The sequence below is a fragment of the Novosphingobium sp. genome, assembly GCF_031417815.1.
Classification (GTDB): Bacteria; Pseudomonadota; Alphaproteobacteria; order Sphingomonadales; family Sphingomonadaceae; genus Novosphingobium.
Window position 1 is genome coordinate 1 of the sequence record NZ_JANOWI010000038.1, and the last position, 55,708, is coordinate 55,708.

Sequence of the window (55,708 nt, forward strand, 5' to 3'; positions counted from 1 at the left end):
ATAACCTGGGGTGTGTGGTTTTCATAGTTGTGATCTTCCTATCTCCTCCCGGTTGGGGTGGGGTGGGGGGTGGGGGTTCCACGCTAGCGATGACGCGAGGCCAAGTGGCCTCGCTCCCCCATCCCAACCCTTCCCCGACGGGGAAGGGGGAAATGAGTCAAGCGCATTGCACCTTGGTATAAGCTCTCAATGTGAATCCGGGCCGCTTGCCGTCCGTGGGCACGAGTCCCCGATCTTGCGGTAGATCACAGCCAACGAATCCTTTCGGCTATAAAGCTTGAATTGGCCAATCGGCGGAGCAAACTCCCCTTCGGGTGCCAAGAAGATATGCTCACCGTTTGGCCAGGTCGCTTCAATTTCGAACCGGTCAGGGCTCTGAATACGAACATCGAGCCAGTGATCGATATCGAACGCCCATCCTTTATGATAAGCCAGTCTGCTGGTAATCCGGATCTGCGACGGCTGCAGCACGGTCAGGGTGGTTGGGGTTATTTCGATATCGGGGCCACCACGTGCGGCATAGCAGCCATAAAGATCAGTCGGCGGATTACGCCCCACTGCTCCGCCCGAACCACCAAAAATGAAACCGAAGGTGAGCATCGCCGCGAAGCTAAGCCCTGCCAGTGCCTCAAACCACGGCGACGAATCGTCCTTACTGTAAAAGTCGTCCATCGGCAGCCCTAAGCCGCCTGTTCCTTGCCCTTCATTACCCGCACCGGGTCCTTGCGGCCTTCGACCACGTCCTTGTCGACCACCACTTCGGCGATGTCGTCCTCGGTGGGGATGTCGAACATGGTATCGAGCAACAGCCCTTCGACGATCGAGCGCAGCCCACGCGCGCCGGTCTTGCGTTCGATCGCGCGCTTGGCGATCGCTTCAAGTGCGTCTTCGGTGAAGGTAAGCGTTACGTCTTCCAGATCGAACAGCCGGGCATATTGCTTGATCAGCGCGTTCTTGGGTTCCTTGAGGATCCTGACCAGCGCCTCGACATCAAGGTCTTCCAAAGTCGCGATCACCGGCAGGCGGCCGACAAATTCGGGGATCAGCCCGAATTTCAGCAGATCTTCCGGCTCCGCCTTGGTCAGCAGTTCGCCCACCCGGCGCTTTTCGGGATCGGCGACATGCGCGCCAAACCCGATCGAGCGCTTTTGCAAGCGGTCGGCGACGATCTTTACAAGCCCCGCGAAGGCCCCGCCGCAGTTGAACAGGATGTTGGTGGTGTCGACCTGCAGGAATTCCTGCTGCGGATGCTTGCGGCCGCCCTGCGGCGGCACCGAGGCGGTGGTGCCTTCCATCAGCTTGAGCAGCGCCTGCTGCACCCCTTCGCCCGAAACGTCGCGGGTGATGCTGGGGTTTTCGGCCTTGCGGCTGATCTTGTCGATTTCATCGATATAGACGATCCCGTGCTGCGCCTTCTCGACGTTGTAGTCGCTTGATTGCAGCAGCTTGAGGATGATGTTTTCCACATCTTCGCCCACATAACCAGCCTCGGTCAGCGTCGTCGCATCGGCCATGGTGAACGGCACGTCGAAGGTTTTCGCCAGCGTTTGCGCCAGCAGCGTCTTGCCGCAACCGGTCGGCCCGACTAGCAGAATGTTCGACTTCTGCAGCTCAACTTCACCGCCCTTGCCGCCATGCTTGAGCCGCTTGTAATGGTTGTGCACCGCGACCGAGAGCACGCGCTTGGCGCGGCTTTGCCCGATCACGTAATCGTTCAGCGTTTCGCAGATATCGCGCGGGCTGGGCACGTCGGTGCCCTTTTTGCCGGCGATCCCGGCCTTGGTTTCTTCGCGGATGATATCGTTGCACAGCTCGACGCATTCATCGCAGATGAACACCGTCGGCCCGGCAATCAGCTTGCGCACCTCGTGCTGGCTCTTGCCGCAGAAGCTGCAGTAGAGGGTGCTCTTGGCGTCCGATCCGCTCAATTTCGTCATGCTTTCATCCATTGCCCCGCCAGGCGGGGATTCGCCGGGAGTTTAGCCCGGCGACCGTATTTATCAATCCTGCCCTGTTAGCACGGCCAAATTGACCGCTGCTGAAGGTGCAGGGTTAGCAGAGGCTTACCGCCCCGCTCAGTCGGGCGCCCCGCCGGTGCCCTTTTCGCCGCTGCCCGGCTCTTCGCCTTCGGGGCGGGCGTTGAACACCTTGTCGACCAGACCGAAGGTCTTGGCCTCGTCGGCGCTCAGCCACGTATCGCGGTCCATCGCGTCCGCCACCTGCTTGACCGTCTTGCCGGTATACTGCGAGTAAAGCTCGTGCATCGTTTCCTTCAGCCGCAGGATTTCGCGCGCCTGGATCTCGATATCCGAGGCCATCCCGCGCGCCCCGCCCGACGGCTGGTGGATCATGATCCGCGCCTGCGGCAACGCGATCCGCATCCCCGGCTCGCCCGCGGCCAGCAGGAAGCTGCCCATCGAGCAGGCCTGGCCGATGCAGACGGTCGAAACCTTGGGCTTGATATATTGCATGGTATCATGGATCGCCATGCCCGCCGTGACCACGCCGCCCGGCGAATTGATGTACATCGAGATGTCCTTCGAAGGATTCTCGCTTTCGAGGAACAGCAGCTGCGCCACGATCACCGAAGCCATGTGATCCTCAACCTCGCCGGTCACAAAGATGATCCGTTCGCGCAGCAGCCGCGAATAGATATCGAAGCTGCGCTCGCCGCGGCTCGATTGCTCGACCACCATCGGGATCAGCGCGCCGGTAACGGGGTCCTGGGTCATTGAGCTTCCGGGGCGGTTGTAAGGGTCGAACATGGAGGTCCTCATCTGGTTGGACCGCCTATGTCGGACTTGGCGGCGCTTTGTTCAAGGGCGTTAACCGGATGGGGGTGATGGCGGGGCGGTGAAACAGTTTCTGTGCCATTCAAACAGTCACGCTGCGCGGAGCAGTTCCGTCACCACCGAAGGCCGCCGCGCGATCATCGCCAACAGCACCTGGGCCGGACCGGTCGGGCGCCTGCGGCCATGTTCCCAGTTGAGCAGCGTCCCTTTGGCAACGCCAATACTCTTGGCAAACTGGCTTTGCGACAGGCCGGTCTTCGCCCTGATTGCGGCAACGTCGATCACCGGAACATCGATGGTGTGGACCCGCGCGCCGGTATCCTTACCACTCGCAAAAGCGATCGCTTCGTTCAGCCCTTCGACCAGTTCATCGTAGAATTTGCTCACGTTGGTTCTCCATAGGTTGCCAGCAGCGTCTTGGCCAACTGCACGAGATGCGCCTGCTCGGTCTTGGTCAGATTGCCCTTCTCGTTTTTGGCGAACACACCCACCAGAAACAGCGGGGCTTGCCCGCCACCAAAGACAAACAAGGTGCGGTATCCGCCGCTCTTCCCGCTGCCTTCGCGCGCCACCCGAACCTTGCGCAAACCACCACCCAGCGCCACGCCCGCCTCCGGGTTGGCCGCAACATAATCGACAATCGCGGCGCGCTCCTCATCCGACATGATCGCCTTGGCCTGCCGCTCGAAGATCGCCAATTCGACAACGGTCTGCGGGGTGGTCATGGATGGAGAATATATGCCAATGGCATATATGTCAATGACGCATAATTTTCGATGTATTGGGGTGATCATGCACTTATTTGTCAATTGAGTGCACTGTCACCGTAACTTTTCTGGTAACTTTTCTGGCGGAACAGAAATCATTGGTTGGCAAGCCCTCGTGGCGGACTCTACCATCTTTGAGCAAACGTCTGCGGTAACAAATTGATCTGCCATATGGTTAGCTTGGCGCATTTGCGCACGGGATCAAATCCGCCTAATTGAATATGTAGGTCCGGAAATATTTGGCTTGCTTGATTTAGGTGCTTTCCAAATAATACTAATCTTAAGTGAATCAATCCGAGGGGGGGAATCAATGGCAATAGAACCTGGTTCGTTGGAGGACATGGCATCGGGCAGCGCTGTCGTCGCAGGAATTTCTTTTGTGATCACTCTCGGAATATCTAACGTCCTATCCTACGTCGTGGCCCTAAAATCGACGCCAGAGCGCCGAGCATTTTACACCGTGATGCCGGGCATATTAGTTTCGGTTGGGATCGGCGGATCAATGATCATGGGGCTTGGCATGCCCATATTATCCTTTTTGTTTGTTTTGCTTCCAAATATAGCAGTGTTTTGGTGGTTTCGCCGCCAGTATCGCCGTGCATGGATGCCAGATGACCAGGTCCCCGAGGGCGTATCAATAGAAAACGATGACTGGACTGTCGGCGTTGCTGGAATTTTGATTGTTCTGATGATTGGAGTCTTCCGCTTCGTTTGGAAAACATTGCTGGGTAATTGACAACTTGCAGCCTGCTTTCAAGTTGGTCACGGTCTATCGCAATGGGGGCAAAATGGACCCCATCACCACCCCACCACATCCCCCGCCGTCAGCCCCAGTTCCTTCGCCCGCCCGCCGGGAATCTCCAGCACAGCTTTCACGACGCCGTCCGATTCCAGCTTGCTCTCGTCATAGGGCTTGGCCTGCGCGGCAATGTTAGTCACCCGGCCATCCAGCCCAACGAACAGCAGGTCGAGCGGGATCACGGTGTTGCGCATCCAGAAGCTGGCCTGTTTGGGCGGATCGAACGGGAACAGCATGGCTTCATCGGGGCCGAGCGCGGTGCGGAACATCAGGCCTTTGGCTTGGTCCTGCGGGTTTTGCGCCAGTTCGGCTTTGAAGCTGTGCGCTTTGCCGGCGTGGGTGATCGTCACCGTGATGATCCGCAGTCCGCTTGCCGGATGCACCGCCGCGTCGCTGCTGGCCGCGCCAGCGGGCTCGGCATCCTGCGCCTTGCAGGCGGTTAGGGCGAGCGCCAGCAAGATTGGCCATACCAAAGCACTGTGACCTGAACCCTTAAAGCCCCTCCCCGGCGGGGAGGGGTTGGGGTGGGGGCTCGCCACCCGCGTTGACGCTCGGCTTCGCCTCGCTCCCCCATCCGCGTTCAGAGTCATGTGCCTCTGAACGCCCCTTCCCCGCCGGGGAAGGGGGAAATGAGTCCGTTCTTTCATGAGCTGGCTTAAGACCCTCATTCGCACTCCTCTTCCGCCCAAGCCTCGGCAGCCTCAATCGTCGCCGCGCCCAGCACGCCGCGCGCCAGATCGAGCGGGTGACCGGCGCGGAGCATTGCGGCGAGTTGTTTCTCGCGCAAGGGGCGATCGGGCGGCGCGGCGCTGAACGGGCCGAAGCGGCGCTTTTTGGCCATGGCGAACGCGGCGGCGCGTTGTTCGTTGGGGCCGGCGCGGACTTCCTCGCGCAGATCCTCGGCGATCCCGGCCTGGCCCAGCGCCTGGCTGACGCGGCGCTGGCCATAGCCGCGCCGCAGCAGGCTGCCGCTTTTGGCGCGGGCATAGGCCTCATCATCGACATAGCCTGCCGCCACGAAGCGTTCGACCAGCGCGGCGATGGCCGGATCACCGTCACCCTCCCAGCCGCGCTCGCGCAGCTTGCGGCGCAGATAGTCCGCCAGCTTGGCCGCGCTGGTCGCGAACCGCGCGACATAATGCAGCGCCAGATCGTTCAGACGCACCGGATTGAGCGGCTTTGGGGGCCGTTTCTCACGGCGATCAGGGCGGGGTTTGCTTAACATCGGCCTTATTCGTGCCACAGTCCCCGGCAAATGGGGAGGCCAGTGTTGCGGGCGCGTGTTTGCGTGTTGCAACGATTGGTTCAGCCAGACTGTGGCCCAGGCCGCAGTTCTGAATTGAAAAGAAACGGGTAATTCGCGCATGACCGACGCCGCCACGCTTGTGATCGACGCCGCATTGGCACTTGTCCCCACCCCCAACGATGACGCTTTGCCGCGCCGCCTGTCCACCTTTGCCACATTTGGCGAGGCGCTGGACTATGCCGCGACTGGCCAGCGGGGGATGAATTTCCACGATCCGCGCGGCACGCTGACGCGGGTCTATCCGTTCAGCGAACTGCGCGAAGATGCGCTGGCGATGGCCCGGCGGTTGATCGCTTACGGCATCCAGAAGGGTGACCGGGTGGCCTTGATCGCCGAAACCGGGCCTGATTTCGCGGCGCTGTTCTGCGGCTGCATCTATGCCGGCGCGTGGCCGGTGCCGCTGCCGCTGCCGACCAGCTTTGGCGGCAAGGACGCCTATGTCGATCAGCTGGCGGTGCAGATGGCTTCCAGCGATCCCACGGTGTTGTTTTACCCGGCCGAAATCGGCGCGTTGAGCCACCCTGCGGCAGAGCGGCAGGGCTGCGAAGGCTTGTCGTTCGAAGACTTCGCTGCACGCCCGGCACCCGATCGCGCGCTGCCCCGGGCCAGCGGCGATGATATCTGCTATCTGCAGTATTCCAGCGGATCGACCCGCTTTCCGCATGGCGTGGCGGTAACCCACGCCTCCTTGCTCAACAATCTGGCCGGGCACGGCGAAGGGATGAAGCTGATTTCCAGCGACCGCTGCATATCGTGGCTGCCGTGGTACCACGACATGGGGCTGGTCGGCTGCTTCCTCTCGCCGATCGCCAACCAGTGTTCGGCCGATTACCTCAAGACCGAGGATTTCGCCCGCCGCCCGCTCGCCTGGCTCGATCTGATCAGCCGCAATCCCGGCACCACGCTCTCCTATTCGCCGACCTTTGGCTATGACATCTGCGCGCGGCGCATTTCCAGCCAGAGCCACGTTTCCGAGCGGTTTGACCTGGCGCGCTGGCGGATCGCCGGCAACGGTGCCGACATGATCCGGCCCGACGTGATGCAAGGCTTCGTCAACGCCTTTGCCGAAGCCGGGTTCAAGGCCAGTGCCTTTCTGCCCAGCTATGGCCTGGCCGAAGCGACGCTGGCGGTGACGATCATGCCGCCGGGCGAAGGGATCCGGGTTGAGCTGGTCGAGGAAGAGCGGCTGTCGGGCACCCCGCGCGATCTCTCGCGTCCGGCCCGCTACCGCGCGATCGTCAACTGCGGCAAGGCGGTCAAGGACATGGTGCTCGAGATCCGCGGCGAACGCGGCGAGGTATTGCCCGATCACCACATCGGCAAGGTCTGGTGCAAGGGCCCCAGCGTGATGACCGGCTATTTCCGCGATCAGGAGGCCACCGACGCCTGCATGGTCGGCGGCTGGCTCGATACCGGCGATATGGGCTATCTGGTCGATGGCTACCTGTTCATCGTCGGCCGCGCCAAGGACATGATCATCATCAACGGCAAGAACCACTGGCCGCAGGATATCGAATGGGCGGTGGAACAGCTGCCCGGCTTCAACCACGGCGATATCGCCGCCTTCTCGGTTGAAACCGATGCCGGCGAGGAATCGGTGGCGGTGCTGGTCCACTGCCGCGTTTCCGATCCCGAAGAACGCCAGCGCCTGCACGATACGATCCGCGACAAGGTCCGCTCGATCCTGGGCCATCCGGCGATCGTCGAACTGGTCCCGCCGCGCACCCTGCCGCGCACCTCGTCGGGCAAGCTCAGCCGCGCCAAGGCCAAGAAGCAGTACCTTTCGGGCGAGATCGAGCCGTTCAAGCTGGCGGCGTAAGCCCTGCAAGCGCCAGCCCGCCCAGCGCCGCCAGCCCCAGCACGCGGATCACGCTCCACCCGGCTTTGAAGATCAGCAGCGCCGAAAGCGCGGCCAGCAGCGCCGCGCGCCAATCGAGGCTGGCCAGCAACGGTGCCTCGAACCGCAGCGGGCCGAACGAAACCGGCTGCCCGGCCTTGAACAGCACATGCAGCGCGAACCACAGCGAGAGGTTGGCGATCACCCCCACCACAGCTGCTGTAATCGCAGCCAGCGCGCCTTTGAGCCGCGGCGCGCGCTCCAGCCGCTCCATCCACGGGGCCAGCGCGAAGATCCACAGAAAGCACGGCGCGAAAGTAACCCAGGTGGTCAGCGCTGCACCGAGCAAGCCCGCCGCCAGCGGGCTGAACGGCGCGGGCGCGCGGAACGCGGCGAGATAGCCGACGAACTGCGTCACCATGATCAGAGGTCCGGGGGTGGTTTCAGCCAGCCCCAGTCCGTCGGCCATTTCGCCCGCGCTGAGCCAATGGTAATTCCCGACCGCCTGCTGCGCCATATAGGCCAGCACCGCATAGGCTCCGCCGAAGGTCACCACTGCCAGCTTCGAGAAGAACACCCCGATCTGCCACAGCACGTGGTGCTGCCCCAGCGTCAGCGCCACCAGCACCATCGGCGCGGCCCACAGTGCGCCGAACCCGGCGATTGCGGCCAGGCTCTGCCGCCACGGGCGCTGCGCTGAAACGGGAGCTTCGCTGACGGGCTTCAAAGCCAGCCAACCGGGACGCAGGGCCGTCGCTACCGCGCCGAGCACGCCCGCCAACAGCAAGACCAGCGGAAACGGCGCCGATAGTGCAAACAGCGCAATGAAGGCCGCCGCCGCGATGCCCCGCTTGAAATTGGTGTTGAGCGCCCGGCCTGCCACCCGCAGCAGCGCCTGCACCACCACCGCCAGCACCGCCGCCTTGATCCCCAGGAACAGCGCCGCGAACCATTCCAGATGCGCGGCAAAACCATAGAGCACCGACAGCGCCAGGATCACCAGCGCACCGGGGATCACGAACAGCAGCCCGGCGGCCAGCCCGCCTTTCAGCCCGTGCAGCTTCCAGCCGATCCAGATCGCCAGCTGCTGCGCCTCGGGCCCGGGCAGCAAGTGGCACAGATTGAGCGCGTGAAGATATTCATCTTCCCCCACCCAGCCGCGCTCTTCCACGATCTCGCGATGCATCAGCGCGATCTGCCCGGCCGGCCCGCCAAAGCTGAGGCAGCCAATCCGTGCGGACAAGCGGACGAGTTCGGCAAATGTGGGTTTGGCTAGAACTTCGGCGCTGCTCACAGTCATACCTTTCCGGCCGCGCGGCGGCGGACCACTGGAAAGGCAACGCTTGGGCCTGTGCCTGACCGGGAGGTTGCTTTGCCCCGGTATATTGGTTGTTCGTCGAATTGTATTGGCAGGTCAAGCGGCACGAACTTGTCGCACCTGTCTTATTTCGATAACACAGCTTGCACCTGAAGGCGATCCGTCCCACATTGCCCGAAGGCACCATTGCTTACGGAAACCGCACCCATGGCCACGACGCCGACTGAGACCGCCACCGCTCCCGAACTCAAGCTTTCGGCACCCGATCCGGTGCCCGTGGTGCCGGTGGAAAAGGCATCGGGGCTTGTGCCGGTGTCCGACGACAACAAGAGCAAGCTGGCCGCCAAGGTCGATGCCTTTGTCGATGAACTGGTGGCGACCGATTCCAATTCGCCTGAATTCGGCAAGAAAGTCGATCAGATCACCAACATGGGCCGCAAGGAAATCATGGCCGCTTCGGGCATGTCGAACCGCTTTCTCGATCGCCCGATCCGCGCGATGGACAAGGATTCGGGCGTTGGTGCCAATCTGGCCGAATTGCGCAAGACGGTCGAAACGCTCGATCCGGGCAAGCAGGGCAAGCTTTCGAAGGGCCGCAAGTTCCTTGGTATCATCCCGTTCGGCAATTCGATGAAACGCTATTTCCAGAGCTATGAAAGCGCGCAGGGGCACATCCAGTCGATCCTCAACCACCTCGGTTCGGGCAAGGACGAGCTGCTGATGGACAATGCCGCGATCGATGTGGAGCGCCAGAAGCTGTGGGAAGCGATGGGCCAGCTTGAACAGATGATCCTCATTTCCAAGCAGCTTGACGCGAAGCTTGAGGAAAGGGCTGCCGATCTTGACGCGGCCGATCCCGCCAAGGCCAAGGCGATCCGTGAGAGCGCGCTGTTCTATGTCCGCCAGCGCACGCAAGACCTGCTGACGCAGATGGCGGTTTCGGTGCAGGGCTATCTGGCGCTCGATCTGGTCAAGAAGAACAACGTCGAACTGGTCAAGGGCGTCGACCGGGCCAGCACCACCACCGTGGCTGCGCTGCGCACCGCGGTTACCGTGTCGCAGGCGATGGCCAACCAGCGGCTGGTGCTTGAACAGGTTACCGCGCTGAACAGCACCACCGCGGGGCTGATCGACAGCACCGGCACCCTGCTGCGCGAACAGACCGGCAAGATCCACGAGATGGCGGCATCGAGCACCATCCCGGTTGAAACGCTGCAGCGCGCCTTCCAGAATATCTATGACACGATGGACAACATCGACACCTTCAAGCTGAAGGCGCTGGAAAGCATGAAGCAGACGGTCACCACACTCTCGGCCGAGGTCAAGAAGAGCGAGGGCTATATCGCCCGCGCCGAGGGCGCCGCGCAGGCCCAGCTGGCGCACGATGCCCCCAGCCTGCTAAGCGCGGAATGATGGCGATGATACTTCTGGGATTCTCTCCATTTTTGGCGACTGCCACAAATGGGGAGGTGGCATTTGCGCAGCAAATGACGGAGGGGTATCGATCCTCGCGACATTACCCCTCCGTCAGCGCTTCGCGCTGCCACCTCCCCATTTGCACTTCGTGAAAATGGAGAGGATCTGGTTATGACCACCCCCTCGCATCAATCCGACGATATCATCCGGGCCGCGCGACAAAGCCTGAGCGTGCAGCGTGCGGGCGGGCGGCGGCTGGCCCCGCAAGGCGCGCAGCGGCTGAAACGCGGGCATTTCACCCGCAAACTGCGCAATATCGTGTTCGCCGTGGTCGGGATCTGGCTGGCGCTGACGATCATCGGCGCGATCATCAGCGGGATCGGCTTCACCGGCCTCGCCATCGGCGCGGCGGCAACCGTGGCGGCGGTCTGGTTGTTTGGCAGCTATCCCAGAATGAAGACGCCCGGGCTGGCCGATCTCAACCCGGCGCAGGCGGACGTGCGCACCATGGTCGGGCGGACCGAGCTGTGGCTGGAAAGCCAGCGCCGCGCACTGCCCGCACCGGCGGTCAAGCTGGTCGATACGATCGGGCTGCAGCTGGATGTGCTGGGCGAGCAATTGGCGCATGTCGATCAGAACCACCCCAAGGCGCAGGAGGTGCGCAAGCTGGTGGGCGAACATCTGCCCGGGCTGGTCGATGGCTATCAAAAGATCCCTGAGCATCTGCGATATGAAGAAAGCGCCGGGGGCAGCCCCAACACGCGCTTCATGGACGGACTGTCCACCATCAGCGGCGAGATTGACAGTTTGACCCGGCAGCTGGCCGCGGGCGCGATCGACAACCTGGCGATCAACACGCGCTATCTGGATTACAAATACGGCGCCGGGCTTGAAGAGGATATCAAGGCGCGCTGATGCGGATCCCGATCCCGCACAGCCTGGGCCGCGAAGAAGCCCGCCGCCGCCTGCATGACCGCTCAGGCGAAATGGCCGGGCTGTTCCCGGGCGGCATGGCACAGGTTGCGATCGACTGGCCCAGCGAAAATCGCATGGCGATGGCCGTCACCGCGATGGGCAAGACGGTGGACGGTCATGTCGATGTGGAAGACCACGCGGTGGTATTCGAAATCCAGCTGCCCGCCGCGCTCGCCTTTTTCGAACCGATGGTGCGCGGCGCGATCGAAGACAAGGCGCGCAAGCTGCTGACCTAAAGGTCGCGGTCCAGTTCAAGATAGGTGCGCGGAATGCGCAGCTGCTGGGCCGAAATCTGCGTTTCGCGCAGGAACAGCACCAGCGCCCACATCAGCAGCCCCACTGCGATCAGGAAGGTGGCCGCGGCGGCGCGCTGCAGGTTGAAGCTGACCAGTTCTTCAAGGAACAGCACCGCCACCGTGGTGCCGATGAACAGTCCGCTGATCACCATCAGCCGGACCGCGCGGGTAATCAGCCGGATGCGCTGATCGAGCAGGCGGATTTCGGCCACCACCTCATCGTGATCGGGGCCCTCGGTCGCCAAGTGGCGTTCCTGCAGGTGGCGCGAACGATCGACCACCCGGCCAAGGCGGCTTGACAGCAGGTTGAGGATATTGCCGATCGCCACCAGGACGAATACCGGGGCAAGTGCGAGCTGGATTGTCTGGGCGATCATAGTGTCCCAATAGGCAGGTTGCGTGCACGCGCCAAGTCAGCGAGGGAACGTAACGAAGTCTGCGCCGTTTCCGGATCCTTAGGGTCGCATTCTGGAAGGACGACAGGTAATGAACCGCACATCCATCGCTGCGCTGGGCGCAATCGTTCTGCTCGGCACTGCGTTGGGCGGCTGTGCCACGCTGTTTTCAAAGCATCCGGTCGGCAACCAGGCGGTGCCGCAACCGGCCAAACCGGTTGAATTGTCGCGTTATCTGGGCCGTTGGTACGAAGTGGCGCGGTATGAGCAGGGCTTCCAGAAGGACTGCGACGGGGTGACCGCCGATTACGCGCTGCGCGATGACGGGATGATCGCGGTGATCAACACCTGCCGCAAGCCCGATGGCGCGGTCAAGCAAGCCAAAGGCAAAGCCAAAGTCGTCGACACTGCCACCGGCGCAAAACTGAAGGTCAGCTTCTTCGGGCCGTTTTACGGCGATTACTGGGTGCTGGACCATGCCGACGATTACAGCTGGGCGATCGTTGGCGAAGGTTCGGGCCGCTACCTGTGGCTGCTGTCCCGCGATGCGAGCCCCGGCCAGGCACGGATCGACGCGATGATCGCGCGCGCCGGGGCGATGGGTTACGATACCGCCATGCTGCGGATTACGAAGCAGCCGTGAGGCATCGAGGTCCTCTCCATTTTCACGAAGTGCAAATGGGGAGGTGGCAGTCGCGCAGCGACTGACGGAGGGGTCTCTGCCTTCGCGCCATCACCCCTCCGTCTCGCCTACGGCGATCCACCTCCCCATTTGTGGCATTCGCCAAAAATGGAGAGGACCTTGCTTCTAACGCCCGCCTGCCAGCAGCACTTCCACCACCCCCGGATCGGCCAGCGTCGAAATATCGCCAAGGTTTGACGTATCGCCCTCGGCGATCTTGCGCAGAATGCGGCGCATGATCTTGCCGCTGCGGGTCTTGGGCAGCGCGGGGGCGAAATGGATCACGTCGGGTGTGGCGATCGGGCCGATTTCCTTGCGCACCCAGGCCACCAGTTCGCGCCGCACATCGTCACCCGGTTCCTCGCCCGCGTTAAGCGTGACGTAGGCATAGATGCCTTGCCCCTTGATCTCGTGCGGCATGCCCACCACCGCGCTTTCGGCGACTTTGGCATGGGCGACCAGCGCGCTTTCCACTTCGGCCGTGCCCATCCGGTGGCCCGATACGTTGATCACATCATCCACCCGGCCGGTGATCCAGTAATAGCCGTCTTCATCGCGCTTGCAGCCATCGCCAGTAAAGTAGAGCCCCTTGTAGGTGCTGAAATAGGTCTGGAAGAAGCGTTCGTGATCGCCATAGACAGTGCGCATCTGCCCCGGCCATGACTGACGGATGCACAGGTTGCCCTCGGCCGGACCGTGCAGTTCGTTGCCCTCGGCATCGACGATCAGCGGCACCACGCCGAACATCGGGAAGCTGGCCGCGCCGGGTTTCAGCGCATGAGCGCCGGGCAGCGGCGTCATCATGGCTGCGCCGGTTTCGGTCTGCCACCAGGTATCGACAATCGGGCAGCGCCCATCGCCGACCACCCGCCAGTACCATTCCCACGCCTCCGGGTTGATCGGCTCACCCACAGAGCCAAGCAGGCGCAGCGATTTGCGGCTGGTCGCCTTCACGTAAGCATCGCCTTCGCGCATCAGCGCCCGCAGCGCGGTGGGCGCGCCATAGAAAATCTCCACCTGGTGGCGGTCAACGATTTCCCAGAACCGGCTGTGAGTGGGATAGTTCGGCACCCCTTCGAACATCACCGTGGTCGCGCCATTGGCGAGCGGGCCATAGACGACATAGCTGTGCCCGGTGACCCAGCCGACATCAGCCGCGCACCAGTAAATTTCGCCGGGGCGGTAATCGAACACATAGTGGTGCGTCATCGCCGCCCAGGTGAGATAGCCGCCGGTGGTGTGGAGCACGCCCTTGGGCTTGCCGGTGCTGCCCGAAGTATAGAGGATGAACAGCGGGTCTTCCGCGCCGATCTCCTCAGCCGGGCATTCCGCAGCAACCGCACTGCGCAGCTTGTGCCACCAGTGGTCGCGGCCTTCGGCCATGCCCACTTCGTTGCCGACATGGCGCACGACCAGCACTTCGCAAACCGACGGGCACTGTTCAAGCGCCGCATCGACATTGGCTTTGAGCGGGACCAGCTTGCCGCCGCGCATCCCGGCATCGGCGGTGATCTCCAGGGTGCTGTCACAGTCCTGGATTCGCCCGGCCAGCGCTTCGGGGCTGAACCCACCAAACACGATCGAATGGACCGCGCCGATCCGGGTGCAAGCCAGCATCGCCATCGCCGCTTCGGGGATCATTGGCATGTAGATCGTGATCCGGTCCCCGCGCCGCGCGCCCAGATCCTTCAGCGCATTGGCCATCCGGCAGACATCGGCGTGGAGTTCGCGGTAGGTGATCTTGCGCTGCTGATCGGGCTCATCGCCTTCCCAGATGATCGCTACCTGATCGCCGCGCGCTTCAAGGTGCCGGTCAAGGCAATTGGCCGAGACGTTGAGCGTACCATCGGAGAACCATTCGATCCCGAAATCGGCTTCATCAAACGAACAGCGGCTCAGCCTGGTCCACGGCTTGATCCAGTCAAGCCGGGCCGATTCCTCGCGCCAGAACGCCTCGGGCTCATTCAGCGCGCGGGCGGACTTTTCGGCGTAGTTCTCGGCATTGACGAAGGCGCGCGCGGCCCATTCGGCGGGGACGGGGTGGACGGTGGCCATGGCTCTCTCCGGGATTCGTGTTTGCAGGCGAGTTAGGGACCGCGCGGCCCCCGCGTCAATGGCCGCCATGCCGCAGTATGTCTGCGAGACCGGCTAGCGCGCCGTGAAATCCACCTTGTAGCCATAGCGCGCTTCAACCGGGGTGCCATCGGCGCGCTTGGCCGGGTTGAAGCGGATGCGCTGCATCACCAGCGGGCAGACCCGTGCGGTCGTATCAGCATCGACCGATGAACTTGCGACCGAGCAATCGCGGGCGCGGCCATCGGTGGTGACGGTGAAATGCACGATCACCCGCTTGCCAAAGCGGGTCTGGCGTCCGCCGGGGGGCACCGGGAAATCGCGCGAATCGTTGATCTGGCCTGAGCGGACCGAAGGCTTGGCCACGATCCCGCCCCCGCCCGATCCGTTGCCGGTGCCGCCCGCGCCGGTACCATCGCCCCGGCCCTGCGATCCGGTGCCGTTGCCGCTGGCGGCCGCGCCAGAGTTATCGGCGCTGCCGGTGCTGCTGGCCTTGGGCGCTGGCTTTACCGAAAGCGGGATCCTGGGTTCGGGGGCCTTGATGGCCTTGGCAATCGCCTTCTTGCCCGGGTCGCCCGCGTCGCCTGCGTCCTTGTCCCTGGTCGGCTGGGGCGGCGGCGGCGGCGGCGGGGATGGCGGCGGCGTTACCACCGTGACGTTGAACGTGGACAGCACCGACTTGACCACCGATGCGGCGAAATCGGGCGTAAACGCGCGGATCAGCCCGGCGATGACCAGGATATGGAATGCGATCACGGCCACGGTCACGCCCAGTCTGGTGCGCGCCGGCGGCGTGGGATCATAGTCGTCGTCGTCGATCAGGTCCGTGCTCATCCCTGCATCCTATGCCATCACCCGCGGCGGCGCGCAATTTGCACGACGATCCACAGCCTGTCGGCCCGCTCCGGTTCCCAAACTGGCCGCCAGCCGGTAGGAATGCGGCCATGACGCAGGGACTGGCGATCAATCGGCGCGCCGCGCTCAAAGGGCTCAGCCTTGGCGCGATCGGGCTTGCCCTGCCCTCGCTGGCGGGCTGCGGCGAACGCGCACAACTGAGTTTCGCCAACTGGGAAAGCTACCTTGGCGAAACGACGCTGGCCGATTTCAAGGACGCCAGCGGGATCGATGTCACCCTTGGCGCGATTGCCGATGAGAACGCGCTGTTCGATCAGCTTTCACGCGGCGATGTCCGGCTCGATCTGGTGATGGCGTCGAACCGGCTGGTTGAACGCCTGGGCAGCGCGGGGCTGCTGACCCCGATCAACAAGCCGCGTATCCCGAACCTGCGCAACCTTGATCCGCGCTTTGCCGATGCGCCTTATGATCCGGGCCGCAAGGTTTCGGTGCCTTACACCTGGCTCGCCTATGGGATTGGCTATCGCCGCTCGGCCGTGCCGATACCGCCGCGTGGGTGGCACGATCTGCTGACCAATCCGGCCTATGCCGGCAAGATTGCCCTGCCGGCCGATCCAGCCGATTTGCTGCGGATCGTGGGGCGCTCGCTGGGCAAGGGGGCCAATGCGATATCGCTGGACGATATCCCGGCGCTGGCGGCGCGGCTGCGCGATGTGCAGGGCCGGATCAAGGCCTTCCATACCGATAACGGCCAGGACCTGTTGCTTTCGAAGCAGGCCGATCTGGTCGCCGATTTCAACGGTGATATCGCGCAGGTGATGCTGGAAGACCCGGACATCGGCTTTGTCCACCCGGCCGAAGGCGCGGAGATGACCGCAGACAACCTGTGCATCCCTAAAAACGCCGCCAATCCGGAAAACGCGCACCGTTTCATCGACTATCTGCTGGGCGGGCAGGCCGGGATGCGGGTGATTGAGACGATCCTCTATCCCACCCCAAACCTGGCCGCCAAGGCACTGATGCCGCAGCAATACCAGACCAGCACCGTGCTGTTCCCCCCGCAAGAGGTGTTCGCCAAGCTGGAATATGCGCGCTGGAAGCCCGATCTCGACGTGGCGCTGGGCAAGGCGGCGCGCGCGGTGCTGGGAACGCCGGGTTAGGCCGTCACCAGTTGCGGTAGAGCGAAGGGTACGTCACCCGCAGCTTCTTCACCTTAGCCACGTCCCAGCGCTGGATATAGGGATGGTTCGGGTTGCGCCGCATGAAATCCTGATGATCCGCCTCGGCCGGATAGAACGGCCCGCTTTCGATTTTCGTCGCGATCCGGCCATTGAACGGTGCCTTGGCGTTGAGCGCGCGGATATAGGCCTGGGCAAAGCTGCGCTGCGCGGCGTTCTGCGGAAAGATCGCGCTGCGATAGCTGGGGCCGTCATCGGGATGCTGGCGGTTCACTTGCGTCGGATCATGCGCGACCACGAAATATATGCCCAGCAATTGACCGAGCGAGACCTTGGCCGGATCGTAAGTCACCTGGATGGCTTCGGCATGACCGGTGCGTTCGGTCGAGACGGCATCGTAATTGGCATCGGCGGCGCTGCCACCGGCATAGCCCGAGGTCACGTTGGTCACGCCCTTGACGTGTTCGAACACGCCTTCCATGCCCCAGAAACAGCCGCCCGCCAGCACGATCGTATCGGCGTGGGCGGGCAGCGGTGCTGCAGCGAGGGCCACGGATATTGCATAAAGCGCTCTTTTCATCGTCACGTCTCCTTCGCCCCCGAATTCGTTCACGTTCCGCAATAGGTTACAAAGCGCGGCGATCCTGTGGGCGCACCACGTTCAAACTGTTCCAGCCCATCGCGCCGCGCAAACGGCCTCGACACCGCATCCAGCAAAGCCTCAAGCGGCACCAGGTCGCCTGCCCCGGCTGCCGCCAGCGCGGCATCGGTCAGGTGATTGCGGGCCACGTAAAGCGGATTGGCCGCGTCCATCGCTGCGCGCCGGGTGGCGGCATCGCCCGGCTCTTCGGTCAGGCGGGTCTGCCAGCGATCGAACCACGGCCTAAGAGCATCCCGGTCGGTCAGTTCATCGGCAATGACGCCGTAACCGTGCTCCAGCGATGCGCCGAGCGCGCGGAACAGCCCGGTGAAATCGGCCTGCTGGCCTTCAAGCGCCGCGAACAGATCCTGCGCCAGGGCAAAGTCATCTTCGCGCGCATCGCCAAGGCCAAGCTTGGCGCGCAGTTCGGCCAGCCAGTAAGCCTCATAGCGCTGCGGCCACTTTTCGAGCAGCACCCGCGCCGCTTCGGTATCGCCCTCGTCCACCGCTGCGATTGCTTCGATCAGCGCACCGGCCAGCCGATAGAGGTTCCAGTGCGCCACGGCCGGCTGCTGGCCAAAGGCATAGCGGCCGTGGTGATCGATCGAGGAGAACACCTGCGCCGCCGCATAGGCATCGAGGAAAGCACAGGGGCCATAGTCGATCGTTTCGCCCGAGATGGTGACGTTGTCGGTGTTCATCACCCCGTGGACAAAGCCCAAGGCCATCCACCGCGCCACCAGCCGGGCCTGGGCATCGGCGACCGCTTCCAGCAGCGCCAGTGGGCGGTTGGCCGCGCCGGTGAGTGCGGGATAGTGCCGTTGCAGCGCATAGTCCGCCAGCAGCGCCACCGCCGCGCGGCCCTTGTGCGCCGCGGCCCATTCGAAGGTGCCGATGCGCAAGTGGCTGGCGGCGACCCGGGTCAGCACCGCACCGTGGTGCGGCTCCTCGCGCCACACCCCCTCACCGGTTGTCACTACGGCCAGACTGCGGGTGGTCGGCACACCCAGCGCCGCCATCGCTTCGGACATCAGGTATTCGCGAAGCGCCGCCGCCAGTGTGCTCTTGCCGTCGCCCCCGCGCGAATAGGGAGTAGTGCCCGAACCCTTGAACTGCAGATCGAACCGCGCGCCATCGCTCGCCACCACTTCGCCCAGCAACAGCGCGCGGCCATCACCCATCTGCGGATTGAAATGGCCGAACTGGTGCCCGGCATAGACCAGCGCCGCCGGTTCGCTGCCCGGCACCGGATCGCGGCCCGAGAGCCACCCGGCCAGCGTATCATCGCCCGCCGCGCGTCCGGGCAGGCCCAGCTGTGCCGCCAAGGTATCGTTGAACAGCACCATGCGGGGAGCCTTGGCGGGGTCCGCCTGCCAGGGCGCAAAGAACCCGTCGAGCTGCCGCACCAGCGTATTGTCAAAGCGCCAGACGGCGGTGTCAGTCAGCGATCTTCTCCAGCGACAGCGCATTCATGCAATAGCGCAGGCCCGAAGGCGCCGGGCCATCGGGGAAGACATGGCCCAGGTGCCCATCGCAGACGTTGCACAGCGCCTCGATCCGCTGCATCCCGTGGCTCTCGTCAAGGTGATAACCAACCACACCCGGCGCGACCGGCGCGGCAAAACTGGGCCAGCCGGTGCCGCTTTCAAACTTGGTGGCGCTGTCGAACAATTCGGTCCCGCAGCCCGCGCAAGCATAGCGGCCGGGCACGAACAGGCTGCACATTTCGTTCGAAAAGGCGCGCTCGGTGCCTTTGAGACGCAGCACCTCGTACTGGTCCGGGGTCAGCAGATCGCGCCATTCGTCTTCGCTGCGCTCATCGCGCCGCGGCGGCGGATTGGCTTCACCGCGGGCAAGACGGATGATGTCGTTCCAGTTCATGCCAATACTCCCGGTGCGACCCTGTGTGGGCGGCTCAGAACCCGGATATGGGCGCGCGCCGCCGGTTTTCCAAGCGCATCAGAACAAACGTGCCCCATTGGGCACCGGATGATCGGGGGCAAACAGGATCACTGCGCCCTGATCGTCGCCAAACCCCAGCGTCAGCACCTCGGACATGAATTTGCCGATCTGACGCGGGGGGAAGTTGACCACCGCCGCCACCTGCCGCCCGGGCAGGTCCTCGATGCGGTAACGATCGGTGATCTGCGCGCTCGATTTCCTGATGCCGATCGCGGGGCCGAAGTCGATCACCAGCTTGTAGGCCGGCTGGCGCGCTTCGGGGAACGGTTCGGCCGACACGATCGTGCCCACGCGGATATCGACGGCAAGGAACTGGTCAAAGCCGATCGGATCGGCAGCAGGCGCTTGCGGCGAATGGGCGAGATGCATGGCGGCGGGTCCTGTCAGGGATAAAGGTCAACCGTGTCGAAGGTGTCCAGCACTGCGGCGCGCAGCAAGGTCCGGTGGCAGCAGACGGGATCGCGTTCATAGCACAGCAGCGCGGTGCGCCGCTCGCCTGCCAGTTCGGCCAGCTGCGCCCCGGCGGCCATTGCCTCGGGCAGCTCGAGCTGGCCGGCATAGATCCGCTTCAGCGCTGCGTGATTGCCCGCCCGCGCCGCCGCGCGGCCATCGGCGGGCGTACCCAGCGCGCGGAAGTGGCGGTATTCGATGCCTGCCCCGGCCAGGTTCGCGGCCAGCGCGGTCTTGGAAAACCCCGGCCGACGCGAGGCTGCGATCGCGCGGACATCGGCCAGAACTTCTACCCCGGCCCCGGTCAGCGCCGCCAGAAAGGCAGCCATGGTGGTCTGCTCATAGCCAATCGTCCAGACCGTGGGCATCATTCCAGCTCCAGGATCACCGCGTCGACCGCCAGGCTTTCGCCCTGCCGGGCGTTGATCGATTTGACCGTTGCGGTCTTTTCGGCGCGCAGGATGTTTTCCATCTTCATTGCCTCGATCACCGCCAGCGGCTGTCCGGCTTCAACCTTGTCGCCCACCGCAACATTCAGCGACACCAGCAGCCCGGGCATCGGGCAGATCAGGAAGCGCGACAGATCGGGCGGGATCTTTTCGATCATGTGGCTGGTCAGGTGGGCAAGCCGCGCGGGTAAGACCTGAACCTTGTGGATCGCCCCGTGGGTGGTGAGTTTGAGCCCGGTGCGGGTCACTTCGACCTTCACGCCGTAATCCGCCTCGCCAATCGAAGCCTCAACCAGCCGCTCGCCGGGGGTATATTCCATCTCCAGATCGACCGGCTCACCGTCGACGGTCACGTCTTCATCAAGACTGACCAGGTGCGCCTTGCCACCAATGGTCACGCTCCAGTCGTAGGGCGGCTCGAGCTCGCCATTCAGCTGCTGGTCGGTCTGCCGGGCGCGATCGGCGCGTGCGGTCATGATGAACCCGGCGATGGCGGCCAGATGCTTGAGTGTCTCGGGTGAGGTTGCCGCGCCGGTAAAGCCGTCGGGGTATTCCTCGGCGATAAACCCGGTGGTGAGTTCGCCCGAGCGGAAACGCGGGTGCTGCATGATCGCGGAGACGAAATCGATGTTGTGGCCCAGCCCTTCGATCTCGAACCGGTCGAGCGCGGCGATCTGCTTGTCTGCGGCCTCGTTGCGGGTTTCGCCCCAGGTTACCAGCTTGGCGATCATCGGATCATAGAACATCGAGACTTCGCCGCCTTCGATCACGCCGTCATCGACGCGGATGCCGCCTTCTCCCCGGAGCTCACACAATAACGCTTCGTCACCCCGCATTTGATGCGGGGCTTGGCTTCCTTCTGCGACCTCGGCCGAAGAAAAGCCTTGGCCCGTGTCAAGCACGGGCTGACGTGAGAAGTGCGGAGTTGCGGGTGGTGAATACCGCACCAGCCGCCCGGTCGAGGGCAGGAACCCGCGATAGGGGTCTTCGGCATAGACGCGGTTTTCGATCGACCAGCCTTCGATCTTCACATCGTCCTGCGTCATCGCCAGCTTTTCGCCCGCCGCCACGCGGATCATCTGTTCGACCAGATCGATCCCCGTGATCGCCTCGGTGACGGGGTGTTCAACCTGCAGCCGAGTGTTCATTTCGAGGAAGTAGAAACTCTCACCGCTCGGGTCCGCTCCGCTGACGATCAGTTCGACCGTGCCCGCCGAATAATACCCCACCGCGCGGGCCAGCGCGACGCACTGTTCACCCATCGCCTTGCGCATCGCAGGCGTGACGAACGGCGACGGTGCTTCCTCCACCACCTTCTGGTGGCGGCGCTGGATGCTGCATTCGCGCTCGTTCAGGTAAAGGATGTTGCCGTGCTGATCGCCCAAGATCTGGATCTCGATATGGCGCGGATTGAGAATGAATTTCTCGATGAACACGCGCTCGTCGCCGAACGAATTGAGCCCCTCGCGCTGGGTCGCCTCGAAGCCTTCCTCAACGTCCTTGTCGTTATAGGCCAGCCGCATCCCCTTGCCGCCGCCGCCAGCCGATGCCTTCATCATCACCGGATAACCGATCGCGCGGCTGACCTGCAGCGCCTCGGCAGTATCGGCAATCGCCTCGGGCGAGCCGGGCACGGTATTGACGCCCGCCGTCTTGGCCAGCTTCTTGCTCTCGATCTTGTCACCCATCGCCGCGATCGCGCCAACGTGAGGCCCGATAAAGGCGATGCCGTTCTGCGCCAGTTCCTCGGCAAATGAAGTCCGCTCGGACAGGAACCCATAACCCGGATGCACCGCCTCAGCCCCGGTCTGCTTGCACGCCGCGATGATCTTGTCCGCGATCAGATAGCTTTGCGCGGCCGGCGAAGGCCCGATATGCACCGCTTCATCGGCCATCTGCACAAACGGCGCGCGGGCATCGGCATCGGAATAGACCGCGACCGTCTGGATACCCATGCGGCGCGCGGTCTTGATCACCCGGCAAGCAATTTCGCCGCGGTTGGCGATGAGGATTTTTTTGAACACTGTCGTTCCTATCGTTCAGTCTTTTCGCAGACATTCAGACCACCAAGCCCGCCGTCTTCTTTGCACTTGAAGCCGCACTCGTAGTCGCCTTGCACTTTTTCGCCTCCTTCGTAGATATTTAGGCGATCAAGGATGTTGCGCGCCGATTTCCGACATTCCTCCAAAGACGAAAAGGCCCCTATCGGAATATCGTCAGTCAGCACCGCTCCATTCGGATAGACCCATCCTTTCCAAGGTGCTTGATCGCATCCCGACAGAGCGAGTGCGAGGATCACAATTCGAAGGTTGTGGATCTTCAGCATACTTTCGCCTCACCTCCATCGTCACCCTGAACTTGTTTCAGGGTCCATCGTGCCCCGCAGGCCGAAGCTCTGCGGGGAGAAATGGATGCTGAAACTAGTTCAGCATGACGGTTATGGGGTGGAGGGGTGAGCGCCCGATCCATCACGTCGGCGCGCCTTCTATCATGAAGATGCGGGAATGGGCGGTGGTGTGGCGCAAGGCCGCGACCTGCCGGTATTCTTCGGAATGCCAGAAGGTCTCCGCCGCCGCCTTTGAGGGAAATTCGATCACCACCATGCGCTGCGTCGGCGCATCGCCTTCCAGCGCCGTGATGGGCCCGCCGCGCACCAGATAGCGTCCGCCGAACGCCGCGATCATCGGCGCAACGCCGCTGCGATAGGCTTCGAAGCCTTCCGCATCGTGGACCTCGACTTCGGCGATGAGGTAAGCCTTTGCTTGCGTTGCCATTTCAACAGCTCCTTTTCAAACCGGCTTGCGGGCCAGATAGACCCCCAGCGCCATGACCGCGATCCCCAGCGCGCGCTTGGCATTGAAGCTGGCCTGCATCGCGCCGAACAGCGCGAAGTGATCGATTGCAGCCGCCATGACCAATTGCCCCAGCAGCACGAAAAACACCGCATTGCCGACCCCGATCCTGGGCGCAGCAAAGGCAATCGCGGTGCCGTAAAACAGCATGAACACCGCGCCGAACCAGATGTACGGCTGTTGCATGTGCCACGCCTCGCGCGCCGGAAATCCGGTCAGCGCCACCAAAGCGAGCGCCAGCACCAGCCCAAAGGCAAAGGTCACCGCGGTCGAGGCAAACGGGCTGCCAAGTTGCGTCCCCAGCGCCGAATTGAACGCCGCGAAGATCGGAATGCCAATCCCGGTCGCGAACATCATGACGGCCAGCGGCAGGAAGGCCGATTGAGCGGGGTTGGTCATTGCGCAACCTCCATCTCGCTGCCTATCGGCGGCATGTTGTGGCCAAGCAGCCACAGCATATCAGCCGCGCATTCGACCACGTTGCTGCCCGGCTCATAGATCCCCTGCACCCCGGCCGGGTAATGCAACGCTTGCCATGCCACGCTTGTCATGCTACACACTCCATGTGATCGTGAGCTTCGCCAACCGCGCGACAGAGCGCTTTGCTCGGGACGGCAAGTCGAAATTCACTGGCATGGATGTGGCCAAGGCGATGGCGCGCTTGCAGGTGTTGCATGCTGCCACCTCGCTTAACGATATCCCGCCGCTGAAATCGGTCGGCTTGCATCCACTGGTCGGCGATCGGCAGGGCCAGTGGGCGATGACGATCAACGGGCCGTGGCGACTGGTCTTCCGGTTTGCCGATGGAAACGCCGAAGATGTTGATATTGTAGACTATCATTGAGGATTGAGCCGTGACCAAATTCGCTTTCGAACAAGTGCACCCCGGTGCCGTGCTGCGCGAAGAGCTTGAGGCGCGCGGCCTTTCCGCCAACGCTTTCGCGCTCAAGCTGCGCGTGCCCCCGCAGCGCATCCAGGATATTGTTGCCGAGCGACGCGGCATCAGCGTTGATACCGCATTACGGCTCGAAGCGAGCCTAGGAACGCCCGCCAGATTGTGGCTCGACATGCAATCGGCTTATGAGCTTTACCATGCCGAAGCGAAGTTCGGCGCGGCAGTGAAAAAGGAAGTGCTGGCGGCATAGTCAGGCATCCACCGGCGGCATGTTGTGCCCCAGCAGGCGCAGCATATCGGCCGCGCATTCGACCACGTTGCTACCCGGGCCATAGATTCCCTGGACCCCGGCCTCGCGCAGGTAGTCATAGTCCTGCGGCGGGATTACCCCGCCCGCAACCACCTTGATATCGGCGCGGCCCGCGTCCTTCAGCAGCCGGATCAGTTCGGGGACCAGTGTCTTGTGCCCCGCCGCCAGCGAGCTCGCGCCGACCGCGTCGACGTCCTTCTCCAGCGCCAGCGCGCAGGCTTCCTCAGGCGTCTGGAACAGCGGGCCGCTGCTGACATCAAAGCCCATATCGGTGAAGGCGCTGGCGATCACGTTGGCGCCGCGGTCGTGGCCGTCCTGGCCCATCTTGGCGACCAGCAGGCGCGGCGTGCGGCCGAGGCGGCGGGTGACGGCGGCGACGCCTTCGATCACCTGGGCATAGCGTGCGTCATCGGCATAGGCCGGGCCATAGACCCCCTTCACCGGGACCGGCTGGGTGGCGTAGCGGCCGAATGCCACCTCCATCGCATCGGAGATCTCGCCCAAGGTAGCGCGGGCGCGGGCAGCGCGCACGGCGAGGGCAAGGAGGTTAGATCCTCCCCGGTCCGGGGAGGTGGCATCGCGCAGCGATGACGGTGGGGAATCTCCGGCGAGCGCTGCGTTGTGCGGCGAGTCCCCTCCACCATCCTGCGGATGGTCCCCCTCCCCGTGCCGGGGAGGTACTTTCGCTGCCGCAGTCAGCTCCTTCAGCGCCGCCTGACATGCCGGTTCATCGCGCGCCGCCCGCGTTGCCTTCAGCCGCGCGATCTGCGCCTCGCGCACCGCGTGGTTGTCGATATCGAGCGTGTCGAGGTGCGCCTCTTGCGCGAGGCGGTACTTGTTGACCCCGACGATCACGTCCTCGCCCTTGTCGACGCGGGCCTGCCGGGCGGCGGCGGCTTGTTCGATCCGGGCTTTGGGCATGCCCGAAGCAACTGCCTTGGTCATCCCGCCCAGCCCATCGACTTCCTCGATCAAGGCCCAAGCCTGATCGACCAGTTCCGCAGTCAGCGCCTCGACGTAATATGACCCGCCCAGCGGATCGACCACGCGGGTGATCCCGCTTTCCTCGGCCAGCACGATCTGGGTGTTGCGCGCGATCCGGGCCGAGAAGTCGGTCGGCAAGGCAATCGCTTCATCGAGCGCGTTGGTGTGGAGGCTCTGCGTGCCGCCCAAAGTCGCGGCCATCGCCTCGATCGTGGTGCGGATCACGTTGGTATAAGGGTCTTGCTCCTGCAGCGAAACGCCGCTGGTCTGGCAATGGGTGCGCAGCATCTTGCTGCGTTCGTCCTTGGCCCCCAGCCCATCCATCACCCGGTGCCACAGCGTGCGTGCTGCCCGCAGCTTGGCCACTTCCATGAAGAAGTTCATGCCGATGCCGAAGAAGAACGAGAGCCTTCCGGCGAACGCGTCGATATCCAGCCCGGCCGCCATCGCGCGCGCGGCGTATTCCTTGCCATCGGCAATGGTGAAGGCCAGCTCCTGGACCGCCGTCGCCCCGGCCTCGTGCATGTGATAGCCCGAGATCGAGATCGAGTTGAACTTGGGCATATGCGCCGAGGTGTAGGCGATGATGTCCGAGACGATCCGCATGCTCGGCTCGGGCGGGTAGATATAAGTGTTGCGGACCATGAACTCCTTGAGGATGTCGTTCTGGATGGTCCCGTCGAGCTTGGACTGATCGACCCCCTGCTCTTCCCCGGCGACGATGAAAAACGCCAGGATCGGGATCACCGCCCCGTTCATGGTCATGCTGACGCTCATCTGATCGAGCGGAATCCCGTCGAACAGGATCTTCATGTCCTCAACCGAATCGATCGCCACACCGGCCTTGCCGACATCGCCGACCACGCGCGGGTGATCGCTGTCATAGCCGCGGTGGGTGGCGAGATCGAAGGCCACCGACAGCCCCTTTTGCCCTGCGGCGAGGTTGCGGCGGTAGAAGGCGTTGCTTTCCTCGGCGGTGGAGAATCCGGCGTATTGGCGGATCGTCCACGGACGGCCCGCGTACATCGAGGCGCGCACGCCGCGGGTGAACGGGGCGAAGCCCGGCAGGCCCGGATCGGGCGCGTCCTGATCCGTGTAGAGCGGCTTGATCGGAAACCCTTCAGGCGTGTTCCAGGTCAGGTCCTTGCCCTTGACCTCCTTGGTCGCGGCGGCCTGCCAATCGGAAACAGTCGGTTTGGTCATGTTCGTACCATTCAGGCCGCAGCGCTGGGCCGGGCAGAGACGCGCGCGTGCCAGGCGCGCAAGTGGGAGAGGTCATCCGGCACCGGCATGCCGATGAAGTCCGAAAAATCGACCGTGCACAGCAGCAGGATATCGGCGATCGAGAAGCTATCGGCGGCCAGAAATTCGCGGCCTTCCAGCGAGGCATCAAAGAACCGCATCGCATCGTGAATGCGCGGGCGGTTGCTTTCGCCCCATTCCAAGATGCGCCCCGGCAGCCGCTCGGTGAACTTGTGGGTGTGGACCCAGACCGCGCCAATCGGCGGCATCAGGATCATCTCGACCCGCCGGTTCCACATCTCGACCAGCGCCTGCTCCTTCGCGCCGGTGCCGAACAGCGGCGGCTCAGGCTGCAACCCTTCGAGATAACGGCAGATCGCAACGCTTTCAGCGATCACCGTTCCGTCATCGAGCTGCAGCGCCGGGGTCTGCCCGCGCGGGTTGAGCGCGGTGAACTCCGGCGCCTTGTGCTCGCGCGCCGGGATCGAAAGTTCGCGGCTTGGCAGGGCAATGCCCTTTTCCGCCGCGAAGATGCGCACCCGGCGCGGGTTGGGCGCGGGGTTGGGGCTGTTGAAGAACAGCATCACTTGCCCTGGAACGCAGGCTTGCGCTTCTGGATGAACGACAGCCCGCCTTCCATCGCATCGGCGCTGGCCCCGGCCACGCGCTGGCCTTCGGCCTCGGCCAGCAGCACCTGGCTGAGGGTGCCATCAAGCGCGGTCTGGATGTTGGCCTTCATCGTCGAGTACGACACCGTCGGACCTTCGGACAGCCGCGTGGCCAGCGCCATCGCCTCATCCATCAGCGCGCTATCCTCAACCGCCTTGTAGATCAGGCCCCAATCCTCGGCTTGGCTTGCACCGATCTTCTCGCCCAGCATCATCATCCGCGTGGCGCGGGCGCGGCCGATGGCGCGGGCCAGCAGCCAGGTCGATCCGCCATCGGGCACGAGGCCAATGTTGACGAAGGCCTGGAGGAAATAGGCGCTCTTGGCCGCCAGCACGAAATCGCCCGCCAAGGCGATCGAGCAGCCGACCCCCGCCGCCGCGCCGTTGACCGCGGTCACCACCGGCACCGGGCAGCGCAGGATCTGCGTGACCAGCGGGTTGTAGAAGTTCTGCAAGGCGCGGTGGCTGCCGCCCTTTTGCTCGATCGGGCTACGCTCACCGCGCGCAGCGAGGTCCGCGCCCGAACAGAAGCCCTTGCCCGCCCCGGTGATCAGCACCGCGCGCGCGTCCCCAAGATCATAGAACGCCGCGCCCAGTTCCTCGGCCAGCTGGATCGAGGCGGCGTTAAGCCGGTCGGGCCGGTTGAGCGTGAGCTTCAGCACATTGCCGATGCGCTCGGCGATAATCGTTTCGTAGTCAGCCACTTCAGAACTCCCTCTCAAATTCCAAAAACTCGTCACCCTGAACTCGTTTCAGGGTCCATTTCTCGTTTGAACCGATGCGCTGTTAGTCAGCAGAACGGCTCCGTTTTCGTTTTTCACCGCGCTCCGGACATTCGGCGCAATGGACCCTGGAACGCAGTGACCTTCGGTCAAACGAGTTCAGGGTGACGGCGTGTGCGCTAGTTTGACAAATGCGCCTCGTCCTTCGGCGTCTCCATAATCTCGGTCAGCACCCCGCCCATGTCGCGCGGGTGCACAAAGAAGATCAGCGTGCCATGCGCGCCGATCCGGGGTTCACCCAGTACGCGCTTGCCCATGGCTTCAAACTCGGCCTTGGCGGCGTGAATATCGGGCACTTCGTAGCACATGTGATGCTGCCCGCCGGCCGGGTTCTTCTCAAGGAAGCTGGCGATGGAGGTGTTGCCGGGCAGCGGCTCGACCAGCTCGATCTGGGTGCCTCCGCTATCCGACAACCCTGAGCCTGTCGAATGGGCGGGGGTATCGACGAAGCAGACCTTCACCCCCTGCGATTCCAGATCGAACGGTTCGTGGATCTTGGTCGCGCCCATGACGTCGCGATAGAACACGATCGAGTCCGCAATGGAGGGCGTGGCGACACCGATGTGGTTGAGGCGGCCTAGTTTCATGACACTTCTCCATACCCCCTACCCTCAGGGGAGGGGCAGCGAGACTTGGCAGCTTGCTGCCTTAGTCGCAGCGGGGTGGGGGTTCGGTGTTGCGTGCGTGACACAGCGGAGAGCCCCCACCCCAACCCCTCCCCGCCGGGGAGGGGCTTAGGCTGCGTTGCCACGCCGATATGATTGGGGCGGCTTAGTTTGATCATGATGTCCTGCAAGGAAACGCATCTTGAAGGGCAAAATTGATCAAGAGCGAAGCTGTGAGGTCGCGCTCCTTTGGGTTCCGCCTAAGCCAACCGACGACCACATCAGTGGCTTGATCGAGATTAACATTCGGCCGCAAACAAAACTGTCGTTCCAATTTATGCAAGCTAACCAATGTTTCGTGTTGATCAATCACACCTGCGACATATCCTAGGCACGCTAGATAACGTCTAGTGTAAGCTGGATCCGATTTTTCGGTATTGCATTCAGACAGGAGCTGATTTCCTGATTTGAATTTATGCAACGGTGGTTCGAACGTCAACGTAGCCATTGTCGCTGACGAACTGACAAAAAGTAAAGCTGAAGCTGCAAGGCTAAAGCGGAATATTGTCATGCTTTTTCCAAGGATTTTCAATATTTTTCCCCCGAAGCTTCCGCAGCCCCAGCGCAATCCGCCGCCGCGTGTTGCGCGGGTGGATCACCTCATCAATGAAGCCCTTGCTCGCCGCCACGAAGGGGTTGGCGAAGGCGTCTTCATATTCCTTGGTCCGCTCGGCAATCTTGTCGGGATCGCCGATGTCCGAGCGGAAGATGATCTCGACCGCGCCCTTGGCGCCCATCACCGCGATTTCGCCGGTCGGCCACGAATAGTTGAGATCGCCGCGCAGGTGTTTTGAGCTCATCACGCAGTAGGCCCCGCCATAGGCCTTGCGGGTGATCACGGTGATCTTGGGCACGGTTGCCTCGGCATAGGCGAACAGCAGCTTGGCGCCGTGCTTAATGATCCCGCCGTATTCCTGCGCGGTGCCGGGCAGGAACCCGGGCACGTCGACGAACGTCAGGATTGGAATTTCAAAGCAATCGCAGAACCGCACGAACCGCGCAGCCTTCTTGCTGGCATTGATATCAAGCACGCCGGCCAAGACCATCGGCTGGTTGGCCACCACGCCCACGGTGCGGCCTTCAATGCGGCCGAAACCGACCAGGATGTTGCCGGCATGGGTGGGCTGGATTTCGAAGAATTCGCCCTCGTCCAGTACCTTCTTGACTACTTCGTGCATGTCATAGGGCTGGTTGGCATTGGCCGGGATCAGGGTGTCGAGGCTGTCCTCGATCCGGTCCCACGGGTCAGACGTCGGCCGTTCGGGAACTCCGTCGCGGTTGTTGAGCGGCAGGTAATCGATCAGATCACGCGCGGTCAGCAGCGCCTCGATATCGTTCTCCAGCGCCAGGTCCGCGACCGAGGTCTTGGTGGAGTGCGTCACCGCGCCGCCCAGTTCCTCTTGCGTGACGATCTCGTTGGTCACGGTTTTCACCACGTCGGGCCCGGTGACGAACATGTAGCTCGAATCTTTCACCATGAAGATGAAGTCGGTCATCGCCGGGGAATAGACCGCCCCGCCCGCGCAGGGCCCCATGATCAGCGAAAGCTGCGGCACCACGCCGCTGGCCAGCACGTTGCGCTGGAAGATTTCGGTATAGCCGCCCAGGCTGGCCACGCCTTCCTGGATGCGCGCGCCGCCGCTGTCATTGAGGCCGATCACCGGCACCCCGATCTTCATCGCCGCGTCCATGATCTTGCAGATCTTCATCGCGTGGCGTTCCGAAACCGCGCCGCCGAACACGGTAAAATCCTGCGCATAGGCATAGACCAGCCGGCCGTTGATCGTGCCGCTGCCGGTCACCACCCCGTCGCCCGGAATGGTCTGGCTGGGCATCCCGAAATCGGTGCAGTTGTGCTCAACGTAAGAGCCGATCTCCTCGAACGAATCTTCGTCGAGCAGGATCTCCAGCCGCTCACGCGCTGTCAGCTTGCCCTTGGCGTGCTGCGCATCGATGCGCTTTTGCCCGCCGCCCGCGCGTGCAGCGGCGCGGCGGCGTTCCATTTCGGCGATGTTTGCGGACATTCTTACCCAATCCCATTAGTCCAAGCGTGCTGGATGCGGGGGGAAAGGGGCAATGTCCAATGCGAATTTGCAAAGTTGCGAAGTGCTAGTTTGCAAATTTCCGCGAAGCGGCCCATTCTTCTTCGCGCCTTTGCGCCTTTGCGTGAACCCATTCGAATTTCACGCAAAGGCGCAAAGGCGCGAAGAGGAAGCTGCCATGATCAAGCGCCGGATATTTGCTGGAGATCGGTTGAAGGCGCTGCGCGCTGAGCGGGGCTTGAATCAGGCGGCGATGGGGGAGTTGCTGGGGATCAGCACGTCCTATCTATCGCAGCTTGAACATGATGATCGCCCACTTACCCCGGCGCTGATCGAGCGATTGAGCCGGGCCTTTCCGCTCGATTGGCGCGAGATCGGGGTGGGGGCGGCGGAAACGCGGCTGGCGGCGCTGCGCGAGGCGAATGCCGATCCGCTGTTTGGCGATGCGCTGGATGCGGTGCAGCTGGCGCGCTTTGCCGAACAGCAGCCCATGCTGGCCGACCGCTTCGTGGCGCTGCACGAGGCCTATCGCCGCAGCGGGCAGCGGCTGCAGATGGTCGACGAGGCGCTGACCAGCGAGATCGGCACGCCGGCGCGCCTGCCATGGGAAGAAGTGCGCGACTGGTTTCACCTCGCCGGGAATTACGTCGATACGATCGACCGCGCGGCCGAGGCATTGGCCGGTCGGCTCGGCGGCCTCTCCCCCGGCACCGGGGCGATCGAGGATTATCTGCGTCAAGCGCTGTCGATCTCGCTGATCTATTCGGGCGTTGCAGGCCTGCGCAGTTTTGACGCCGAAATGGGCCACCTGACGATCGATCCCGGCCAGCCCGCCGAAAGCCGCCGGTTCCAGCTGGCCCACCAGCTGGCCGCCTTGGCGCTGAAGGACGAGATCGCTGCGGTGGTCGAAGCGGCGTCGCTGGGCAGCGCCGCCAGCCGCCAGCTGTTGTTCGTGGGCCTCTGCAATTATGCCGCGGGCGCGCTGCTGATGCCCTATGCGCGGTTCCGCATGCATGCGCGCGAGTTGCGCCACGATATCGACCGGCTGAGCCAGCAATTCGGCACCAGTTTCGAGCAGACCTGCCACCGGCTTTCAACCCTGCAGCGCGAAAGCCTGCGCGGGGTGCCGTTCTTCTTTTGCCGGGTCGATATGGCGGGCAACATCACCAAGCGCCATTCGGCCACGCGGCTGCAATTCGCCCGGTTCGGCGGGGCCTGCCCGCTGTGGATCGTGCACGAGGCGGTGGCGATCCCCGACCGGATCCTGGTGCAACTGGCCGAAACCCCCGACGGGGTGCGCTATGTCTCGATGGCCAAGGGGCTGGTCAAGCCGAGCGGCAGCTACACCCGCGCGCCGCGCCGCTATGCCGTGGCGCTGGGCTGCGAGGCGGAGCACGCTGCCGAATTCGTCTATGCCGATGGGCTGGACCTGACCAGTGAGCGCGCCGCGACCCGGATCGGCGTCTCGTGCCGCCTGTGCCCCCGCCCCGATTGCGATCAACGCGCCTTCCCGCCCAGCGACCGCCCGATCAGCGTTGACCCGGACAATCGCGGGGTGGTGCCTTACGCGCTGGCCTGATAGACAAATCCTCTCAAAGCCGAGAGGAAGGCCATGCAACTTCAGCATCTGCGCTATTTTGTGGCCCTTGCCCGGACCCGCCACTTTGCCATGGCGGCCAGCGAATGCGGGGTTTCGCAGCCGACTTTGTCCGCCGGGCTGGCCACGCTTGAGCACGAATTGGGCAAGCGGCTGGTCGAGCGTGATCGGCGCTTTATCGGGCTGACCGAGCAGGGCATGGCGATCCTGCCGTGGGCCGAAGCGGCGCTGGGCGCGGTGCGCGGGCTGGCCCAGGCGGCGGCCAGCGATGCTGCCGCGCTGTCGGGCGAATTCCGGCTGTTCGTGATCCCTTCGGCGCAGCCGCTGGTCGGGCCGTTTGGCGACGCGCTGTTGCGGTCCTATCCGGGGCTTACGCTGGCCGTAACCGCAGGCACATCGCGCGAGATCGAACATGCGCTGCACGCCAACGAGGTCGATGCCGGGCTGACCTACCTCGATCACGAACCGCCAACCAACATGCTGGTCGCCCCGCTCCACAACGAGCAATACCGTCTGATCGCGCGGGCCGGGACGGGGTTTGATGACCGCGCGGTGATCACTTGGGAAGAAGCTGCCAGCCTGCCGCTGTGCCTGCTCCACCAGGGCATGCAATACCGCCGGATTCTGGACGCGCAGTTCGCCCGGGCCGGGCTTTCGGTCAGTCCGAAATCGATCGCGGACAATTACATTTCGCTGTTCTCGCTGGTCCGATCGGGCCATTTCGTCTCGATCGTGCCCGATGCCTATGCCGGGCTGTTCGAAGGCGTTGACTGGTGCCGGTTCGTGCCGATCGAACCCGAGGTGCCGGTGCGGCGGATGGGGCTGGTGGTGGTGGGCCGCGATCCGCTCGGCTCGATGGCGCGGGCGGGGCTTATCGCGGCGCAGCAGTTCGAACCCGAAAGTATGATAGAGAAATTCTATCACCCTTCAAATCATTCGATTTGACGCGCGGGTGCGTCCACGCGCACGAGGGGCCATGGAACCGGGCAACCTCGATCAGATCATCGCCGCGCACGCCGGCCGCAAGGGCGCATTGCTGCCGATTTTGCACGAAATCCAGCGCGCCTTCGGCTGCATCGATCCTGCGGCAGAAAAGGCTGTGGCGCTGGCACTCAACCTCAGCCGCGCCGAAGTGCACGGGGTGGTCAGCTTCTACCACGATTTTACGCAGGCCCACGATCCGCGCCCGGTGGTGGAACTGTGCCGCGCCGAAGCCTGCAAGGCGCGCGGCGTCGAAGCGCTGGTGCCGGCGGCCGAAGCGGCGGCGGGCGAGCGGGTCAACCTGAAGGAAGTATACTGCCTCGGCCTGTGTTCGATGGGCCCCAGCGCGCGGATCGGCGGGCAGATCTACGCCGGGCTGGATGAGGCCGAACTGGTGCGACTGGTGAACATGGCATGACCACGGTGCGGATCTCCGACGATGCCATGGCGGTGGCACTGGGCGCAGACGCGCTGGCGGCGGCATTCGTGGCGGCGGGCTGCACGGTCGAACGGACCTCAAGCTGGGGCATGCATTGGCTGGAACCGCTGGTTGAAATCAATGGCCAGGGCTTCGGCCCGGCACGGCTGGACGATGTCGCGGCGATCCTGGGTGGCAGCAGCGCCAAGGCGATCGGGGTGATTGCCGATCACCCGTTCATCACCGGCCAGCAGCGCCTGACCTTTGCTCGTGCGGGCAAGACCCGCCCGCTCAGCCTTGAAGACTACCAGGCCACCGGCGGCTGGTCTGCGCTGACCCGAGCCCGGGCGATGGAGCGCGCCGATGTGGTCGCCGAAGTGATCGAAAGCGGGCTGCGCGGGCGCGGCGGCGCTGGCTTTCCTGCCGGGATCAAGTGGCGCACCGTGATGGAAGCAGCGGGCGACGAGAAATACATCGTGTGCAACGCCGACGAGGGCGACAGCGGCACGTTTGCCGACCGGATGCTGATGGAAGGCGATCCGTTCCAGCTGATCGAGGGCATGGCGATTGCCGCTCACGCGGTTGGCGCAGGCCAGGGCTACATCTACGTCCGCAGCGAATATCCGCACGCGATTGCCAAGCTGAACGCGGCAATCGAACTGGCCGCGCGACACATCGCGCCGTTCCAGCTTGAAGTCCGCGTTGGTGCCGGGGCCTACGTGTGCGGCGAGGAAACCTCGCTGCTCAACTCGATCGAGGGCAAGCGCGGCGAAGTGCGCGCCAAGCCGCCGCTGCCTGCACTGGAAGGGCTGTTTGGCAAGCCGACCGTGGTCAACAATGTGCTGACGCTGGCAGCAATCCCGCACATCATGGCCGAGGGCGGCTCCGGGCTTTACGCGCAGCTCGGGATTGAACGCTCCAAGGGCACCATGCCGATCCAGCTGGCCGGCAATATCAAGCATGGCGGGCTGTATGAGACGGCCTTCGGGATCACGCTGGAAACGCTGGTCAACCAGATTGGCGGCGGCACGGCATCGGGCCGCCCGGTGAAGGCGGTGCAGGTCGGCGGGCCGCTGGGGGCCTATATCCACCCCGATCAGTTCCACCTGCCGTTCGATTATGAGGCCTATACCCTGGCCGATGCGCTGATCGGGCACGGCGGGATCACGGTGTTCGATGACAGCGCCGATATGGGCGCGATGGCGCGCTTCGCGTTCCAGTTCTGCGCCGCAGAAAGCTGCGGCAAGTGCACCCCGTGCCGGATCGGTTCGACCAGAGGCGTCGAACTGATCGACCGGATCCGCGCGGGCGGCAAGGTCCACGCCGATGCGGTGGAAGCGCTTCCGCAGATGCACAACGCCCGCAAGGCCGGGCGCAGCCGCGATGAAGAGCTGGCGCTGCTCGACGATCTGATGGAGGCGATGCAGTTCGGCTCGCTCTGCGCGCTGGGCGGGTTCACACCGTATCCGGTGCGCTCGGCCCTGAAGCATTGGCCGGAGGATTTCTCGTGATCCTGGGTGCAGTCCTGGCCGGCGGGCAATCCAGCCGCTTTGGCAGCGACAAAGCGCTGGCCGTGCTGCACGGCGAGACGCTGATGATCCGCGCCATCGATATGCTGTCGGGCTGGTGCGAAAAAGTGGTTGTGGTCGGGCGCGAATTCGCCCCTGCCCCGACCTTGCCCGACCGGCCGCGCGCTGGCCTCGGTCCGCTCGGCGGGATTGCCGCCGCGCTCTACGATGCGCGCGACGAAGGCTATGATCTGGTGCTGACTTGCGGGGTCGATTCCGGCGGCCTGCCCGAGGGCCTGCCCGGCCTGCTCAGCCCGGCCCCCGCCTATCTGACCGATCAACCGGTGGTCGGGCTGTGGCCGGTCAGTGCAATCGCCGCAATCGAAGCGATCCTGCACGGCGATGGCCGCCATTCGATGCGTGCCTTTGCCGAAGCGATCGGCGCCCGCGCGGTCCAGCCCGCGCACCCCAGTATCAACATCAACACGCCGGAAGATCTGGCGCAGGCGGAGAAGCATCGTGGGCTATGAACGCCAGGCCGATTTCGGCACCCCGGAAGTCCTGTCCGAAACGCAGGTGACCCTGCTCATCGACGGGCGCGCAGTCACCGTTCCGGCCGGCACCAGCGTGATGCGCGCGGCCAAGGAATGCGGCGGATCGATCCCCAGCCTGTGCGCGACAGACAGCGTCGCCGCGTTCGGATCGTGCCGGATGTGTCTGGTCGAAATCGATGGCGCGCGCGGCACCCCGGCCAGCTGCACCACCCCGGTGGCCGAAGGGATGGTGGTCCACACCCAGACCGACAAGCTCGCGCGGATCCGCAAGTCGGTGATGGAACTCTACATCTCCGATCACCCGCTCGATTGCCTGACCTGCAGCGCCAACAACGATTGCGAACTGCAGGATACCGCCGCCGAAGTGGGCCTGCGCGATGTGCGTTATGGCTATGAAGGCGCGAACCACATGGGGCAGGCCGACGATACGTCGAACCCCTATTTTGCGTTCGAGCCCGACAAATGCATCACGTGTTCGCGCTGTGTGCGGGCCTGCGATGAAGTGCAGGGCACGCTGGCGCTGGCGGTCAACGGGCGCGGGTTTGGTTCCAAGATCGGCGCGGGGCAGCTTGAAGACAGCTTCATGTCGAGCGACTGCGTCAGCTGCGGCGCTTGCGTCCAGGCCTGTCCGACCAGCGCCTTGATGGAAAAGAGCGTCAAGGCGATCGGCAAGCCCGAACGCGCGGTGATCACTACCTGCGCCTATTGCGGAGTTGGCTGCACCTTCCGCGCCGAGATGAAGGGCGAACAGCTGGTCCGGATGGTGCCGTGGAAAGACGGCAAAGCCAACCGCGGCCATAGCTGCGTCAAGGGCCGCTTCGCCTGGGGCTATGCCAACCATCAGGACCGGATCACCAAGCCGATGATCCGCGAGAGCATCGAGGAGCCGTGGCGCGAGGTCAGCTGGACCGAGGCGCTCAGCTACACCGCCGACAAGCTCAACGCGATCAAGGCCGAGCACGGCCCGCGCGCGCTGGGCGGGATCACCTCCAGCCGCTGCACCAATGAAGAGACCTTCCTGGTCCAGAAGCTGGTGCGCGCCGGGTTCGGATCGAACAACGTCGATACCTGCGCCCGGGTGTGCCATTCGCCGACCGGCTATGGCCTGTCGAAGACCTTCGGCACCAGCGCCGGTACGCAGGACTTTGACTCGGTAATGGACGCCGATGTGGTGATGGTGATCGGCGCCAATCCCACCGATGGCCACCCGGTTTTCGCCAGTCGGCTGAAGCGTCGCCTGCGCCAGGGGGCCAAGCTGATCGTGATCGACCCGCGCCGGATCGATCTGGTCCATTCGCCGCATATCGATGCCGCGCACCATCTGGCGCTGCAACCAGGCACCAATGTTGCCGTGCTGACCGCGATGGCCCACGTGATCGTCACCGAAGGGCTGGCCGATGAAGCGTTCATCAACGAGCGCTGCGAGATCGATGCGTATCAGGACTGGGCGCGGTTTGTTGCGGAGGAACGCCACAGCCCCGAAACGCTGGAGCCGGTCACCCGTGTTCCCGCGCAGGAATTGCGCGCAGCCGCGCGGCTGTTCGCCACCGGCGGTAACGGTGCGATCTATTACGGGCTGGGCGTGACCGAACACAGCCAGGGTTCGTCCACCGTGATGAGTATCGCCAACCTCGCGATGGCCACCGGCAACATCGGCCGCCGCGGTGTGGGCGTGAACCCCTTGCGCGGCCAGAACAACGTGCAGGGCGCCTGCGACATGGGCAGCTTCCCGCACGAACTGCCGGGCTATCGCCATATCTCGGGCGCGGCGGTGCGCGAGCTGTTCGAAGCGGACTGGAACGTTGCGCTCGATCCCGAACCGGGGCTGCGCATCCCCAACATGCTCGATGCCGCGCTCGATGGCAGCTTCCGCGCGCTTTACGTGCAGGGTGAGGACATTCTGCAATCCGATCCCAACACGCACCATGTGGCGGCGGGGCTGAAAGCGATGGAACTGGTGATCGTCCATGACCTGTTCCTCAACGAAACCGCCAACTACGCGCACGTGTTCCTGCCGGGCTCCACCTTCCTCGAGAAGGACGGCACCTTCACCAACGCCGAACGCCGGATTCAGCTGGTCCGCAAGGTGATGGAACCGGCCGGCGGCTATGCCGATTGGGAAGTGACGCAGGAACTGGCCAAGGCGATGGGGCTGGGCTGGAACTATCAGCACCCAAGCGAAATCATGGACGAGGTTGCGCGGCTGACCCCGACGTTCGCCGGGGTCTCTTTCGCCCGGCTCGACGCCGAAGGCTCGTTGCAATGGCCGGTCAACGCCGCCAGTCCCGATGGCAGCCCGATCATGCACGTCGATGGCTTCGTGCGCGGCAAAGGCAAGTTCATCGTCACCGATTACGTGCCGACCGACGAGAAGACCGGGCCGCGCTATCCGCTGCTGCTGACCACCGGGCGCGTGCTCAGCCAGTACAATGTCGGCGCGCAGACCCGGCGCACTGAAAACAACGTCTGGCACGAGGAAGACGTGCTCGAAATGCATCCGCTAGATGCCGAAAACCGGGGCCTCAAGCACGGTGACTGGACCCGCCTTGCCAGCCGCACTGGCGAGACCACGCTGCGCCTGACCGTGACCGATCGGGTTGCGCCGGGCGTGGTCTACACCACCTTCCACCACCCCGCGACGCAGGCCAACGTGGTCACCACCGACTATTCCGACTGGGCGACCAATTGCCCCGAATACAAGGTCACCGCGGTGCAGGTGCTGCCCAGCAACGGCCCCAGCGAGTGGCAGGAAAGCTATGCCAGCTGGTCCGACAAGAGCCGCCGCGTGGCGCGCGTTCCGGCAGAGTGACTGATTTGTTGCGGTACGCCTGCATCTCCCTCCCGCTTGCGGGAGGGGTCAGGGGTGGGCCCGTCGGTTGCTGCGCCCTGCCTGGAGAGTGGCCCACCCCCAGCCCCTCCCGCAAGCGGGCGGGGAGAACTTAGATGGATATCGAACGGCTGACCTACATGGCCAACCAGATCGCCAGAAACCTTGCCGCGCAAGGCGAGGCGCAGGCGGTGGAGCTGACTTTCCAGCACCTCAAGGACTACTGGGACCCGCGGATGAAGGCCGCGATCCTTGGCGGTGACCGCGCGGGGCTTGATCCGATCGCGCGGGCGGCGATTGACCGGTTTTAAAGTCTGCCCTGATTGGGCAGAATCACTCCTCCCCCGCGGAGAGGAGTTGGGGCGGGGGCACGACGCACGAGTGGGTAGAACCCCCATCCCAGCCCTTCCCCAACGGGGAAGGGCTTTAAGCTTCGATCTAATCAGGACAGACTCTAACGCAGCAGGAAGCGGAAAATTTCGGGCAGGCGCGCCGCCCAGGCGTTTTCTTCGTGCTCTGCGCCCGCATAGACCTTGCTCTGCCAGTCGCGCCCGCGCTGCCAGCCGAGTGCAGCGATCCGCGTGTCGACCACCTGCTGGTAGGGCGCGTAGTACTGGTCGAGCGTCGCGGTACCGTGATCGAACCACAGGCGGCGACCTTCGGGCTGGCCGAGTCGGCCTTTGAACCACTGGTCCCACAGCGCGATCAATTCGGGATTGGCTCCTGCCAGATCGCGCGGGTCGACTGCGGGCCAGTGCGTCGAGACGCAGCCCGCCTGCCCGTAAACAGCCTGATAGCGCATGAAGGCATAACAGCTGACCAGCCCGCCCATGCTTGAACCCACGATCGCCGTATGATCGCGCTCGGGCCTGGTGCGATAGGCCTTGTCCACCCAGCTTTTGAGCGGCCCCGCCAGCCAGGCGATGTAGATGTCCGAGACCACCGGCCCGCCTGCCATCGTGTCCATCTGTGTGCGCAGTGCGGGGCTCGCCGCATCGTAGATGTCGCGCGGCAGGTATTGGCGGTAGCGATCATTCCCGGGCGCCCAGATGCCGACGATGATCCGCGGCTCGGCGCCCAGGCGCATCGCCGCCAGCATCGCGCGGTCGGCGGCCCAGACCTTGTTGAAATTGCTCTTGGCGGGATCGAACAGGTTGTGGCCGTCGTGCATGTAAACCACACCATAACGCCGCTTTGAGCGGTCATAGCCGGGCGGCAGCCAGATCGTCAGCCGCTGCACCGGCAGGCCGGGCACCGCTACCTGTTCGATCTCGACCAGCCGGCCATGATCGGTCTTGGCGCAGGCCGTGCTGGCCAGCGTCAGCGCAAGCAGCGTGGCGAGGCCGGCGAAAAGCCGCGCGATCACTTGACCAGCCAGAACCGCACCGCTGCCCCGCCGCCCGGCGCAAGGCGCAGCGTCATGCTGTCTTTTGCGGTGACGGGCCGCTGTTCGATCACCATCGCATGGCGCTTTTCGGTGCGGTAATCGGCATCATCGCCATCGCGGTAGATCTCGGCGACATAGCGCTTGCCGGGGGTGAGGAAATCGAGCGCGAACGCTACGGTGCGCGCCTGTTCATCGCCCACTGCGCCCAGGAACCAGGTTTGCCCGCCGCGTTCTTTGCGCGCGATGGTGACGTAATCGCCGATCTCGCCGTTCAGCACGCGGGTTTCGTCCCAGTCGGTCGCCACGTCGCGGATGAATTTGAACGCCGGCATGTGCTGCGCATAGTTTTCAGGGGTATCGGCGGCCATCACCACCGGCGAATAGATCACCACATAAAGCGCCAGCTGCTTGGCTTCGGTCGAAAGGATCGCGCTGCCGTTCTCGCCCGTCAGGCTGAGCACGCCGGGGGTGAAATCCATCGGCCCTTCGAGCATCCGGGTGAAGACGATATTGGCTTCGTGTTCGGGCGGGTTCTTGCCGGCCCACGAATTGTATTCCATGCCGCGCATCCCTTCGCGCGCGACCCAGTTGGGCCAGGTGCGCTGCAGGCCGGTGCCCTTGATCGGTTCGTGGCTGTCGATCGCGATGCGATACTTGTAGGCGGCTTCGGCGACCCGGATCAGGTGGTTCGACATCCACTGGCCTTCGTGCCACTCGCGGTATTTGGTGCCATCGGCATCGACCCGTTCGATCTGCCCGGCATCGGTGACATAGCCGGTCTTGACCACCATGTAGCCGTGATCGGCGGCGAACTTGAACGCCGTGTCGAACTGGTTTTCATAGTGGCTGGCCGCCCCGCCGGTCTCGTGGTGGCCGATCAGCCGCACGCCCTTCTTCTTGGCATAGGCCGCCAGCATATCGGCATCGAAATCCTCCACCGGCTTGGCAAAGTCCATGTCCCAGCCGTTGCCGAACCAATCGCCGTCCCAGCCCACGTTCCAGCCTTCGACCAGCACCTGGGGAATGCCCTGTGCGGCGGCGAAATCGATGTAGCGCTTGACGTGTTCGTTGGTCGCGCCGTGGCGCGGCCCGCGCGCCCAGGTCCATTCGCCCTTGATCATGTTCCACCACACGCCAACGAACTTGCCCGGCTTGAACCAGGACATGTCGCCCAGCTTGTTGGGCTCGTTGAGGTTGAGCATCAGGTGGCTCATGTAAAGCCCGGCGGCATTGTCGGCGATGATCAGCGTGCGCCACGGCGTGGTCCAGGCACCGTGCTTGACCACCTTGGGGCCGCCCGCCCCCGGGGTCAGCTGCGCGCGCAGCGTATTGCCTTCGGTGCGGGCGACGGCCATCCCCGAATAATCGACCAGTGCGGCTTCGTGCAGCGCCACGTGGGTACCGTCAGCCAGTTTGATCGAAACCGGCGTATCGGCGGTGCCGATGGCCGAAAGCGCGGTCTTGTTGTAAAGGTATTCTTCGCGGTTCCACAGGAACGCGGGCTTCCACCACGCGGTGCCATCCTGCGCGAAAGCGAATTCGGTCAGCTCTTCGGCAATGTTGGCGTGGTGCATGTTCGGCTGATCGGGGAAGTCATAGCGGAACCCCACGCCGTCGTCGTAAATTCGGAAGGTGACGGTGAAGACCCGGCCCAACCCCTTGGTTTCCTTGAACTGGATCTTGAGCTCGCGGTAATGATTGCGGATCTTGGACCATTCGCCCCACGGCTGTTGCCAGGTCTGATCGAAATCGCGCGTTTCCTGCCCGGTAATCGCCAGGCTGCGGTCGATCTTGGCGACGTCGGTGAACAGGAAGCCCAGCCGCGAGGGCGTGATGATCGGCTTGCCCTTGCGGCTGACGGCGTAGGCCGCACGGCCATCGCCATCGAGCCCGACTTCGACCACGACCAAGCCATCGGGCGAACTGGCCCGCACCGGCACCTGCGCGGCGGCGGGAAGCGCGATCAGCAGCGCCGCAAAAACGGCAGCAATGCGGCTCAGGACAGTCATCGGGTTTCCTCCAGAAACAGGACGCCAAACGGCGGCAGGCGTTCGCCCGGAGCAGCGGCATTGATGGCGGCAATCGCACGGCCGGCAGCGGGAACTTCCGCGGGCCAGGGCTGGTTCTTACCGCTCAGGTTGAACACTGCGCTGATGGTTTCGCCTCCGGCGCTGCGGCGCAACACGAGCACCGCCGCGCCGGAATGGACCACGTCAAGTTCACCGCCGCGCAGCGCCGGGTGATGATTGCGCAAGGCAAGCAGTTCGCGCGTCAGATTGAGCAAGGAATGCGGATCAGTGCCCTGCCGATCAGCCGCGCGCGCCAAATTCTCGCCACCCAGCGGCAACCACGGCTGGCCGCTGGTGAACCCGCCCTGCTCATCCTGCGCCGCCCACGGCATCGGCGTGCGCGCACCATCGCGCGACAGCGTCAGCGGCCAGTTGGCGATCGCTTCGGGGTCTTTCAGCTGACCAAACGGAATATCGACCTGAACCAGCCCCAGCTCTTCACCCTGATAAATGATGATGTTGCCGCGCAGCGCGCACAGCAGCGCGATTTTGGTGCGGGCGAAGGCATCGCGCTGGCCGGGCTCACACCACCGCGACAAGGCGCGCGGGGCATCGTGGTTTTCAAAGGCCCAACTGGGCCAGCCGGCACCCGGATCTTGCGGCCAGTTGGCCTGGGCCCGGCTGACCAGCGCCGGGGTCAGCCGATCAGCATAAAGGAAATCGAACCCATAGGCGCTGTTGAGGCGGTGATCGCCTTCGGTGAAGGTGCGCATTTCCTTCAGCGCCTCACGCCCGCCCACTTCGGCCATGGTGAAAACCGCGCCATATTCGTTGCAGACCGACCTGATCCGTTCGAGGAACTGCGGGATATCGGCATGCGACTGGTTGTAGCGGTGCAGCTGGAAATCGAATGGACGGGTGCGCGGCTGGCCATCATCGGGCGCGGGCGGGTTATCGGTCAGCGCCGGATCGTGCATCGCAAAGTTGAGCGCATCGAGCCGGAACCCGTCCACGCCCCGGTCCAGCCAGAACCGCGCGACACCCAGCAGCGCATCCTGCACTGCTGGCAGGTGGCAATTGAGTTGCGGCTGGCTGCTGAGGAAATTGTGCAGGTAATACTGCCCGCGCCGCGCGTCCCAGGTCCAGGCCGGCCCGCCGAACACCGACTGCCAGTTGCTGGGCGGTGCGCCATCGGCCTTGGGATCTGCCCAGACGTACCAATCGGCCTTGGGCCCGGTGCGGCCAGCGCGGCTTTGCGCGAACCAAGCGTGTTCGTCGGAGGTATGCGAATAGACCTGATCGACCATGACCTTGAGGGCAAGCGCATGGGCGCGTTCGATCAGCGCGTCGAAATCCGCAAGCGTCCCGAAGATCGGATCGACATCGCAGTAATCGGCCACGTCATAGCCGAAATCGGCCATGGGTGAGGTGAAGAACGGCGCTATCCAGATCGCATCGACGCCCAGCGCCGCGATGTGATCGAGCCGCGCGGTGATGCCTGGCAGGTCACCCACCCCGTCGCCGTTGGAATCGTGGTAGCTGCGCGGATAGACCTGATAGATCGCAGCGCCTCGCCACCACGGCAGGGCGTGCGATTTGGCTTCTGCAGCTTCGATGCGGGAAAGTCGGTTCATGGCAGGGTGTACTGATTTCAATCCTTGGCGGCGCACCAGGCAAAGCCCAGCGGCGGCAGCGTTACGGTATAACTGCCCGGTGCCTGCGCAGCGGGCGAGCACTGGCCGGCCAGCGGCGTGAATTCAAGACTGTGCGCGGAAACCGAAATCCGCTCGCTCTGCATCCGGTTCGAGGTGTTGAACGCCAGCACCACTTCGCGGCCGGTCACCGGATCGAACCGCGAGACCACGAACAGCCCCGGCTTGTCCGACGACATCCGCACCACAGAGCGCCCCGAAGTGAGCGCCGGAGTGGCGCGGCGCACCGCCGACAGCTCGGCAATCAGGCGATAGAGCGGATGCTGCGTATGATAGTTGTCCGTCGCGGTGGTGGCGCTGGTGCCGACAAGGTTCTGTTCGTTGTAGACCGCAACCTTGCTGGCAAACATGTCTTGCCGGGCCAGCTGATCGCCGCCCTTGCCGATGAAACCCTGTTCATCGCCGTAATAGATCACCGGCACCCCGCGCAGCCCCAGCAGCATGGCATGGCCCAACATGGTCCGGCCGAGCAATTCTTCGCTGTCTATTTTGGGGTTCATTTGCTGCAGGAACATGGCGAAGCGGCCGGCATCGTGATTGCCCAGGAACGTCGGCTGGATCAACGCGCCCTTGACCCCGCCTTCATAGAGTACGTCATCGTCAAACAACCGGGCGAGCTGGTCGGTGCCTTTGGTGCCGCTGGCCGCGCCCACAGCGGAAACGGCAAAGGCGAAATCGAGGTTCGAAGGCAGCCCGGCCTTGCGGGTCCACCCGGCCAGCAGCGCGGGATCAAACTCGCCGGTCGCCACTTCGCCGAAGATGTGGAAGTTGGGAATGCCCCTGGCCATCGCGCGTTCGAGCATGGCGGGGACGAAAGCCTGCCAGAATTCGGGATTGACGTGCTTGGCAGTATCGATGCGGAAACCATCGACGCCGAAGCGGTCGATCCAGCTGGCATAGATATCGATGAACCCGGCGACCACCCGCGGATTTTCGGTGGCCAGGTCATCCAGCCCGACGAAATCGCCATAGACCGCGCTTTCGCCGACCCAATCGGTGTTGCCGCGGTTGTGGTAGAACATCGGATCGTTGAGCCAGGCAGGCACCTTCACCGTCTCTTCGCCCTTGGGCACAAAGGGCGTGTAGGCAAAGTTGGGATCGGTCATTTGCGACCAGTTGGCCGGGCTGGGATCGCTGTCATCGCCAAAAGTGCCATTGATCGGTGCGCCACCCACCCCGTTCCTGCGACTGAACGGATAGTTGGCCTTGGAGCGGTAAGGATAGCCGATCTTCGATATCTCGCGGTACTGGATCACGTCGGCGGTGTGGTTGGCAACGATGTCCATATAAACCTTCATGCCGCGCGCATGGGCGGCATCGACGAACGCCTTGAATTCGGCATTGGTGCCAAAATGCGGATCGACCTGGGTGAAATCGGTGATCCAGTAGCCGTGATAGCCGGCGCTTTCATCACCCGCCGGCCCCTGCACCGGCTTGTTCTTGAACACCGGCGCGAACCATACTGCGGTGGCGCCCAGCCCCTGGATGTAATCGAGCCTGGCGGTCAGTCCTTTAAGGTCGCCGCCGTGGTAAAACCCCTTGCCAGCAGGATCGAACCCGGTCTTCAGCCGGTCGCCCTTGATCCCGCCGCGATCGTTGCGGGGATCGCCGTTGGCAAACCGGTCTGGCAGCACGAAATAGACCACTTCCTCCTGCGGCAGGCGCGCGCGGTAATCGGCGGGCCCCGCGGCAGGTGCACTGGCGATCGGCGCGGCCAGGGCCAGAGCGGCTGCGGCCAGGGTCATCCGCAATTTCATGCTGCCACCTCTGCGCTCGGCTTGGCGCAGAGCCGCGCCAGGAAATCCATATGCCGCGGCATCGGCCGCACCGTTTCGATCGCGGCCTGTTCAGCCGAATCGAGAAACGCCGCAAGATCCGCCTTGGGATAGCGGTCCGCAATCGGGTTCCAGCTGCGCGGGATCAAGCCCTGCCCGGTCAGCACCTGCAGCCAGGCAACTTCGGTGAACAGTTCGTCGAGCCGGGGCTGGATCTGGTTGGCAGCTTCGAATTCGCCGATCCGCTGGCGCAGCGTTTCGCCAAGGTCCAGCCCGCGCATCCGATCCCAGAACGGTTCGCCGTGGCGCTGGTTAGCCCAGTAATGCAGCACCAGAAAATCGCGTATCCCCTCGAACTCTTCGGCGGCGCGGGCGTTGAACCCGGCGACCACCCTGGGATCGATCGGCAAACGCGGAAACACCGTCAGCAGCCGGGTGATGGCCGACTGGATCAGGTGGATCGAGGTCGATTCGAGCGGTTCAAGGAACCCGCCCGACAACCCGATCGCCAGCACGTTGCGGTTCCACAGCACCTTGCGCCGACCGCTGACGAAGGGGATGCTGCGCGGTTCGGCCAGCGGTTCGCCATCAAGATTGGCCAGCAGCGTGGCAGTGGCTTCGTCTTCCGAAATGTAGTCGCTGCAGAAGACGTGGCCGTTGCCGATGCGGTGCTGCAGCGGGATGCGCCATTGCCAGCCAGCGGTTCGCGCGGTTGCGCGGGTATAGGGGGTGAAATTGCCCGACGGGTCGCAAGGCACCGCCACCGCGCGGTTGCACGGCAGCCAATGGCTCCAGTCTTCATAGCCGGTCTTCAGTTCCTGCTCGATCAGCAGGCCGCGAAAGCCCGAACAATCGATGAAGAAATCGCCCGCGACACTGCGCTCATCGCCAAGCTGGACCGCGGCGATATCGCCCTGATCGGTGCGGGTCGCCCCGGCGATCGTGCCTTCGATCCGGGTAACGCCCCGCGCCTCCGCATATGTGCGCAGGAACTGCGCATAGAGCCCGGCGTCGAAATGATAGGCATAGGGCACCTCGGCGATGCCCGGCCCGGCCGCCTTGGTATGCATCCGCCCGGCGCGCGCGGCGATCTCGTTGGCGGAGTAATAGGCCAGGTCCTTGGCCAGCCCGAGCGCGCGGCCACGGGCCCAGAAATGCCGGAACGGCAACACCCCCAGCTGGCGGCCGATCGTGCCGAAAGCGTGCATGTAGCTGTGGCCTTCGCTGCGCCAGCCGGCGAATTCAATCCCCAGCTTGAACGATCCCTTGGTGGCGCGCAGGAATTCCGCTTCGTCGATATCGAGCGCTTCGTTGAAGTGGCGGATCCCGGGGATCGTCGCCTCGCCAACCCCGACCGTGCCGATCGCATCGCTTTCCACCAGCGTGATCGTGTAGCCCGGCGGGGCGAAGCGGGCGAGCGCCGCTGCGCTCATCCACCCGGCGGTGCCGCCGCCGACAATCACGATGCGAAATGTGTGCTCAGCAGGCATTGGTCGTCTCCGCCGGAAGTCCGGACAGACTGAACCCCACCGGGGTCAAGCCAAGCAAGCGAAAATTCTTGGGTTCCGCTGCGGGGATCGGTCTCCTTGCGACCCGATCCGATCCCCGCGGCGTCCCCATGATGTGATCAGAACTTGTAGGTGAACCCGGCGAGGAACCGGCGCCCATAGTTCTGATAGTCGATCACCTGGCGCGGATCGCCCGGGTTGTAGGTGACGAACGGTTCTTCGGTCAGGTTCTGGCCCTGAACGTAAAGCGAAAGCCCCTCAAGCGCGCTGCCCGGCTGGAAATCATAGCCGATCTGCGCGTCGATGATGGTTTCCGATGCCGCGCGGCGGCGCGTGCGGTTGGCCGCAAAGCCCGAAACTTCGCCAACAAAGGTGGAGCGATAGCGCGCCGACCCACGCAGGTTGAACCCGCCGTTTTCGTAATAGAGCGTGCCGTTGGCGACCCACTTCGAATAGCCCGGCAGATCTTCCGCCGCGCCGCCCGGGTTGGGCTTGATCTTGGTTTCGGTATAGCTGACGCCGCCAGTGATACCGAAGCCGTTGAGCGCCGGAACCAGTTCACCGAACGGCAGCGTGGTGGCCAGTTCGACCCCGTAAAGCGAACCGCCGGTGCCGTTGACCGGAATGTTGAGCACTGCGTCTGGGCCGATCACAGACCCGGCCGCCGGGGCCGCCAAGGCCAAACTCGATGTAGGGATTACCACGTCTGAATTGTAAATATAGCTCTTCAAATCCTTGTAGAAGAACTGCAAACCAACAAAGCCCTTGGTTCCAAAATACTTTTCGAAGGTCAGGTCGACGGCGTTGGCGCGCCACGGTTCAAGGTCAGGGTTGCCAGAGCCACCTGTAACGAATGCGTAGTTGATCGCGCCAACGGTGGCATAATTATAACCAAAGCTGGCCGACGCGCGCATATCATCCATGCGCGGGCGGATCATTTCCCTAGCCGCAGCAAAGCGGATCACGAAATCGCTGGGGAAGCGCAGCGCGAGATTGAGGCTGGGCAGCACATCGACATAATCGTGGCTTGCGGTGCGGACCGCTGTGCCGATATTGGGCGAACCATTGAGGTTGTTGCCCAGATAAACGGCGCTGGCACCGGTCGATTCCTGATTGGTGACGATGACTTGCGCACCGAAGTTGCCAGTGAGCTGCGCAGAGCCGACATCGGCCCTGAGGTTACCCTGCAGATAACCAGTCATCAGGCTTTCGCTGACTTTGTAGCTCTTGACCACAACGTCGCCATAAGGGTTGGCGACCAGCTTGTAGACCCCGCCTTCGAGCAGCGCGAGCGGATCGTAGCTGATCATCGGACCAAGGCCGAGAAACGCCAGATTGGTGGTGCCAAGCTGATACTGCGCCGGAACCGGAACGCTGACAGTGCCGGTGGTGTTGGCGGTCAGGCCGATGAAATATTCATCGGGACGCAGCGACTTCGAACGGTTGGTATAATTGAGGCCGGCCGTCACGCTTTCGAGCGGGCTTTCGAAGTGACGGGTCACTTCGCCGCGCACCTGATAGAGCCGGTCCTGAACGATCCGGTCGTTGTAATAGCCATCCTGCCCGCCGATGATCCGGGTACCGTCGACCGCAGTCTGGTTGCCGCCCCAGCCTTGCGGGCTGGTCAGCAGGATCTGGCTGTAATCGCCATAGTTGATGCCGTGGCTGAACACGGTGCCCGTGGTGCCAGACGTGAAACCGATCGAATCGGTTGCGCCCACTGCGCCGCGGCCAGTGCCCGAATAGGTTTCGAGCGCCAGTTCGTTGCGGTTGGTGCGCGAGTGGCTGACATCGAGCATCGCGTCCCAGCCATCGTCGCCCTTGTAATCAAGGTTCCAGCCGAACGAATAGAGCTTGGCATGACGCTGGAACGCGTCGTTGCGGACGACGCCCTTGACCCCGGTGAAAGTGCCGTTGGTCACGAAGCCGCCGCTGGCTGTGTAAGCCGGGGCAAGTGAAGCGCTTGACCACCACAGCGGCAATTCGATCCCGCGCTTGATGTTGTCGTCCTTGAAGTCCGAATAGAAGCCATCAAAGGTGCTGGTCAGATTCGGCGCAAGGCGCAGTTCCAGCGTGCCCTGCAGGCCGAAACGCTTGAGCCGCGACGAGGTGTTGTAGCTTTTCGAACCGCCGATAACGAGATTGCTGGACGGACCGGTGGGGTAACCCCAGGCATTGAATTCTTCGGTCTGGTAAGACTCATCAAGATAGCTGGCCGACAGCGCCAGGCCGATCGTGTCATTGTGGAACTGATCGACGTAGACCATGTTGGCACGCCAGCCAGTTGACTTGGAACCGGCGTTGAGCGCGCCCAGATCGGCATAAGAGCCGCGTGCGCCGATCGAGAACACGCGCTTGCCGGCCTCGAGCGGACGGATCGTACGCAGATCGACCGTGCCCGACAGGCCCTGGCCAACGATGCTGGCCATCGGGGTCTTGTAGACGTTGACTTGGTTGATGACTTCGGAAGGGTACTGATCGTATTCCACCGCGCGGTTATCGCCGGTTGACGTCTGTTCGCGGCCGTTGAGCAGCGTGGTCGAGAAATCAGGGGCGAAGCCGCGGATCGAGATCGAGTTCGAACGGCCCGAAAGGCGCTGCGAGGTGAGACCCGGCAAGCGCGCAACCGATTCCGCGATCGACGCGTCGGGCAGCTTGCCGATGTCTTCGGCCGAAACCGATTCGACGATCTGGTCCGATTTCTTCTTCTTGTTCACGGCGTTTTCAAGGCTGACGCGGTAGCCGGTGACCGTGATATCAGGGGCGGTTTCCTGGTCATCAGCCGACGCGGCATCCTGCGCCATGGCCATGCCGGGCAGGGCCACGGCGGAAATTGCGATGGCCAGCGCGGATACGCCAAAGCCACTGGCAAACTTGGTGCGAAGTCCCACTTTTATTTCCCTCCCAAAGGACCGGCGAGGCAGCTTGAGAGCCCTGGCCGGAGCATTCGATCCGCGACAATTCGCAGATTTCGAAATCCAGCCTGAAATACCGCCTTAACCCGCGCCAACGGAATAGGGCATACGTATACGCATACTATGCTGCGGCTTGGCTGTAGCCGGCTGGCCACGCCTTAGGCCACGCGCAGACGGGCGGTTGCCGGGGGGCTGCAACCGGCCTAGGCTCGGGTTCGGGAGGGATGTGATGGGCCGCAAGCGCTCGACCAAACCAACGAGTTTTGACATCGCCTATCTGGCGGGGGTTTCGCAGCCCACCGTCAGCCGGGCGCTGCGCGGGTCCAAAGCGGTCAGCCTGGCCACGCGCCAGCGGATCGAGGCGATTGCCCAGGAACTCCACTATTCGGTCGACAAGAACGCCTCTTCGCTGCGCTCGCAGCGCTCGAACACACTGGCGCTGCTGTTTTTCGAGGATCCGACACCCGATGGCGCCAATATCAACCCGTTTTTCCTCTCGATGCTGGGATCGATCACCCGGGCCACCGCCAACCGCGGGCTGGATCTGCTGATATCGTTCCAGAAAATGGAAGACGATTGGCACGTGCGTTATCAGGACAGCCACCGCGCCGATGGTCTGATCCTGCTGGGTTACGGTGATTACACGCTCTACGAAAGCAGGCTCAATAAATTGGTCGCCAGCGGCACCGATTTCGTGCGCTGGGGATCGGTGCACGATGACAACATCGGCGCGGTGGTGGGTTCGGACAATTTCGGCGCGGGGCGGCTGGCGGGCGAACATTTGCTGAGCAAAGGCCGCCGCCGGATCGCCTTCCTGGGCCAGGCTGACGAACACTATCCCGAATTTTCCGAGCGTTATCGCGGGCTGTGTGCCGCGCTGGATGAAGCCGGCGTGGCGATCGACCCGGTCTTGCAGCGCAACGCGCTGAGCAGCGAGGACGATGGCCGCGCTGCGGTGCAGGCGCTGGTTTCCGCCGCTTGCAGCTTCGATGCGATCTTTGCCGCCAGCGACCTGATCGCAATCGGCGCGTTGCGTGCGCTGGCCGAAACGGGCAAGCGCGTGCCGCAGGACGTGGCACTGATCGGGTTTGACGATATCCCCGCCGCCAGCCTGACCAGCCCGCCGCTGACCACGATCTCGCAAGACCTCAAAAGCGGGGGAGAACGGCTGGTCGAAAGCCTGCTGGCCAGCTTCGAAGATCGCGCCCAGCCCAGCGCGGTGATCCCGGCGCGGTTGATGGTGCGGGGAAGTACGGGGGCTTAGGCGAGCGACCCGAAAGTCACGTATTCGTATGCGTATTGCCGCAGTGCCAACCGCGTGCGACCTCTCAGGACAGGGATCGGGAGAGGACAGTCCATGGAAAAACCGCGCCAGAACTGGGGCAGCATTGCCAATATCAGCTTCGGATTCTTCGGCATCCAGATCGGCTTCGCGCTGCAGAACGCGAACATGAGCCGGGTGTTCCAGACGCTTGGATCAAGCCTGGATGATTTGCCGTGGCTGTGGGCGGCCGCGCCGCTGACCGGGCTGCTGGTCCAGCCGGTGATCGGCCACATGAGCGACCGCACCTGGCTGGGCAAGCTGGGCCGGCGGCGGCCATACTTTCTGGCCGGGGCTGTACTGGCGATGATCGCGCTGCTTGGCATGCCGCAGGCCAATGCGCTGCTGGCAGCCGCGCTGCTGTTGTGGCTGCTCGATGCCAGTCTCAACATATCGATGGAGCCGTTTCGCGCGTTCGTGGGCGATATGTTGCGCAAGGACCAGCATAGCGCAGGCTATGCGGTGCAAACCGCGTTCATCGGTGCGGGCGCCGTGGTGGGCTCGGTCTTTCCCGAACTGCTTGACCGGTGGGGCGTGGCCAACACTGCCGCGCCTGGCGTGATCCCCGATACGGTACGCTATTCGTTCTGGTTCGGGGGCGGTGCGCTGTTCCTGGCAGTGCTGTGGACGGTGCTGACCACGCGCGAATATGCGCCCGAAGAGATGGCGCGGTTCGAGGGAGAAGCTGCGCCCGACCCGGGTGAAACGATCCGCGCATTGGCGGCACGCACTTATCGTGTCTGCCTGGCCTGGGCTGCAGCCGGGGCCGGCGTGATCGCACTGGTGATGCGGCTTGGCCTTGAAAAGGAAGTGTACCTGCTGGGCGGGCTGCTGATCGCGTTTGGCCTAGCTAGCGCAGTGGCGATCGCTGCCGCCCGGCGCGGCAGTTCGGCTTCGTTGCTGGGCCATATCATTGGCGATTTTTCGGGCATGCCCGATCTGATGAAGCGCCTGGCACTGGTGCAGTTCTTCAGCTGGTCGGCACTGTTCATCATGTGGATCAACACCACCGCGATTGTCGCGCAGCGGTATTTCGGTTCGTCCGACACGGCCAGCGCCGCCTTTCAGGACGGCAGCAACTGGGTCGGCGTGCTGTTTGCCGCTTACAACGGCGTTGCCGCGATTGCCGCGCTGACCTTGCTGCCGTGGCTGTCGCGCCGGGTGGGCAAATCGCGCACCCATATCATCGGTCTGCTGTGCGGCGCGGCGGGTTATGCCAGCTTCTTCGTCATGCCCGATGCGCAGTGGCTGCTGCTGAGCGAAGTGGGCATCGGCATCGCCTGGGCCTCGATCCTGGCCATGCCCTATGCGATCCTCGCGTCCAGCCTGCCGCAGGCCAAGCTGGGCATCTACATGGGGCTGTTCAACGTGTTCGTGGTAGTGCCACAACTGCTGGTCGCCACGGTGATGGGTTCGATCATGAAAGCCTGGTTCCCGCAGCAGCCGATCTGGACCATGGCCTTCGCCGCGGCGACCCTGCTGCTGGCCGCCGCGGCGATGACGCGGGTGAAGACCCCAGCCTAGGAATGCGGGATTTCAATTCGCAAGCTGTCGATCACATACAGCGTCGTCATTCCCGCGCAGGCGGGAACCCATCTCACGGGCCTGCGCCTTCACGCTATCTGGCTCGGTGCGGATACCTTGAGAGCTGGGTTCCCGCCTGCGCGGGAATGACGAGTTTGCGGTTGAGCGCTTTGGCGCGCCCAACCGCAAACTAATCTAAGCCGGGATGGCGTTGAACGGTATGCCTTTGTCCGGGCGGTAATCCTGCGGCAGGCCGAGGATCTTTTCAGCGATGGTGTTGAGCAGCACTTCGTCCGAACCGCCCGCAATGCGGCCCGTGGGCGCGTTGAGCCAGCTCGTGCCCCAATCGGTCTTCACATAGGCGTGCGGATCGAAATCGAGCCCTTCGGCGCCGAGCAGATCCATCGCCATTTCCGACAGCTTCTGACGGCTACGCACCGCGACCAATTTCTGCAAGGACCCTTCGGGCCCCGGCTGCATCCCGGCCATCATCATCGCAAAGGCGCGCTTGGTGATTGCATCGAGCCCGGCGCGCATCGCGTGGTTGCGGGCGATCGCCGAACGCACGCGGCCGTCTTCGATGCCGGGCTTGCCGTTCAGATCGACGGTCTTGGCGAGCTTGACGAATTCATCAAGGTGCGGACCGAACCCGGCGCTGTCGGTGGCGATATAGCGTTCGATCATCAGCGTGTGGAGCGACACACCAAAGCCGCCGCCGACCGCGCCAAGCCGCTGCGAGTCTTCGAGCCGGACATCGTCGAAGAACACTTCGTTGACGTGGCTGTCACCGCCGGCCAGCTTGATCGGGCGCACTTCGACGCCCTTGGCCTTCATGTCGATGAAGAAGTAGGTCAGCCCCTTGTGCTTTTCGACCGTGGGATCGGAGCGGGTGACGATCACACCGTAATCGCAATATTGCGCCCACGAGGTCCAGATCTTCTGGCCGTTCATTTTCCAGCCGTTGCCATCGGTTTCCACCTTGGTGCGCAGCGCCGCAAGGTCTGACCCGCCCGACGGTTCGGAGAACATCTGGCACCAGATTTCCTCACCGCGCAGCGCCTTCCTGACCCGCTCCTTCACGAAGAGCTTGTCTTCGCAGTAGTGGATCAGGATCGGCACCGGCATCCCCAGCGAAATGCCGAAGAACTGCACCGGCATGCCGAACTGCATTTCCTCGCCATCGAAGGTGATCTTGTGGAGGTGAGTCAGCCCCTGCCCGCCGATATCGGGCGACCAGTTGATCCCGCCAAAGCCCGCATCATAGCGCGCGGCCATGTATTCACGGCCCAGCGCCAGATCCTGTTCAACCGAATTGCCGGTGCGGGCTTCGCGGCCATATTTGGGGGCCATGCTTTCGAGGAAAGTGCGGGCCTTCGTGCGGTAGACTTCAAGATCGCTCATGCTGCTTCTCCCGAAAGCTGGTCAACCAGCACATCTTCCCAGAACACCAGACTGCCGCATTCGACCGCCAGGCTGCGCGCGCGGCGCATGTGGAGGTGGAGGCCCATTTCCCAGGTCACCCCGATCCCGCCGTGAATCTGCACACAATCGCGCGAATTGGTATCATAGGCCTCGGTCGCCGAAATCCGCGCATCAGCGGCGGCGAGCAGAAATCCGTCGGTCCCTTCGCACGCAGCAGCGTGGATGCAATTGGCACGGGCCACTTCGACCAGCCCGTACATTTCGGCGATCCGGTGCTTGATCGATTGGAATGCGCCGATCAGTTGGCCAAAGGCCTTGCGCGTCACCGCATAGTCGCGCGCGATGAACAGCAGCGCCTCGGCCCCGCCAACCTGTTCGTGCGCCGTCACCACCGCCATCCTTGCCAGCACATCGAGCGCGAGGGAGCGTGCAGCAGCGCCGCTCGCGATCACGCTGGCCGGCGTATCGGCAAAGGCCAGATTGGCGTAAAGGCGGCTGTTGTCATAGCTGTCGACCGGGCTACGCGCGATCCCGGCAAGCCCCGTCACCACCAGCACCGGGCCGTCGCTGGCCTGCGCCCAGACCAGCGCGACATCGGCGGCGATCCCGCCGGGCACGGCGGGCTTGGTGCCGTTCAGCTTGCCATCGGCGAAGGTCACGGCGGGCTTTGGCGGCAGCGCGGCGTTGCCTTCGGCGAAGGCCACGCAGCCGGTCACTTCGCCAGCCGCCAGCTTGGGCAGCCATTCGGCGGCGAGCGCACCGTCGCTGCCCTGCACCAGCGCCTGCGCCAGGCCATAGCCGCCCGTCAGGAACGGCGCGCCTGATGTCGCTGCGCCAGCAGCCTGGGCCACCAGCCCCAGTTCGGCCAGGCCGAGGCCCAGTCCGCCGTGCTCCTCGGGGATCGCCAGCGCGGTCCAGCCCTGTTCCACTGCGGTATCCCAGAACGGCTGGTCGAACTGACCGACAGTCTCAAGCAGCGGCAGCAGCCGCGCCTTGTCCATCCGCGCGTCGAGCACGCGGCGGCTTTCGGTAGCAATGGCCTGCTGGCCTTCATCATAGAGTATCGACATGGTTCGAATCTCTCCCTTGCCGCTACTCTTAATCGCGCGATTAAACTTGGCAAGTGGGCTGCACTTTTAGGCAAATTGTGAACGCTCACAATTTGCTTGGCCTGAGGCCGTTCATACGTATACGTTTGGACAATGCCGGCCAGCCCGACATGACAGGCAACCCGGACTGCGAGAACCAGCCGGAACGGATTCTAGGGGAGAGAGACAAATGGCAGCGCCAGTACCAAGTTCCAGCGCAGCGCATGCGGACGACACCGGCCATATCGATGCGCCCGAACTGCGCCTGTTCGTGATGGCGCTGTTCTTCATCTTCGGCGGCATCACCAGCCTTAACGACGTGATCATTCCCAAACTGAAAGAGCTGTTCACGCTCAATTACACGCAGGCCATGCTGGTCCAGTTCTGCTTCTTCACCGCCTATGCGGTGATCGGCATTCCTGGCGCGCGGCTGGTCAAGAAGCTGGGCTACATGCGCGGCGCGGTTGCTGGCCTGCTGATCATGATGGTCGGTTGCCTGATGTTCATTCCGGCATCGCAAAGCGCCGCCTAT

Annotated in this window: 54 protein-coding genes (1 of these 54 cut by a window edge); 19 read left to right on the plus strand and 35 right to left on the minus strand. The window is 63.6% G+C overall.

Going from position 1 to position 55,708, the window contains the following annotated elements:
* Positions 1 to 186: 186 nt before the first annotated feature.
* From RMN99_RS09385 to RMN99_RS09405, 5 genes are all read right to left on the minus strand, one after another.
* Positions 187 to 672, minus strand: coding sequence for a hypothetical protein (locus tag RMN99_RS09385; RefSeq protein WP_309623053.1), 486 nt, complete (start codon positions 670 to 672; stop codon positions 187 to 189).
* Between the two features lie 8 nt (positions 673 to 680).
* Positions 681 to 1,937 carry an ATP-dependent Clp protease ATP-binding subunit ClpX gene (clpX, locus tag RMN99_RS09390; protein WP_309623054.1) on the minus strand — a complete coding sequence of 419 codons (1,257 nt, stop codon included), beginning with the start codon at positions 1,935 to 1,937 and terminating at the stop codon, positions 681 to 683.
* A gap of 138 nt (positions 1,938 to 2,075) precedes the next feature.
* Complete coding sequence (clpP, locus tag RMN99_RS09395; protein WP_309623055.1) at positions 2,076 to 2,732, minus strand: ATP-dependent Clp endopeptidase proteolytic subunit ClpP; 657 nt, start codon at positions 2,730 to 2,732, stop codon at positions 2,076 to 2,078.
* A gap of 150 nt (positions 2,733 to 2,882) precedes the next feature.
* On the minus strand, positions 2,883 to 3,179 hold the full coding sequence (gene nadS / locus RMN99_RS09400; protein ID WP_309623056.1) for a NadS family protein: 297 nt from the start codon (positions 3,177 to 3,179) through the stop codon (positions 2,883 to 2,885).
* Positions 3,176 to 3,517 carry a type II toxin-antitoxin system RelE/ParE family toxin gene (locus RMN99_RS09405; RefSeq protein ID WP_309623057.1) on the minus strand — a complete coding sequence of 114 codons (342 nt, stop codon included), beginning with the start codon at positions 3,515 to 3,517 and terminating at the stop codon, positions 3,176 to 3,178. The genes nadS and RMN99_RS09405 overlap by 4 nt, the downstream gene beginning before the upstream one ends.
* A 352-nt stretch (positions 3,518 to 3,869) precedes the next feature.
* On the opposite strand from RMN99_RS09405, the gene RMN99_RS09410 reads away from it, so the two are divergent.
* Complete coding sequence (locus tag RMN99_RS09410; RefSeq protein WP_309623058.1) at positions 3,870 to 4,295, plus strand: hypothetical protein; 426 nt, start codon at positions 3,870 to 3,872, stop codon at positions 4,293 to 4,295.
* Positions 4,296 to 4,357: 62 nt separating this feature from the next.
* Here RMN99_RS09410 and RMN99_RS09415 read toward each other — a convergent pair whose 3' ends face one another.
* Together RMN99_RS09415 and RMN99_RS09420 are read right to left on the minus strand one after the other, a co-directional pair.
* Positions 4,358 to 4,816 carry a DUF192 domain-containing protein gene (locus RMN99_RS09415; RefSeq protein WP_309623059.1) on the minus strand — a complete coding sequence of 153 codons (459 nt, stop codon included), beginning with the start codon at positions 4,814 to 4,816 and terminating at the stop codon, positions 4,358 to 4,360.
* A 206-nt stretch (positions 4,817 to 5,022) separates the two neighbouring features.
* A complete protein-coding gene (locus tag RMN99_RS09420; protein WP_309623060.1) occupies positions 5,023 to 5,583 on the minus strand; it encodes a RecX family transcriptional regulator in 561 nt (186 codons plus the stop codon).
* A 139-nt stretch (positions 5,584 to 5,722) separates the two neighbouring features.
* Here RMN99_RS09420 and RMN99_RS09425 point away from each other — a divergent pair, with 139 nt between their 5' ends.
* Positions 5,723 to 7,483 (plus strand): fatty acyl-AMP ligase, encoded by a 1,761-nt coding sequence (locus RMN99_RS09425; protein WP_309623061.1) that lies wholly within the window; start codon positions 5,723 to 5,725, stop codon positions 7,481 to 7,483.
* Here the strand turns inward: RMN99_RS09425 and chrA are convergent.
* Positions 7,467 to 8,801, minus strand: coding sequence for a chromate efflux transporter (gene chrA, locus RMN99_RS09430; RefSeq protein ID WP_309623062.1), 1,335 nt, complete (start codon positions 8,799 to 8,801; stop codon positions 7,467 to 7,469). The two genes, RMN99_RS09425 and chrA, sit on opposite strands and share 17 nt — an antisense overlap.
* A 225-nt stretch (positions 8,802 to 9,026) precedes the next feature.
* Between chrA and RMN99_RS09435 the strand changes: the two genes are divergently transcribed.
* The 3 genes from RMN99_RS09435 to RMN99_RS09445 all read left to right on the plus strand — a co-directional run bounded on the left by RMN99_RS09435 (position 9,027) and on the right by RMN99_RS09445 (position 11,446).
* Positions 9,027 to 10,232: a toxic anion resistance protein gene (locus RMN99_RS09435; protein ID WP_309623063.1), complete on the plus strand. Its 1,206-nt coding sequence runs from the start codon at positions 9,027 to 9,029 to the stop codon at positions 10,230 to 10,232.
* 174 nt (positions 10,233 to 10,406) lie between these two features.
* Positions 10,407 to 11,150 (plus strand): hypothetical protein, encoded by a 744-nt coding sequence (locus RMN99_RS09440; protein ID WP_309623064.1) that lies wholly within the window; start codon positions 10,407 to 10,409, stop codon positions 11,148 to 11,150.
* Positions 11,150 to 11,446 carry a polyhydroxyalkanoic acid system family protein gene (locus RMN99_RS09445; protein WP_309623065.1) on the plus strand — a complete coding sequence of 99 codons (297 nt, stop codon included), beginning with the start codon at positions 11,150 to 11,152 and terminating at the stop codon, positions 11,444 to 11,446. The genes RMN99_RS09440 and RMN99_RS09445 overlap by 1 nt, the downstream gene beginning before the upstream one ends.
* On the opposite strand, the gene RMN99_RS09450 is transcribed toward RMN99_RS09445, so the two are convergent.
* Positions 11,443 to 11,883, minus strand: a complete 441-nt coding sequence (locus tag RMN99_RS09450) for a DUF2721 domain-containing protein (protein WP_309623066.1) — start codon at positions 11,881 to 11,883, stop codon at positions 11,443 to 11,445. The genes RMN99_RS09445 and RMN99_RS09450 overlap by 4 nt on opposite strands.
* A 109-nt stretch (positions 11,884 to 11,992) precedes the next feature.
* Here RMN99_RS09450 and RMN99_RS09455 point away from each other — a divergent pair, with 109 nt between their 5' ends.
* Positions 11,993 to 12,544, plus strand: coding sequence for a lipocalin family protein (locus RMN99_RS09455; protein WP_309623067.1), 552 nt, complete (start codon positions 11,993 to 11,995; stop codon positions 12,542 to 12,544).
* Positions 12,545 to 12,709: 165 nt separating this feature from the next.
* Here the strand turns inward: RMN99_RS09455 and acs are convergent, their stop codons facing one another.
* Both acs and RMN99_RS09465 read right to left on the minus strand, forming a co-directional pair.
* Positions 12,710 to 14,638 (minus strand): acetate--CoA ligase, encoded by a 1,929-nt coding sequence (acs, locus tag RMN99_RS09460; RefSeq protein ID WP_309623068.1) that lies wholly within the window; start codon positions 14,636 to 14,638, stop codon positions 12,710 to 12,712.
* A 93-nt stretch (positions 14,639 to 14,731) separates the two neighbouring features.
* Positions 14,732 to 15,490, minus strand: coding sequence for an energy transducer TonB (locus RMN99_RS09465; protein ID WP_309623069.1), 759 nt, complete (start codon positions 15,488 to 15,490; stop codon positions 14,732 to 14,734).
* A gap of 110 nt (positions 15,491 to 15,600) precedes the next feature.
* On the opposite strand from RMN99_RS09465, the gene RMN99_RS09470 reads away from it, so the two are divergent.
* The gene (locus tag RMN99_RS09470) at positions 15,601 to 16,671 is read left to right on the plus strand and encodes a spermidine/putrescine ABC transporter substrate-binding protein (protein WP_309623070.1); all 1,071 of its coding nucleotides are present in this window, start codon (positions 15,601 to 15,603) and stop codon (positions 16,669 to 16,671) included.
* A gap of 4 nt (positions 16,672 to 16,675) precedes the next feature.
* On the opposite strand, the gene msrA is transcribed toward RMN99_RS09470, so the two are convergent.
* The 10 genes from msrA to RMN99_RS09520 all read right to left on the minus strand — a co-directional run bounded on the left by msrA (position 16,676) and on the right by RMN99_RS09520 (position 23,593).
* On the minus strand, positions 16,676 to 17,269 hold the full coding sequence (gene msrA / locus RMN99_RS09475; protein WP_309623071.1) for a peptide-methionine (S)-S-oxide reductase MsrA: 594 nt from the start codon (positions 17,267 to 17,269) through the stop codon (positions 16,676 to 16,678).
* A 29-nt stretch (positions 17,270 to 17,298) separates the two neighbouring features.
* Positions 17,299 to 18,798: a protein adenylyltransferase SelO family protein gene (locus RMN99_RS09480; protein WP_309623072.1), complete on the minus strand. Its 1,500-nt coding sequence runs from the start codon at positions 18,796 to 18,798 to the stop codon at positions 17,299 to 17,301.
* Entirely contained in the window at positions 18,767 to 19,210 is a 444-nt protein-coding gene (msrB, locus tag RMN99_RS09485; RefSeq protein WP_309623073.1) for a peptide-methionine (R)-S-oxide reductase MsrB, read from the minus strand. The genes RMN99_RS09480 and msrB overlap by 32 nt, the downstream gene beginning before the upstream one ends.
* A 78-nt stretch (positions 19,211 to 19,288) precedes the next feature.
* The gene (locus RMN99_RS09490) at positions 19,289 to 19,660 is read right to left on the minus strand and encodes a tRNA-binding protein (RefSeq protein ID WP_309623074.1); all 372 of its coding nucleotides are present in this window, start codon (positions 19,658 to 19,660) and stop codon (positions 19,289 to 19,291) included.
* 14 nt (positions 19,661 to 19,674) lie between these two features.
* Complete coding sequence (locus RMN99_RS09495; RefSeq protein WP_309623075.1) at positions 19,675 to 20,109, minus strand: DUF488 domain-containing protein; 435 nt, start codon at positions 20,107 to 20,109, stop codon at positions 19,675 to 19,677.
* Positions 20,109 to 22,214, minus strand: coding sequence for an acetyl/propionyl/methylcrotonyl-CoA carboxylase subunit alpha (locus RMN99_RS09500; protein ID WP_309623076.1), 2,106 nt, complete (start codon positions 22,212 to 22,214; stop codon positions 20,109 to 20,111). Before RMN99_RS09500 ends, RMN99_RS09495 begins: the two co-directional genes overlap by 1 nt.
* A gap of 8 nt (positions 22,215 to 22,222) precedes the next feature.
* Positions 22,223 to 22,516, minus strand: coding sequence for a hypothetical protein (locus RMN99_RS09505; protein ID WP_309623077.1), 294 nt, complete (start codon positions 22,514 to 22,516; stop codon positions 22,223 to 22,225).
* Between the two features lie 142 nt (positions 22,517 to 22,658).
* Entirely contained in the window at positions 22,659 to 22,964 is a 306-nt protein-coding gene (locus tag RMN99_RS09510; RefSeq protein WP_309623078.1) for a DUF1330 domain-containing protein, read from the minus strand.
* Between the two features lie 15 nt (positions 22,965 to 22,979).
* Entirely contained in the window at positions 22,980 to 23,441 is a 462-nt protein-coding gene (locus RMN99_RS09515; RefSeq protein WP_309623079.1) for a DMT family transporter, read from the minus strand.
* Positions 23,438 to 23,593, minus strand: coding sequence for a hypothetical protein (locus tag RMN99_RS09520; protein ID WP_309623080.1), 156 nt, complete (start codon positions 23,591 to 23,593; stop codon positions 23,438 to 23,440). The genes RMN99_RS09515 and RMN99_RS09520 overlap by 4 nt, the downstream gene beginning before the upstream one ends.
* A 14-nt stretch (positions 23,594 to 23,607) precedes the next feature.
* Here RMN99_RS09520 and RMN99_RS09525 point away from each other — a divergent pair, with 14 nt between their 5' ends.
* Positions 23,608 to 23,886, plus strand: a complete 279-nt coding sequence (locus tag RMN99_RS09525) for a type II toxin-antitoxin system RelE/ParE family toxin (protein WP_309623081.1) — start codon at positions 23,608 to 23,610, stop codon at positions 23,884 to 23,886.
* Between the two features lie 10 nt (positions 23,887 to 23,896).
* Entirely contained in the window at positions 23,897 to 24,187 is a 291-nt protein-coding gene (locus RMN99_RS09530; protein WP_309623082.1) for a HigA family addiction module antitoxin, read from the plus strand.
* Here RMN99_RS09530 and scpA read toward each other — a convergent pair whose 3' ends face one another.
* From scpA to RMN99_RS09555, 6 genes are all read right to left on the minus strand, one after another.
* On the minus strand, positions 24,188 to 26,434 hold the full coding sequence (gene scpA, locus RMN99_RS09535; RefSeq protein ID WP_309623083.1) for a methylmalonyl-CoA mutase: 2,247 nt from the start codon (positions 26,432 to 26,434) through the stop codon (positions 24,188 to 24,190).
* 11 nt (positions 26,435 to 26,445) lie between these two features.
* Entirely contained in the window at positions 26,446 to 27,057 is a 612-nt protein-coding gene (locus RMN99_RS09540) for a glutathione S-transferase family protein (RefSeq protein WP_309623084.1), read from the minus strand.
* Positions 27,057 to 27,845 (minus strand): enoyl-CoA hydratase-related protein, encoded by a 789-nt coding sequence (locus tag RMN99_RS09545; RefSeq protein ID WP_309623085.1) that lies wholly within the window; start codon positions 27,843 to 27,845, stop codon positions 27,057 to 27,059. The genes RMN99_RS09540 and RMN99_RS09545 overlap by 1 nt, the downstream gene beginning before the upstream one ends.
* Before the next feature lie 197 nt (positions 27,846 to 28,042).
* Positions 28,043 to 28,510, minus strand: a complete 468-nt coding sequence (gene mce / locus RMN99_RS09550; RefSeq protein ID WP_309623086.1) for a methylmalonyl-CoA epimerase — start codon at positions 28,508 to 28,510, stop codon at positions 28,043 to 28,045.
* A 193-nt stretch (positions 28,511 to 28,703) separates the two neighbouring features.
* The gene (locus RMN99_RS14390) at positions 28,704 to 29,099 is read right to left on the minus strand and encodes a Rap1a/Tai family immunity protein (protein ID WP_409035247.1); all 396 of its coding nucleotides are present in this window, start codon (positions 29,097 to 29,099) and stop codon (positions 28,704 to 28,706) included.
* Positions 29,080 to 30,612 carry an acyl-CoA carboxylase subunit beta gene (locus RMN99_RS09555; protein ID WP_309623087.1) on the minus strand — a complete coding sequence of 511 codons (1,533 nt, stop codon included), beginning with the start codon at positions 30,610 to 30,612 and terminating at the stop codon, positions 29,080 to 29,082. The genes RMN99_RS14390 and RMN99_RS09555 overlap by 20 nt, the downstream gene beginning before the upstream one ends.
* A 196-nt stretch (positions 30,613 to 30,808) precedes the next feature.
* Between RMN99_RS09555 and RMN99_RS09560 the strand changes: the two genes are divergently transcribed.
* From RMN99_RS09560 to RMN99_RS09590, 7 genes are all read left to right on the plus strand, one after another.
* Positions 30,809 to 32,209, plus strand: coding sequence for a short-chain fatty acyl-CoA regulator family protein (locus RMN99_RS09560; protein ID WP_309623088.1), 1,401 nt, complete (start codon positions 30,809 to 30,811; stop codon positions 32,207 to 32,209).
* 33 nt (positions 32,210 to 32,242) lie between these two features.
* On the plus strand, positions 32,243 to 33,172 hold the full coding sequence (locus tag RMN99_RS09565) for a LysR family transcriptional regulator (protein WP_309623089.1): 930 nt from the start codon (positions 32,243 to 32,245) through the stop codon (positions 33,170 to 33,172).
* Positions 33,173 to 33,203: 31 nt separating this feature from the next.
* On the plus strand, positions 33,204 to 33,626 hold the full coding sequence (locus tag RMN99_RS09570; RefSeq protein ID WP_309623090.1) for an NAD(P)H-dependent oxidoreductase subunit E: 423 nt from the start codon (positions 33,204 to 33,206) through the stop codon (positions 33,624 to 33,626).
* Positions 33,623 to 35,137, plus strand: a complete 1,515-nt coding sequence (locus tag RMN99_RS09575; protein WP_309623091.1) for an NADH-ubiquinone oxidoreductase-F iron-sulfur binding region domain-containing protein — start codon at positions 33,623 to 33,625, stop codon at positions 35,135 to 35,137. Before RMN99_RS09570 ends, RMN99_RS09575 begins: the two co-directional genes overlap by 4 nt.
* On the plus strand, positions 35,134 to 35,664 hold the full coding sequence (locus tag RMN99_RS09580; RefSeq protein WP_309623092.1) for a molybdenum cofactor guanylyltransferase: 531 nt from the start codon (positions 35,134 to 35,136) through the stop codon (positions 35,662 to 35,664). Before RMN99_RS09575 ends, RMN99_RS09580 begins: the two co-directional genes overlap by 4 nt.
* Positions 35,654 to 38,497: a formate dehydrogenase subunit alpha gene (fdhF, locus tag RMN99_RS09585; RefSeq protein ID WP_309623093.1), complete on the plus strand. Its 2,844-nt coding sequence runs from the start codon at positions 35,654 to 35,656 to the stop codon at positions 38,495 to 38,497. The genes RMN99_RS09580 and fdhF overlap by 11 nt, the downstream gene beginning before the upstream one ends.
* Before the next feature lie 134 nt (positions 38,498 to 38,631).
* Complete coding sequence (locus RMN99_RS09590; protein ID WP_309623094.1) at positions 38,632 to 38,826, plus strand: formate dehydrogenase subunit delta; 195 nt, start codon at positions 38,632 to 38,634, stop codon at positions 38,824 to 38,826.
* Positions 38,827 to 38,969: 143 nt separating this feature from the next.
* Here the strand turns inward: RMN99_RS09590 and RMN99_RS09595 are convergent, their stop codons facing one another.
* From RMN99_RS09595 to RMN99_RS09620, 6 genes are all read right to left on the minus strand, one after another.
* Positions 38,970 to 39,881 carry an alpha/beta hydrolase-fold protein gene (locus tag RMN99_RS09595; RefSeq protein WP_309623095.1) on the minus strand — a complete coding sequence of 304 codons (912 nt, stop codon included), beginning with the start codon at positions 39,879 to 39,881 and terminating at the stop codon, positions 38,970 to 38,972.
* Positions 39,878 to 41,911, minus strand: coding sequence for a glycoside hydrolase family 97 protein (locus RMN99_RS09600; RefSeq protein WP_309623096.1), 2,034 nt, complete (start codon positions 41,909 to 41,911; stop codon positions 39,878 to 39,880). Before RMN99_RS09600 ends, RMN99_RS09595 begins: the two co-directional genes overlap by 4 nt.
* Positions 41,908 to 43,545: an alpha-amylase family glycosyl hydrolase gene (locus RMN99_RS09605; RefSeq protein WP_309623097.1), complete on the minus strand. Its 1,638-nt coding sequence runs from the start codon at positions 43,543 to 43,545 to the stop codon at positions 41,908 to 41,910. Before RMN99_RS09605 ends, RMN99_RS09600 begins: the two co-directional genes overlap by 4 nt.
* A gap of 17 nt (positions 43,546 to 43,562) precedes the next feature.
* Entirely contained in the window at positions 43,563 to 45,380 is a 1,818-nt protein-coding gene (locus tag RMN99_RS09610) for an alpha-amylase family glycosyl hydrolase (RefSeq protein WP_309623098.1), read from the minus strand.
* On the minus strand, positions 45,377 to 46,888 hold the full coding sequence (locus RMN99_RS09615; protein WP_309623099.1) for a tryptophan 7-halogenase: 1,512 nt from the start codon (positions 46,886 to 46,888) through the stop codon (positions 45,377 to 45,379). The genes RMN99_RS09610 and RMN99_RS09615 overlap by 4 nt, the downstream gene beginning before the upstream one ends.
* 137 nt (positions 46,889 to 47,025) lie before the next feature.
* Entirely contained in the window at positions 47,026 to 49,710 is a 2,685-nt protein-coding gene (locus tag RMN99_RS09620; RefSeq protein WP_409035248.1) for a TonB-dependent receptor, read from the minus strand.
* A 340-nt stretch (positions 49,711 to 50,050) separates the two neighbouring features.
* Between RMN99_RS09620 and RMN99_RS09625 the strand changes: the two genes are divergently transcribed.
* Both RMN99_RS09625 and RMN99_RS09630 read left to right on the plus strand, forming a co-directional pair.
* A complete protein-coding gene (locus RMN99_RS09625) occupies positions 50,051 to 51,085 on the plus strand; it encodes a LacI family DNA-binding transcriptional regulator (RefSeq protein ID WP_309623100.1) in 1,035 nt (344 codons plus the stop codon).
* A 93-nt stretch (positions 51,086 to 51,178) separates the two neighbouring features.
* Positions 51,179 to 52,666, plus strand: coding sequence for an MFS transporter (locus tag RMN99_RS09630; RefSeq protein WP_309623101.1), 1,488 nt, complete (start codon positions 51,179 to 51,181; stop codon positions 52,664 to 52,666).
* A gap of 195 nt (positions 52,667 to 52,861) precedes the next feature.
* Here RMN99_RS09630 and RMN99_RS09635 read toward each other — a convergent pair whose 3' ends face one another.
* A complete protein-coding gene (locus RMN99_RS09635) occupies positions 52,862 to 54,067 on the minus strand; it encodes an acyl-CoA dehydrogenase family protein (protein WP_309623102.1) in 1,206 nt (401 codons plus the stop codon).
* Positions 54,064 to 55,158 (minus strand): acyl-CoA dehydrogenase family protein, encoded by a 1,095-nt coding sequence (locus RMN99_RS09640; RefSeq protein ID WP_309623103.1) that lies wholly within the window; start codon positions 55,156 to 55,158, stop codon positions 54,064 to 54,066. Before RMN99_RS09640 ends, RMN99_RS09635 begins: the two co-directional genes overlap by 4 nt.
* A 208-nt stretch (positions 55,159 to 55,366) precedes the next feature.
* Between RMN99_RS09640 and RMN99_RS09645 the strand changes: the two genes are divergently transcribed.
* Positions 55,367 to 55,708: the beginning of a sugar MFS transporter gene (locus RMN99_RS09645; protein WP_309623104.1), read on the plus strand. The gene runs 960 nt beyond the window's last position; only the first 342 of its 1,302 coding nucleotides appear in the window; the start codon lies at positions 55,367 to 55,369; its stop codon lies beyond the right edge, outside the window.

Excerpts from the sequence above, each read along its gene's own strand:
- RMN99_RS09385 (WP_309623053.1), bottom strand. The coding sequence starts at position 672 with ATGGACGACTTTTACAGTAAGGACGATTCGTCGCCGTGGTTTGAGGCA.
- clpX (WP_309623054.1), bottom strand. The coding sequence starts at position 1,937 with ATGACGAAATTGAGCGGATCGGACGCCAAGAGCACCCTCTACTGCAGC.
- clpP (WP_309623055.1), bottom strand. The coding sequence starts at position 2,732 with ATGACCCAGGACCCCGTTACCGGCGCGCTGATCCCGATGGTGGTCGAG.
- RMN99_RS09405 (WP_309623057.1), bottom strand. The coding sequence starts at position 3,517 with ATGACCACCCCGCAGACCGTTGTCGAATTGGCGATCTTCGAGCGGCAG.
- RMN99_RS09410 (WP_309623058.1), top strand. The coding sequence starts at position 3,870 with ATGGCAATAGAACCTGGTTCGTTGGAGGACATGGCATCGGGCAGCGCT.
- RMN99_RS09420 (WP_309623060.1), bottom strand. The coding sequence starts at position 5,583 with ATGTTAAGCAAACCCCGCCCTGATCGCCGTGAGAAACGGCCCCCAAAG.
- RMN99_RS09425 (WP_309623061.1), top strand. The coding sequence starts at position 5,723 with ATGACCGACGCCGCCACGCTTGTGATCGACGCCGCATTGGCACTTGTC.
- chrA (WP_309623062.1), bottom strand. The coding sequence starts at position 8,801 with ATGACTGTGAGCAGCGCCGAAGTTCTAGCCAAACCCACATTTGCCGAA.
- RMN99_RS09435 (WP_309623063.1), top strand. The coding sequence starts at position 9,027 with ATGGCCACGACGCCGACTGAGACCGCCACCGCTCCCGAACTCAAGCTT.
- RMN99_RS09440 (WP_309623064.1), top strand. The coding sequence starts at position 10,407 with ATGACCACCCCCTCGCATCAATCCGACGATATCATCCGGGCCGCGCGA.
- RMN99_RS09445 (WP_309623065.1), top strand. The coding sequence starts at position 11,150 with ATGCGGATCCCGATCCCGCACAGCCTGGGCCGCGAAGAAGCCCGCCGC.
- RMN99_RS09450 (WP_309623066.1), bottom strand. The coding sequence starts at position 11,883 with ATGATCGCCCAGACAATCCAGCTCGCACTTGCCCCGGTATTCGTCCTG.
- RMN99_RS09455 (WP_309623067.1), top strand. The coding sequence starts at position 11,993 with ATGAACCGCACATCCATCGCTGCGCTGGGCGCAATCGTTCTGCTCGGC.
- acs (WP_309623068.1), bottom strand. The coding sequence starts at position 14,638 with ATGGCCACCGTCCACCCCGTCCCCGCCGAATGGGCCGCGCGCGCCTTC.
- RMN99_RS09465 (WP_309623069.1), bottom strand. The coding sequence starts at position 15,490 with ATGAGCACGGACCTGATCGACGACGACGACTATGATCCCACGCCGCCG.
- RMN99_RS09470 (WP_309623070.1), top strand. The coding sequence starts at position 15,601 with ATGACGCAGGGACTGGCGATCAATCGGCGCGCCGCGCTCAAAGGGCTC.
- msrA (WP_309623071.1), bottom strand. The coding sequence starts at position 17,269 with ATGAAAAGAGCGCTTTATGCAATATCCGTGGCCCTCGCTGCAGCACCG.
- RMN99_RS09480 (WP_309623072.1), bottom strand. The coding sequence starts at position 18,798 with ATGCGCTGTCGCTGGAGAAGATCGCTGACTGACACCGCCGTCTGGCGC.
- msrB (WP_309623073.1), bottom strand. The coding sequence starts at position 19,210 with ATGAACTGGAACGACATCATCCGTCTTGCCCGCGGTGAAGCCAATCCG.
- RMN99_RS09490 (WP_309623074.1), bottom strand. The coding sequence starts at position 19,660 with ATGCATCTCGCCCATTCGCCGCAAGCGCCTGCTGCCGATCCGATCGGC.
- RMN99_RS09495 (WP_309623075.1), bottom strand. The coding sequence starts at position 20,109 with ATGCCCACGGTCTGGACGATTGGCTATGAGCAGACCACCATGGCTGCC.
- RMN99_RS09505 (WP_309623077.1), bottom strand. The coding sequence starts at position 22,516 with ATGCTGAAGATCCACAACCTTCGAATTGTGATCCTCGCACTCGCTCTG.
- RMN99_RS09510 (WP_309623078.1), bottom strand. The coding sequence starts at position 22,964 with ATGGCAACGCAAGCAAAGGCTTACCTCATCGCCGAAGTCGAGGTCCAC.
- RMN99_RS09515 (WP_309623079.1), bottom strand. The coding sequence starts at position 23,441 with ATGACCAACCCCGCTCAATCGGCCTTCCTGCCGCTGGCCGTCATGATG.
- RMN99_RS09520 (WP_309623080.1), bottom strand. The coding sequence starts at position 23,593 with ATGACAAGCGTGGCATGGCAAGCGTTGCATTACCCGGCCGGGGTGCAG.
- scpA (WP_309623083.1), bottom strand. The coding sequence starts at position 26,434 with ATGACCAAACCGACTGTTTCCGATTGGCAGGCCGCCGCGACCAAGGAG.
- RMN99_RS09540 (WP_309623084.1), bottom strand. The coding sequence starts at position 27,057 with ATGCTGTTCTTCAACAGCCCCAACCCCGCGCCCAACCCGCGCCGGGTG.
- mce (WP_309623086.1), bottom strand. The coding sequence starts at position 28,510 with ATGAAACTAGGCCGCCTCAACCACATCGGTGTCGCCACGCCCTCCATT.
- RMN99_RS14390 (WP_409035247.1), bottom strand. The coding sequence starts at position 29,099 with ATGACAATATTCCGCTTTAGCCTTGCAGCTTCAGCTTTACTTTTTGTC.
- RMN99_RS09555 (WP_309623087.1), bottom strand. The coding sequence starts at position 30,612 with ATGTCCGCAAACATCGCCGAAATGGAACGCCGCCGCGCCGCTGCACGC.
- RMN99_RS09560 (WP_309623088.1), top strand. The coding sequence starts at position 30,809 with ATGATCAAGCGCCGGATATTTGCTGGAGATCGGTTGAAGGCGCTGCGC.
- RMN99_RS09565 (WP_309623089.1), top strand. The coding sequence starts at position 32,243 with ATGCAACTTCAGCATCTGCGCTATTTTGTGGCCCTTGCCCGGACCCGC.
- RMN99_RS09570 (WP_309623090.1), top strand. The coding sequence starts at position 33,204 with ATGGAACCGGGCAACCTCGATCAGATCATCGCCGCGCACGCCGGCCGC.
- RMN99_RS09575 (WP_309623091.1), top strand. The coding sequence starts at position 33,623 with ATGACCACGGTGCGGATCTCCGACGATGCCATGGCGGTGGCACTGGGC.
- RMN99_RS09590 (WP_309623094.1), top strand. The coding sequence starts at position 38,632 with ATGGATATCGAACGGCTGACCTACATGGCCAACCAGATCGCCAGAAAC.
- RMN99_RS09600 (WP_309623096.1), bottom strand. The coding sequence starts at position 41,911 with ATGACTGTCCTGAGCCGCATTGCTGCCGTTTTTGCGGCGCTGCTGATC.
- RMN99_RS09605 (WP_309623097.1), bottom strand. The coding sequence starts at position 43,545 with ATGAACCGACTTTCCCGCATCGAAGCTGCAGAAGCCAAATCGCACGCC.
- RMN99_RS09610 (WP_309623098.1), bottom strand. The coding sequence starts at position 45,380 with ATGAAATTGCGGATGACCCTGGCCGCAGCCGCTCTGGCCCTGGCCGCG.
- RMN99_RS09615 (WP_309623099.1), bottom strand. The coding sequence starts at position 46,888 with ATGCCTGCTGAGCACACATTTCGCATCGTGATTGTCGGCGGCGGCACC.
- RMN99_RS09620 (WP_409035248.1), bottom strand. The coding sequence starts at position 49,710 with ATGGCGCAGGATGCCGCGTCGGCTGATGACCAGGAAACCGCCCCTGAT.
- RMN99_RS09625 (WP_309623100.1), top strand. The coding sequence starts at position 50,051 with ATGGGCCGCAAGCGCTCGACCAAACCAACGAGTTTTGACATCGCCTAT.
- RMN99_RS09630 (WP_309623101.1), top strand. The coding sequence starts at position 51,179 with ATGGAAAAACCGCGCCAGAACTGGGGCAGCATTGCCAATATCAGCTTC.
- RMN99_RS09635 (WP_309623102.1), bottom strand. The coding sequence starts at position 54,067 with ATGAGCGATCTTGAAGTCTACCGCACGAAGGCCCGCACTTTCCTCGAA.
- RMN99_RS09640 (WP_309623103.1), bottom strand. The coding sequence starts at position 55,158 with ATGTCGATACTCTATGATGAAGGCCAGCAGGCCATTGCTACCGAAAGC.